The organism is Streptomyces sp. NPDC087440 (genome assembly GCF_044744005.1).
In the GTDB taxonomy this organism is placed as follows: domain Bacteria; phylum Actinomycetota; class Actinomycetes; order Streptomycetales; family Streptomycetaceae; genus Streptomyces.
The window spans coordinates 219501-266625 of record NZ_JBIUXN010000012.1 but is presented as its reverse complement, the minus strand read 5'-3'; the positions used below and the strand labels follow the sequence as shown (position 1 = coordinate 266625).

Below are 47125 nucleotides of genomic sequence, written 5' to 3'. Positions count from 1 at the left end.
CGAGTCCGCGGTTCACCACGCCGAGTCCGCGGTTCACCACGTCGAGTCCGCGGTTCACCACGTCGAGTCCGCGGTTCACCACGTCGAGTCCGCGGTTCACCACGTCGAGTCCGCGGTTCACCACGTCGAGTCCGCGGTTCACCACGTCGAGTCCGCGGTTCACCACGTCGAGTCCGCGGTTCACCACGTCGAGTCCGCGGTTCACCACGTCGAGTCCGCGGTTCACCACGTCGAGTCCGCGGCTCCCCGCCAAGCGGTGTCACGTCACCGGGCCGACCGCCCGCCCGATCCGCGCGCCCAGCGACGCCAGGTACTCCACCAGCGCGGGCGGCTCCTCGACGGTGAACTCGCAGTCCACCAGGGCCAGCCGCAGCCCCACCCACTCCGGCGAGTCGCCCAGCTCCACCTCCAGGCGGCAGGTGTTCTCGCCGGTGGGGACCGGAGCCCCCATCGCGTGCGGCAGCCGCGCCGCGACGAAGGCGGCAGGGGCCTCGAACGTCGCCACCAGCCGGAACGGCTCGTTCCGGCCCGCACCGCCCAAGGCCTTCATCGACTGCCGCAGGAAGTCCGCCGCGTTCCCCGTCGGCAGCCCCCTCGGCACGAACCGCGCCCCCGTCGCGAACGGCTCGCTCACCCGGTCCACCCGGAACGTCCGCCAGTCCTCGCGGTCGATGTCGTATGCGACGAGGTACCAGCGGCGTCCCGTGCTGACCAGCCGGTGCGGCTCGACCAGGCGCTTGGTGGCCGTGCCGTCGCCGGAGCGGTAGGCGAACCGCAGCCGCTCCTGCCCGGCCGCCGCCCCCGCCATCACGGTCAGCGTCTGCGGGTCGATGCTCGCCCCGTCGCCGCTGGTCAGCGGAACCGTCGCGGCCTGGAGCGCCGAGACCTGGTGGCGCAGCCTGGACGGCAGCACCTGCTCCAGCTTGGCGAGCGCCCGTACCGACGCCTCCTCGATGCCCTCGACGGCGTGCCCGGCGCCGGCCCGCAGGCCCACCGCGATCGCCACCGCCTCCTCGTCGTCGAGCACCAGGGGCGGCATCGCCTTGCCCGCGACCAGGCGGTACCCGCCCTCCGCGCCCATCGTCGCCTGCACCGGATATCCCAGGTCGCGGAGCCGGTCGATGTCCCTGCGCACGGTGCGGCGCGAGACGTCGAGACGGTCGGCGAGTTCGCTGCCCGGCCATTCGCGGGGCGTCTGGAGCAGCGAGAGCAGTTGCAGCAGCCGTGCCGGTGTGTCGGTCATAACACCCAGGATGCGGGGGATGTGGGACACAGTGTGTCCTACATGGGGACTAACGTCTTCGACATGACATCAGCACCCCCGTCGGGGACTCCCGCAGCGTCTCCGATATCTGCCGCAGCACCCGTCACCGAGGTAACCGCGTCCGGCGACCGCCGTCGCTGGTTCGCGCTCGCCATCGTGATGACCGCCGCCTTCATGGACCTGGTCGACGTCACGATCGTCAACATCGCCATCCCGAGCATCCAGGGCAGCCTGGGCGCGACCTTCAGCGCCATCCAGTGGATCACCGCCGGTTACGCGCTGGCGTTCGCCGCCGGGCTGATCACCGGCGGGCGGCTGGGTGACATCTACGGGCGCAAGCGGCTGTTCCTCATCGGCATCGGCGGCTTCACCCTCGCCTCCGCGCTCTGCGGCTTCGCCGCGAACCCGGACGTGCTGGTCGCCTCCCGCATCCTCCAGGGTGCGACGGCGGCGCTGATGGTCCCGCAGGTGCTGTCCATCGTGCACGCCACCTTCCCGGCGCACGAGCGCGGCAAGGTCTTCGGCCTGTTCGGTGCGATCGTCGGCCTCGGTGCGGTGACCGGCCCGCTGCTGGGCGCGCTGCTCACCGAGTGGAACCTCTTCGGCCTCGAATGGCGCCCGATCTTCCTGATCAACCTGCCTGTCGGCATCGCCGGGCTGATCCTGGGCGCCAAGTTCATCACCGAGTCCAAGGCGCCGCGCGCGCTGAAGCTGGACCTGCCGGGTGTCGCCCTGGTGGTGCTGGGCCTGCTCGCACTGATTTACCCGCTGACCCGGGGCCGCGAGCTGGACTGGCCGCTGTGGGGCTACCTGTCGATGGCGGGCAGCCTGGTGATCCTGGCCGTGTTCGTCGCGTACGAGAAGTGGAAGACCCGGCGCGACGGGTCGCCGCTGGTGGAGCTGTCGCTGTTCAGGGTGAAGAGCTTCGCCGCGGGTATCGCCGTACAGCTGACCTTCGGTGTCTTCAGCGGCATCTTCTTCATGGTGTGGACGCTGTACATGCAGATCGGGCTCGGCTGGAGCGCGCTGCGCGCGGGTGTCACCGGCATCCCCTTCTCCATCGCGGTCTCGGTGGCGGCGGGCATCTCCGTGCAGAAGCTGGTGCCGCGCTTCGGGCGCAAGGTGCTCCAGACGGGCGCGCTCACCATGGCGACCGGTCTGCTGCTCTACATCTGGGAGGCGAACCACTACGGTGCGGGCATCTCCTCCTGGCAGATGGCGCTGCCGCTGATCGTGATGGGTCTCGGCATGGGACTGATCGTCGCGCCGCTCACCGACGCGGTGCTGTCCGAGGTGCCCAAGGAGCACGCGGGCTCGGCGTCGGGCCTGATCAACACGACCGGGCAGACCGGCAACGCGTTCGGCATCGGCCTGGTGTCGGTGGTCTTCTTCGGTGTCATCGACGACAAGCTGGAGCTGGCGAAGGGCGCCAAGAGCGCGATCGGACCGGCGTACGTGGACGCGTTCCAGAGCGCACTGGGCTGGGTCGTCGGCGTCCTCCTGGTGATCTTCCTCCTGATGTTCGCCCTGCCGAAAAAGACCGCGGGCCACACGGCTCCCGAGCCCGCCGCCCCGGCCGACGACCTCCACAAGGAGCCCGCCCTGACGGCCTGACGCCCCTTTAGGGGCGCGGGGCTGTGTCGATGTGCGGCTCCACCGCGTGGGCGCGAGCAACCACGACGTACCCGCAGGGAACCGTGCAAGCCGCGCGGCAGGCGCTTTAGGGAAAGGGGCGGGTCCGGGGCCTCTCTTGCTCAGGCAGGAGACCCCGAACCCGCCCCTTTCGCTTCGGGAAGAAAGCCCGTTCATGCCCGAACGAAGCCCACTTGTGTTTACTTATGCCCCCCATCGGGCGTACCCTGCCGGAGAAACCACAAGTTCGGGCATCGAACGGACGTAACCCCCCATGTACGCACCCGAGCGCCAGCAGGAAATCCTCCGCCTCGCCCGCGAGGGCGGCCGCGTCGACGTCCTCTCCCTCGCCGACACCTTCCAGGTCACCGCCGAAACCGTCCGCCGCGACCTCAAGGCCCTCGACCGGGCAGGACTCCTGCGCCGGGTGCACGGCGGCGCCATCCCGGCCGGACGGCTCGACTTCGAACCCGACCTCGCCGAGCGCGAGAGCGCCGCCGCCGACGAGAAGGACCGCATCGCGCAGGCCGCGACCGCCGAACTGCCCACCGAGGGCAGCGTCGTCCTCGACGCCGGTACGACGACGGCCCGGCTCGCCGCGCTGTTCCCCCTGGAGTGCGGCCTGACCGTCGTCACGCACTCCCTGCCGGTCGCCGCCCGCCTCGCCGACCACCCGGGGATAGACCTCCACCTGGTCGGCGGCCGGGTCCGCCACCGCACGCGGGCCGCCGTCGACGCCTGGGCCCTGCGCGCGTACGGCGAGATCCGCGCCGACGTCGTCCTCCTCGGCGCCAACGGATTCTCCGTACGTCACGGCCTGACCACCCCCGACCTCGCCGAAGCGGCAGTCAAGCGGGCGGTGATCGCCTCGGCCCGCCGGGTCGTGCTGCTCGCCGACTCCGCCAAGCACGGACAGGAGCACTTCGCGCGGTTCGGCGACCTCGCGGACGTGGACCTGCTGATCACCGACTCCGGGCTCGGCCCGGAGGACGCCGCCGCCATCGAGGCGGCCGGAACCGAAGTACAGCGAGTGTGACCCCCATGATCCTGACCGTCACCCCCAACCCCAGCCTGGACCGCACCTACGAGGTCCCCACCCTGATGCGGGGCGAAGTGCTGCGGGCCACCTCCGACCGGATGGACCCCGGCGGCAAGGGCGTCAACGTCTCGCGCGCGGTCGCCGCCGCCGGACACGACACCCTCGCCGTCCTCCCGCTGGGCGGCGCCCCCGGCGCCCTCGTCGCCGAACTCCTGCGCGCGGAGGGCATCGCGGTCGCACCAGTGCCGGTGACGGGGCAGACCCGCTCCAACATCTCCGTCGCCGAACCCGACGGCGCCCTCACCAAGATCAACGCGGCGGGGCCCGAGCTCACGGCCACCGAGTCCGAGGCGCTGCTCGACACCGTGCGCGCGCACTCCGCCGACGCCGACTGGATCGCCTGCTGCGGCAGCCTGCCGCGCGGCCTGGCCCCCGAGTGGTACGCCGCCCTGGTGGCCCGCGCGCACGAGGCGGGGGCGCGGATCGCGCTCGACACCTCGGGGCCCTCCCTGCTGGCGGCCCTGCGCGAGCGCCCCGACGTGGTGAAGCCGAACGCCGAGGAACTCGCCGAAGCCGTCGGCCGTCCGCTCACGACGGTCGGGGACGCCGTCGAGGCGGCCGAAGAGCTGCGCGCCCTGGGCGCACGCTCGGTGCTGGCCAGCCTGGGCGCCGACGGACAGCTCCTGATCACCGGTGCCGGTGCGTGGTTCGGCTCGGCGACGGTCGATGTCGTACGGAGCAACGTCGGCGCCGGCGACGCCTCGCTGGCCGGGTTCCTGGCGGCCGGGGGCGAAGGCCCCGAGGCCCTCGCCGCGGCGGTCGCGCACGGTGCGGCGGCGGTACGGCTGCCGGGCAGCGTGATGCCGACCCCGGCGGACCTGGACCCGGCGGCGGTCACGGTGACGGCCGACGTCCCGCTGGACCGCACCCTGACGGAGCCCGCGACATGACACCCCCGAACGTCCCGCAGCCTGCCGCACCCCTTCCCGCACCCTCCGCATCCGTGCGGACATCCGTGACATCCGTGCAAAGGAGCCCGCGATGAGCCAGATGATCACCGCGGACCTGGTCGACCTCGACCTGGCCGCCGACACCAAACAAGAGGCGACCCGTTCGCTGGCGAGCAGGATGGTGGGGCTCGGCAGGGTCACCGACCTCGACGGCTTCCTCGCGGACGTCGCGGCCCGGGAGGCGCAGATGCCGACCGGCCTGGAGGGCGGCATCGGCATCCCGCACTGCCGCAGCGCCCACGTCACCGAGCCGACACTCGCCTTCGGCCGCAGCGCCTCCGGCGTCGACTTCGGGGCGACGGACGGCCCGGCGGACCTGATCTTCCTGATCGCCGCCCCGGCGGGCGCCGACGACGCCCACCTGACGATCCTCTCCAGCCTGGCCCGGCACCTGATGAACACGGAGTTCACGGACGCGCTGCGGGCGGTGGGCCACCCGGAGACGGCGGCGGCGCTGATCCGGGGCGACGAGGCACCGGCCCCGGCGGCGCAAGCACCGGCACCGGTGACGGCGGAAACGCAAGCACCGGCCCCGGTGACCGCGCAAGCACCGGCCCCGGTGTCACCGCAGGCCCCCGACGCCGGAACCCCCTTCCGTATCGTCGCCGTCACCTCCTGTCCCACCGGCATCGCGCACACCTACATGGCCGCCGAAGCCCTCGAACAGGCGGGCAACGGCGACGGCGTGCAGCTCACCGTCGAGCCGCAGGGCTCCTCCGGCTTCACCCGCCTCGACCCGGCGGTCATCGCCGCGGCCGACGCGGTGATCTTCGCCCACGACGTGCCGGTACGGGACCGTGAGCGCTTCGCCGGGAAGCCGACCGTCGACGTCGGCGTCAAGGCGGGCATCAACCGTCCCCTCGAACTCATCGCCGAGGCCAGGGAGAAGGCCGCCAGGGGAGACGTTTCCGCAGCACCCGCGAAGGGGACCCCGGTCGAGGAGTCCGGCGAGGCCGACGAGAGCTACGGCGCCAAGCTCCGCACCTGGCTGATGAGCGGCGTCAGCTACATGGTGCCGTTCGTCGCGGCGGGCGGGCTGCTGATAGCGCTCGGCTTCGCCATCGGCGGTTACAAAATCGACAAAGCGCCTTCCGTGATGGAGCACTTCGCCTGGGGCGACCACACCAGCTGGGCGGCGCTGCTGTTCCAGATCGGCGGCCTGGCCTTCGCCTTCCTGATCCCGGTGCTGGCGGGTTACATCGCGTACGGCATGGCGGACCGGCCAGGACTCGTGCCCGGCTTCGTCGGCGGCTCGATCGCGGTCACCATCAAGGCGGGCTTCCTCGGCGGCCTGGTCGCCGGTCTGCTCGCGGGCGCGGTCGTCCTCGCGATCCAGAAGGTGCGCATCCCGGCCGCCCTGCGCGGCATCATGCCGGTCGTGGTGATCCCGCTGATCTCCTCGATCGTGGTCGGCTTCCTGATGTTCCTGGTCATCGGCGAACCGATCGCGAAGCTCCAGTCGGCGCTGACCGACTGGCTGGGCAGTATGTCCGGTACCAATGCGATCGTATTGGGCGTCATCCTCGGCCTGATGATGTGCTTCGACCTCGGCGGCCCGCTCAACAAGGTCGCGTACGCCTTCGCCATCGGCGGCATCGCCGACACCCCCAACGACGGCAACCTCAAGGTCATGGCCGCGGTGATGGCCGCCGGCATGGTGCCGCCGCTGGCGATGGCGCTGGCCACCACCGTGCGCGGCAGGCTGTTCACCAAGACCGAGCGCGAGAACGGCAAGGCCGCCTGGGTGCTCGGGGCGTCCTTCATCACCGAGGGCGCGATACCGTTCGCCGCCGCCGACCCGCTGCGCGTCATCCCCGCGTCCATGGCGGGCGGCGCGGTCACCGGCGCGCTGTCGATGGCCTTCGACAACACCCTGCGCGCCCCGCACGGCGGCGTGTTCGTGGCCCCGCTGGTCGGCAACCCGCTGCTGTACCTGGTGGCCGTCGCCGCCGGTGTGGTGGTGACCGCCGGACTCGTCGTCCTCCTCAAGGGCATGCGCCGCAAGCCGTCGGCCGCACCCGCCCCGCAGCAGCCGGAGGACAAGAAGGTGGCCGTCGCCGCCTGACCGCAGCTCCACCCCGACACCGGGAACCCGCTCCTGTGCACACCGTGCACGGGGGCGGGTTTTCGCCGTACGGGTGCACCTGTGACAGCCGTACGAAAGGGACGTACAAAGCGAATATGAACCGTATGTGAACGGCAGTTGGCCGAAACCATTCGACCAATGACAGCGCTATCACGGTCAACTGCGCCCAAGCCGGACGGCCTTACGTCCCTCATTCGGACAACCGTCCGCAAGTGACTCCTGCAACCCCTGTGCACCGGTGAGGATGACACACCGTCGACCTTGTCATGCTCACCTCTCGCCCCGGAGGCCCGGTGTCCAGACGCTCCACACCCCCCTTGCCCAGAGCCGCCGCGGCACTCGCCGCAGCCGCCCTCCTCGCGGGCCTGACCGCCCCGCAGGTCTTCGCGGCACCCGCCGCGCCCGCCGACCCCGACCCGGTTCCGGCGACCGTCGCGGGAGAGGGCACCAAGGCGCCGCGCCTGGTGACCGGCCTCGCCGAGGACGCCGGCGGCGGCAACGCGGAGAGCGCCGCCCGTCGGCACCTCGCCGCCAACTCCGGCCGCTACCACGTCAGCACCAAGGCCGCCGACCTCAAGGCACTGCCGCACACCGGCACCACCGTGCGCTTCCAGCAGTACCACCAGGGCGTCGCGGTCCTCGGCGCGCAGTACCTCGTGCACCTCCAGGCCCAGGGCGCCGACCGCGACGTCACCGGCGCCGGCGGCACGTACTTCACCGACCTCACGGTCGACACCACGCCCACCCTCGACCCGAAGGCGTCGAAGGGCCGCGCGCTCGCCACCGTCACCGACCCGCGCGCCCGCAAGGCCGCCACCGCCGAGGAGCACGGCCTGGTGGTCCTGCCCGGCGGCGTCGGCAGCGCCGGAAAGTCGGGCAGCCTCACCCGGCACTACACCGTCACCCACACCGACGTGAACAGCGGCGAGGAGCAGACCCGCGAGGTGTACGTCGACGCGCACACCGGCGCCGTCACCCTCCAGCACACGTCGCAGATGCACGCCGAGACCCCCGCCACCGGCACCGGCGTCGACGTGCACGGCACGACGCAGCCGATCAACGTCGCGAAGCAGGACGACGGCACGTACCGCCTCTCCGACCTCACCAACCCCACCCGCATCGACACCTACGACGCGGAGGGCCGCCCCTCGGGGCAGTTCAACGGACGGATGCCGGCCGGGATGAAGCCCATGCCGAACCCCACCGCCGACTACCCCGCGGCCGCCGGCGAGACGGGCGCGGTCAACGCGCACATCAACTCGGCCAAGGTCTACGACTTCTACAAGAAGAAGTTCGGCCGCGAGGGCATCGACGGCAAGGGCGGCACGATCCTCTCCGTCGTCAACGTCCGCTCCTCCAGCGGGAAGCCGTACCTGAACGCCTTCTGGGACGGCACCAAGATGGTGTACGGCGGCGGCGGTCCCGACTACTACTCCTTCGCGGCCGCGATGGACGTCGCCGGACACGAGATGACGCACGGCGTCATCACCAACAGCGCCAACCTCATCTACATCAACCAGTCCGGCTCCATCAACGAAGGCCTCGCCGACTACTTCGGCAACGCCATCGAGGCCGACGCCAAGGGCACCCCCTCCACCGACCCGAACGCCGGGCTCGTCGGCGAGGACCTCTGCCGCAAGGGCACGCCCAAGGAGTGCGCCCTGCGCGACCTCAACGACGGTCGCAGCGCGGTCAAGGACTACATCGGCCTGCCCGTCAATGTCGACAACGGCGGCGTGCACTACAACTCGACGATCTTCGCCGGTGCGCTGTGGGACATCCGCGAGCAGCTCTCCGCGACGACCGCCGACAAGCTGGTCTACAAGGCACTCACCGAGTACATGACGCCGCTGGACGACTTCGCCGACGGCCGCGACGCGATCCTGGCCGCCGGAAAGGCGAGCAAGCTCTCCAAGGCCGACCTGCGCAAGGTCGCCCGGGCCTTCGACCAGCACGGGATCTTCCGGGGCTGGGAGAAGAAGACCGGCACCGACAGTGAGGCCCTGGTCAAGAACGTCACCGACCAGAACTCCATCCCGGCGGCCGAGGGCGGACGCTACGTCGTCTCCAACTCCGACCCGACGGGCGACTCGCTGCCCGGCCTCTACGCCGGACGCACCGACGGCGGCGGCAAGCCGAAGCGGCTCACTCCGGACGACGGGCGCTGGTACGTCTACCCGGCCACCGACGGCAAGAAGTTCGCCGCGATGGCGATGAGCATCAAGGACAACGCCATCGACACGATGGACGTCGTCACCGGCTCGGTCAAGGGCGGACCGCTGACGACCCTGTTCAGCAGCAAGACCGAGCAGACCACCGAGATCAAGATGGACGGCGACCACATCGCGGTCCTCACCACGGACTTCAGCGCCGGGGAGTCGTTCCTCTACACCTCGTACAAGGGCTCGCCGCTCAAGCGCGTGGAGACCATCCCCGCCGACCACGGCGTCTGGGCGCTCACCGTCAAGGACGGCAAGCTGGGCTACACCGAGTACTGGACGGCGGCCAAGGGCACCCTCTTCGTGCCGACCGTCACCGACATGCTCACCGGCAAGGTCGTGAAGCAGTTCCTTCCGGCCGACCAGACCGGCGCCACCTCGCCGCTGATCAACGGCACCACCCTGGTCAAGGGCAAGCTGGTGTGGGCGTCGAAGGGCCGGGCGGCCGGTGCGAAGACCGCCATCCAGGCCGGGTCGCTGAGCGGCGCGGGCACCGTGACGGACGTCGTCCCGGCGACCTCGCCGGACGCCCCGGCGACTGCACAGCTCACCGCCTCCGACCGGTACGTCACCTACGCCGACCTCGGCGGCGTCGAGGCGGACAACGCCAAGCTGCCGAAGCTCAAGCAGGTGTCGCTGAACCGGCCGGGCACCGCGGTGCGGGTCTCCTGCAACCGGGGCATGCAGTGGTACCCGGACGCGGACGGCGACGGCCGCCAGGTGGTGTGGATCGACGGTACCGCGGGCGCCACGGACATCGTGACCCGCTTCGCGCCGACCCACCGCACCTGCAAGTGAGCGCCTAGCAGAGGCGGTTGACCGGCCCGGTCACGGCCCGTCCGGTCAACTCCAACGGTCACCGCACCCGCCCGCGAAGCCCCATCGCTTCGCGGGCGGTGTGCTTGTCCGCGTACACCTCGCACATGTGCCGCCCGTCCGGTGTCGCCGTGTGCTCGACCTCCCAGAGGCTGAACTCGCTGCCGTCCAGCAGCAAGAACGCGTGCTCGTACAGCGTGAAGCCCACCTCCCTTCCCTTGATGCGGCACTGCCGCCCGTACACCTGCGTGATCTCGTGGGCCAGCGCGTCCCTGAGCAGCCGGGCCGTCTCCTCGCCGGGCCGGTCCGTGTTCTCCGCACGGCGCAGGACGCGGCGGGCGTGGTCGGCGGAGTTGTCCGGCACGAAGGAGCGCCGGGCCCGGCGGCCGGGGTGGGCGACCAGGCCGGAGAGCGTGTCGGGCTCGCTCTCCAGGTGCTCGGGGAACATCGGCGGCTCGTCGGGGTGCGAATCGCCCCGGTGCGTCAGCCGGTTCGCGGCCGGCTTGGCATCGGCGAGGTCCGTGTACAGCTCGTGCTGGACGTGCCGGTCGCGGCCCGCGTTGTGCACCAGTTCCCACAGGGTGAGGGAGGACCCGTCGGTGAGCAGGAACGTGTGCCGGTACAGGGAGCGTCGCAGGCCGGAGCTGTGGTGGGAGGAGCGCAGCGAGGAGCTGTGCGCCAGCGCCGACTGGAGGCGCTCGACGGTCTCGTCGGGCAGGTCGAAGGAGTTCAGCGCGCGGCCCAGGAGGTGCCCGAGGTGCTCCTCGGTGGTTTCGAGGCCTTCGTGCTCGTCACGGCCGTCGCTCTCGTCGAGGCCGTCGCTCTCGTACTCGTACGGATCGTTCAAGGCTTCTCCAGGCCGTCGCCGCGTGTAACGCTCTCGGAACTCAAAGTAGCCGGTGGGTCTGACATCGCGCCCCGGGAATGGCACTTATTTGCCTCTGAACGAAGGGCGGTGTACGAGAGGTTCCCGCAAACCGCCCCCGAAATACCGCAGTTCTACGATTCGCTCCGACCCGGGGCAGAGCTCCCGGTATGCCCCTCGGGGTAGAGGTCCCGGTACGCGGGGAACACCCCGCCGGGACCGTCGACGCCCTCGGCCGCCCGCACGGCCTTCACGATCGCCCGCGTCACCGTGTCCGCGCCCGCCGCCAGCACCTCGTTGAGGGCGGCGGCCGTCACCTGGGCGGCGAACTCCGGATGCTGCTCGGCGGCCAGTGGTCGCGCCCCCGTGGAGAGCGCGAAGACCGTGTCGCCGTCGGTCAGTTGGTGCACCGGCCGCAGCGCGCGGGCAAAGCCGTCGTGCGAGGTCCCCGCCAGCTTGTGCGCCTGCGCGCGGGTGAGTGCGGCGTCGGTGGCGACGACCGCGAGGGTGGTGTTCAGCGGGGGGCGCACGGAGGCGGCGTACCGTCGCGCGGATTCCTCGCGCGCCTCCTTGGTGCGGCGTACCGCCGCCCGGTGCACCTCCTCGCGCGGGTACGTCACCGGTCCCTGGAGGTACTCCCCGTACAGCACGCCGGTCAGCGGGTCGACGGGGGAGCCCGCCGCGTTCACCACCACCAGCGCCGCCACCGTCGCCCCCGAGTCCAGCCGCACGCTCGCGGTGCCCACGCCGCCCTTGAGCCCGCCCGCCACCGCACCGGCGCCGGCGCCCACCACGCCCTGTGCCACCGGAGCACCGGGACTGGTGCTCGCGGCGTCCTCCACGGCGGCACGCCCCGTCGCCGCGGCCGGGCGGCAGTGCCAGTCGCCGCCGCGCCCCAGGTCGAAGAGGCAGGCGGCGGGCACCACAGGTACTACCTGTGCCGGGTCGAGGCCTATGCGGTAACCCCGCCGGTGCTCCTCCAGCCAGGCCACCACGCCGGACGCCGCGTCGAGCCCGTACGCGCTGCCGCCGGTGAGCACGATCGCGTCGGTGCGCTGCACCAGGTTGCGCGGGTCCAGGGCGTCCGTCTCACGGGTGCCGGGTCCGCCGCCCCGGACGTCCACGGCGGCGGTGAAACCGCCCTCGGGGCCGAGCACGACGGTGGTTCCGGTCAGGGCGCGGGCTCCCGCCACGCGCGCGTGGCCGACCCGGAGGCCGGCCACGTCGGTCAGTGCGTCATACGGTCCCGGCTTGCCGGTGAAGGTGTCCATGGACCCGGCGTATCACGCCATCTGCGGCTTGCGAAGGCTCGCGCTGTCCGGCCGGTTCGACAGCAGCACGCCGATCATGACGGCCACCGCCATGACGACGCCCGCGGCGAGCACCCCCCAGGTGCCCAGGAACGTGCACGCGAGCACCACGACCACCGTCACCGGCATCAGCGCCTTCTCCGCCGTGTCCCGCTTGAAGTGCCGGGCCTGGAGGAACCAGCCGGTGAGCAGGAACAGCGCCGTGGGGAGGGTCACCGCCGCCGTCGCCGCGACGGGGGAGATGTGCGCCTTGCCGGTGACCTGTTCGACCGCGACCTCGATGCCCGCGCCGATGGCGGCCGCCGATCCGAGGATGAGCAGGTGACCGTAACCCCAGGTGAGGGCGTGCCCCATGGTGGTGAGACGTTCCTGCGAGGGGGAGGCGAAGTAGATCCACCAGGCGGCGAAGACGACCAGCAGGCCGCCGCCGGCGATCGACAGCAGTTCGCCCAGCGCCTCGTGCTCGTCGAGGCCCTCCTGCACGGCGATGGTGGCCGCGGTGATGGACTCGCCCAGCACGATGATGGTGAACAGGCCGTACCGCTCGGCGATGTGGTGCGGGTGCCAGGAGGTGCGGAAACTTCTTTCGGCGATCGGCGGGACGCTCAGCTCGGCCAGACCCAGGATCACGAAGAAGTACGGGCGCGCGCCCTCCGGTGCGAACAGCATCGCCAGCCAGCCGATCTGGCAGATCACCAGTCCGGTCGCGTAGGTGAGCGCCATGGTGCGCTCCGCGCCGCTGTTGTGCCGGGCGACGCGCAGCCACTGGCAGGTCATCGCCAGCCGCATGACGACGTAACCGACGATGCACACCGTCCAGTTGCCGTCGTCGAAGGCGCGCGGGATGCCGGCCGCGAACACCAGGACGCCCGCGATCTGCACCAGTACGGCGACGCGGTAGAACACGTCGTCGTTGTCGTAGGCCGAGGCGAACCATGTGAAGTTCATCCAGGCCCACCAGATCGCGAAGAAGACCAGGACGTAGCCCAGTACGCCGCTGCCGTAGTGGCCCTCCGCGACGGCGTGCACCAGACGCACGCCCGCCTGGGCGACGGCGACGACGAAACACAGGTCGAAGAACAGTTCCAGCACGGTGGCCGCGCGGTGTCCCTCGTCGGGGCTGCGCGACGTCATCCGGCGCAGCAGGCCGGTCGGGGCGGTCGGATGGCTCATAGGTACCAAGAGACCAGAGGAGGCGGCCGAGCGCGCGCGGAAAGGGCTCCCGGGGGTGGGGCGCGAGGTGATCGCGTACCGGCCGGAAATCTTTTGTGAATGCATTCACAAGCGAACTAATGACTTTAGTCCCTGATGAAGGTGCAGGTCAGAGGGGTGAATCCTGATTCGGGGGAGCAAAAGTAAGGCCTTTGGGTCCTCGACTGGGGACCAATGCGCGCGCCATGGCGAGTGCGGCAGGAGTCGAATGGGGGTGTAGCGACGAAGCAGGAACGGAAGGTGCGGACGATGACCACAGCCCCCGTGGACACCGCGGCGAACGGCGACACCGAGGTGACGGCGAACGGCATGCAGGCCGTGGACGCCTGGGACGGCTTCCAGGACGGACTGTGGCGCGACGCCGTCGATGTCCGCGACTTCGTGCAGCGGAACTACACCCCGTACGAGGGCGACGCCGCCTTCCTCGCGGGACCCACCGAGCGCACCACCGCCGTGTGGCAGAAGCTCCTGGGCATGTTCCCCGAGGAGAACAGCAAGGGCATCTACGACGTCGACGTGAAGACGCCGTCGCGCATCGACGCCTTCGCCCCCGGCTTCATCGACGCCGACAAGGACCTCATCGTCGGCCTCCAGACCGATGCGCCCCTCAAGCGGGCGATCATGCCCAACGGCGGCTGGCGCATGGTCGAGAGCGCCCTGAACGCGTACGGGTACGAGGCCGACCCCGAGGTCCGCGAGGTCTACACGCACCTGCGCAAGACCCACAACGAGGGTGTCTTCGACGCGTACACCCCCGAGATCCGCGCCTGCCGCTCCTCCGGCATCATCACCGGCCTGCCCGACGCGTACGGCCGCGGCCGCATCATCGGCGACTACCGCCGCGTCGCCCTGTACGGCGTAGACCGACTTATCGACATGAAGGTGACCGACCGGGCACGCCTGGGCGAGCAGTGGGCCACCGAGCACGTCATCCGCGACCGCGAGGAGATCTCCGAGCAGATCAAGGCGCTGAACGAGCTCAAGTCGATGGCCGCCTCCTACGGCTACGACATCTCGGGTCCCGCCCGCACCGGCCGCGAGGCCGTCCAGTGGCTGTACTTCGCGTACCTGGCCGCCGTGAAGGAGCAGAACGGCGCGGCCATGTCGATCGGCCGCATCGACAACTTCCTCGACATCTACCTCCAGCGCGACATCGACAAGGGCCTCATCACCGAGGAGCAGGCGCAGGAGTTCATCGACGACTTCGTCATCAAGCTCCGCATCGTCCGCTTCCTGCGCACCCCGGAGTACAACGAGCTGTACTCCGGCGACCCGACCTGGGTGACCTGGTCGATGGCCGGCATCGGCGAGGACGGCCGCCCGCTGGTCTCGCGCACCACCTTCCGCGCCCTGCAGACGCTCTACAACCTCGGCCCGGCGCCGGAGCCCAACCTCACCGTCTTCTGGTCGCAGCAGCTGCCGCAGGGTTTCAAGTCGTACGCGTCGAAGGTCGCCATCGACACCTCGGCGATCCAGTTCGAGTCCGACGAACTCATGCGCCCGAAGTACGGCGACGACACCGCGATCGCGTGCTGCGTGTCGGCGATGGCCGTCGGCAAGCAGATGCAGTTCTTCGGCGCACGCGTGAATGTCGCCAAAGCGCTTTTGTACGCGATCAACGGCGGCCGCGACGAGAAGTCCGGCAAGACCGTCGTGAAGGGCTTCGAGCCCGTCACCGGCGACTACCTCGACTACGAGGACATCGCCCCGCGCTACGACGCGATGCTGGACTGGCTGGCCAAGACGTACGTGCACGCGCTCAACGTCATCCACTACATGCACGACAAGTACGCCTACGAGCGCATCGAGATGGCCCTGCACGACCAGGAGATCCTGCGCACCATGGCCTGCGGCATCGCAGGACTGTCGGTCGCCGCCGACTCCCTCTCGGCCATCAAGCACGCCCGCGTCAAGGTGATCCGGGACGAGACGGGCCTGGCGGTCGACTACGAGATCGAGGGCGAGTACCCGGCGTACGGCAACAACGACGACCGCGCCGACGCCATCGCGAAGCGCATCGTCGAGGACTTCATGCAGAAGATCCGCAAGCACCCGACGTACCGCGGCGCCGTGCACACACAGTCTGTGCTCACGATCACTTCAAACGTCGTCTACGGCAAGAAGACCGGCAACACCCCCGACGGCCGCCGCGCCGGCACCCCGTTCGCGCCCGGCGCCAACCCGATGAACGGGCGCGACGAGCACGGCTACATCGCCTCCGCGCTGTCGGTCGCCAAGCTGCCGTACGACGACGCCGAGGACGGCATCTCGCTGACCAACACCATCACTCCGGACGCGCTCGGCCGCACCGCCGAGGAGCGGGTGCAGAACCTCTCCGGCGTCCTGGACGGCTTCATGGCCAGCAACGGCTTCCACATGAACGTCAACGTCCTCGACAAGAAGATGCTCGAAGACGCCATGGAGCACCCGGAGAACTACCCGCAGCTGACCATCCGGGTCTCGGGTTACGCGGTCAACTTCGTGCGGCTGACCCGCGAGCAGCAGCTCGACGTCATCAACCGCACCTTCCACGGCTCGCTCTAGAGCCACCCGCCCCCCAAGGGGCCCACGATCCGTACGGCGCCGGGGCCGATCCCCCTGACCTCACCCGGTCCCGGCGCCGTACGAAAACGTTTCTCCACACCTCCTTTCGCAACTCCTCCCAGGAGGCTCCTGCCATGACCGCCGTACTGCTCGGGAACGAGATCCCCGTACGTGCCGCCGCCCCCGCCGTCCCCGAGGGCGCCACCCCGGCCGGCGCCGCGACCCAGCGCCCCATCAGCGGCTCGGTGCACTCCTGGGACCTGTCCACCGGCGTCGACGGCCCCGGCACGCGCTTCGTCACGTTCCTCTCCGGCTGCCCGCTGACCTGCCTGTACTGCCACAACCCCGACACCATGAAGATGCGCAACGGGAAGCGGTACGCGGCGGACGACATCGTCGCGGAAGCCGCCAAGTACACGACCTTCATCCGTGCCTCCGGCGGCGGCGCCACCATCAGCGGCGGCGAACCCCTGCTCCAGCCGGTCTTCGCGGGCGAACTCTTCCACCGCTTCAAGCACGAACTGGGCCTGCACACCGCCCTGGACACCTCCGGCTTCCTCGGCGCGCGCGCCACCGACGCCCTGCTCCGGGACGTGGACCTGGTCCTGCTGGACATCAAGTCCTGGGACCCGGCGACGTACACGAAGGTGACCGGCCGCGAGCTCCGGCCCACCCTGGACTTCGCCCGACGCCTGGCCGCGCTCGACAAGCAGGTGCACGTACGGTTCGTCCTCGTCCCCGGCCTGACCGACGACCCCGCGAACATCGACGGCGTCGCGGCCTTCGCCGCCTCGCTCGGTGTCGTCTCGCGTGTCGACATCCTGCCCTTCCACAAGCTGGGCGAGGCCAAGTGGGAGGCGCTCGGCAAGACCTTCACGCTGCACGACACCCCGTCGCCGGGACCGGCCGAGGTGGCGGCGGCCCGCGAGATCTTCCAGGGACACGGGTTGTACGCCGTTTGAGTGCACCAAGGGGTGAAAGTGCTCCTTTCGTCCTAATTTGAGGGGGTGACCGAGCCCTCACCCTCCGCACCGGACCCGACAGCACCCCCGAACCCCGGGGGTGCACCCCCTGCGGGCACCGGGGCCGCCCCCCTCGGTTCCTCCCCACGGCCCACCGTCCCGGTGACCCGCCGCGCCACCCTGGTGGCCACGCTGGTCTCCGTACTCCTGATCCTGGCGATCTACTTCGGCAGCCGCATGCTGCGCGACTTCGACTCCGCCCTGATCCCCTACGCAGTGGCCACGATCTTCCTCGCCTTCGGCGTCGCCTACCGCTACACCGTCTGGGTCTCCGCGCCCGGCGCCCGCCGCCTGTTCACCAAGGGCTGGGGCAGCCTCTTCTCCGCCGAGAACTTCCGCAAGGCCCCCACCGCGCTGCCGAAGATGATCGCGACCTACCTCGGCTTCCAGAAGTTCCTCGGCGCCCGCAGCCACGCCCGCTGGGCCGCCCACCAGCTCATCTTCTGGGGCTGCATCCTGGCCGCCGCGATCACCTTCCCGCTCACCTGGGGCTGGTTCACCTTCACGTCGTCGACCGGCTCGGGGCCCGGGTACGAGATGCGGGTCTGGGGCATCAAGGTGCTCGGCTACGACTCCTCCAGCCTCATCGGCTGGCTGATGTTCCACGGCCTGGACGTCGCCGCCGTGCTGGTCATCCCCGGTGCCTCGTACTTCCTGTACCGGCGGATGAAGGACCGCGGCGCGATGACCGGCCAGCGCTTCGCGTACGACCTCGTACCGCTCATCGCACTGATCGTCATCTCGGTGACCGGCCTGCTGCTCACCTTCTCGTCGATCTTCCTGCACGGCGGCGGCTACGAGTTCCTGGCGCTGCTGCACATGGTGTCGGTCGTCTTCACCCTGATCTACATCCCGTTCGGGAAGTTCTTCCACATCGTGCAGCGGCCCGCCGCCGTCGGCATGCAGCTCTTCAAGTACACGGCGCGGCAGAAGGACGAGGTCTTCCACTGCCGCCGCTGCAACACGCCGATCGACACCGCGCCGTACGTCGAGAACCTCGAAGCGACCATGCGCGACCTGAAGCTCGACTTCGCCGAATGGGCCGAGTACTGCCCCCGCTGCAAGCGCGAACTGCGGGGCAACGCCTACCTCTCGCACGTCAAGAAGGGCTTCAAGTGAGTGCGCAAGACGTCCCGCTGGGACCGACGGTACGGGCGCACGTTCCGCTCGACCCGTCCATCGCCCCGCCCGGCACCCGCGGCTTCCGCGACGCCGGCGGCATCCCCGCCGACCAGTGGCACGCCGACCAGAACGGCGAGACCCTCGTCCCCACCCACTGCTGCTTCTGCGGCGTGCAGTGCGGCATGTACCTGCGGGTCGACAAGGGCGGCAAGGTCTTCGGCGTCGAGCCGCGCAACCACGACATCAACCGGATGCGCCTGTGCCCCAAGGGCATCAACGCCTACCAGCAGGTCAACCACCCCGACCGGCTCACCGCCCCCCTGATGCGCCGCTCGCGCGACGAGGAGTTCCGGGAGGTCTCCTGGGAGGAGGCGCTCGACTTCACCGCGTCCGAGGTGCGTCGTATCCAGCAGACGTACGGCAACGACGCGTTCGGCATGCTCGGCGGCGCGAGCCTCTTCTCGGAGAAGACGTACCTGGTCGGCAAGTTCGCGCGGGTCGCCCTCAAGACGCGACATGTCGACTACAACGGCCGCCTGTGCATGGTGTCCGCCGCCGGCGCCAACAAGCTGGCCTTCGGCATCGACCGCGCGGGCAACCCCTTCTCCGACATCCTCCTCACCGACTGCCTGCTCATCGCGGGCTCCAACGTCGGCGAGTGCTTCCCGGTGATGACCCAGTACCTGTGGGGTGCGCGCGACCGGGGTGCGGTGCTGATCGTCGTCGACCCGCGCGAGACGGCCATCGCGCGCACCGCCGACATCCACGTCGCCCTCAAGCCGGGCACGGACTCGGCGTTCTTCAACGCGGTCCTCCACGTCGTCGTACGCGAAAACCTCGTCGACGCCGCGTACCTGGCAGCCAACGCCACCGGCTGGGACGAGGTCAGGGCCAAGGCCGCCGAGTACCCGCCGGAGCGCTCCGCGGAGATCTGCGGGGTCCCGGCCGCACAGATCGAGCAGGTCGCGCGGGTGTTCGCGGGCGCGGGCAAGTCGATGGCGTGGCACGCGCGCGGCATCGAGCACCACTCGCAGGGCGTCGAGAACTGCCTGTCCGTCATCAACCTGTGCGTCGCCACCGGCAACATCGGCAAGCCGGGCGCGGGCTACGGCACCATCACCGGCCAGGGCAACGGGCAGGGCGGCCGCGAACACGGCCAGAAGTCCGACATGCTGCCCGGCGGCCGCTCGATCATGAACGACGAACACCGCCGCCAGATCTGCGAGATCTGGGGCATCGAGGAGTCCGAACTCCCGCCCGCCGGCACCTCGATGATGGAAATGGTCTGGCAGATGCAGCGCGGCGAGATCCGCGGCCTGATCGGCGTCTGCAACAACCCCTTCGTCTCCCTGCCCAACTACCGGGTGGTGAAGGAGGGGTACGACGCCACGGAGTTCCACGCCCAGTTCGACTTCTTCCTCTCCGAGACGGCCGCCAACGCGCACGTCGTCTTCCCCGTCACCACCTGGGCCGAGGACGAGGGAGTGATGGCCAACGCCGAGGCCCGCGTCGTCAAGCACAACAAGGCGCAGGAACCCCCGGCGGGCGTGCGCACCGACACCTGGGTGATGTGCCAGCTCGCCCAGCGCCTGGGCGCGGGCGACAAATTCGCCTTCGCCGGCTCCCGCGAGGTCTTCGAAGAACTGCGCACCGCCTCCTCCGGCACCGTCAACGACTACTACGGCATCACCTACGAGCGCCTGGAGGAGACCGGCGGCATCGCCTGGCCCTGCCCGGACACCGCGCACCCCGGCACCCCCCGCCTCTTCGAGGACGGCCGGACGTACCACCCCGACGGCAAGATCCACCTGCAGGTCGTCGAGTGGCACCAGCCGATGGACCCGTACGACGACGACTTCCCGATGTCGCTCACCACGGGCCGCACCGTCGCCCACTTCCTCTCCGGCAACCAGACCCGGCGGCTCGGCGCCCTGGTCGCGCAGACCCCGCGCCCGTGGGTGGAGGTCCACCCCTCGCACGGCTTCACGAACGGCGATCCGGTACGCGTCGTCACCCGCCGCGGCAGTGCCGTCTTCCCGGCGCTGGTCACCGAGGCGATCCGCCCCGACACCTTCTTCGTCCCGTACCACTGGCCCGCCCCGACGGCCGCCAACATCCTCACCATCGACGCCCTGGACCCCCGCTCCAAGATCCCGGAGTACAAGGTCTGCGCCTGCCGCATCGAGCGCGCGGACTCCCTCGACGAGGTCCCGGCCCCACCCGTCGCGCCCGGCCACGTGGCGTACCCCGAGACCCAGGTCTCCCGCACCGACACCCTGCCGCCCACCGCCCCCCAGGGCAGGGCGACCGCAGAAGAGAGGCGCTGACCAGCCATGATGGGTAAAACGATCTTCATCGACCCGGGCCGCTGCATCGGCTGCCAGGCCTGCGTCTCGGCCTGCCGCGAATGCGACTCGCACCGCGGCAAGTCGATGATCCACCTCGACTACACCGACCCCGGCCAGTCCGTCGCCTCCCTGCCCACCGTCTGCATGCACTGCGAGGACCCGGTCGCCCCGTGCGCCGAGGTCTGCCCCGCCGAGGCGATCCTGATCACCGCCGACGGTGTCGTGCAGCAGGCCGACACCACCCGCTGCATCGGCTGCGCCAACTGCGTCAACGCCTGCCCCTTCGGCGTCCCCAAGATCGACCTCGAAGCCAAGCTGCAGATGAAGTGCAACCTCTGCTACGACCGCACCGCCTACGGCCTGGCACCCATGTGCGCCACGGTCTGCCCGACCGGAGCCCTCTTCTACGGAACCCTCGAAGAACTCCAGGCCGAGCGCCCCGGCGTGCAGGTCGCCGACTCCTTCGCCTTCGGCGACGTGATGGTCTCCACCGGGGTCGCCATGGTCGTCCCCGCCGACAAGGTCCAGTGGCCGGTGCCCGGCGGGCTCCCGGTCGTCGAGGTGAACGGAGTCGACGTCCGATGAGCACCGTCCAGCCACCGTCCCCCGGCGACACCCGGGCCCCCGAGGACGCCGACGCCGCCCAGGCCGCCCTCCACGACCGCATCAGCGCCGACTCCCTCACCTCCCGCCGCGACTACCTGCGGATCGTCGCCACCGTCTCCGGCGGCCTCGCCGTCGGCGGCCTGGCGGTCGCCGGGGGAGTGCTGCACCGGCACGGCGACCCCGAGGGCGACGGCGTCCCCAGGGCGAAGAAGATCGCCGACGCGCTCCCGGCCGGCGAGTCGATCGCCTTCCGCTACCCCGGCGACGAGGACCGAGCCGTCGCCGTCCGCCTCGACGACGGCTCCCTCGTCGGCTACTCCGCCGTCTGTACGCACCTGGCCTGCGCCGTCCTGTGGCGCAAGGAACGCGGCTCCGAGGGCGAGCTGTACTGCCCCTGCCACGAGGGCATCTTCGACGCCCGCACCGGCGAGGTCACCGCGGGCCCACCGCCCCGCGGCCTGCCGAAGGTGGTGGTCGTCGAGGAGGTCGACGGCAGCATCTGGGCCATCGGCACCACCCGCTCCGGCGAGAGCGTCGAGGACGGCCTGTGCCGCCAGATCATCGACGAACGCCCCGAGTTCGCGGCCCGCGTCGGATGCCCGGGAGCCGCCCTGCGCCGCACCCCGCAGTCCGAGCCCCGCCAGCAGAGCAGGCAGACATGAGCGAACCGACCCCACCGCCGACGACCCCGTCCCCGTCGCCCTCGCCCACCCCACCCGGCACCCCACCGCGCCCCGTCTACCACCCCGGCAGCGCCGACCCGAGGCTGAACCGCCCGGTCCACGAGCGCTACCCCCAGATCCGCCCCACCAGCGGCTACGGCGACCCCCGCATCCGCCACACCGGCCCCGGCCCCGGCGCGGGAACCGAGCAGGAGCCCGAACGCGCCGCCAAGTTCAACGCCCGCCTCACGCTCGCCATGACCGTAGTCGTCGGCCAGCTCTGGGCGCTGTTCATCACCGTCAACGAGTGGATGAAGGGCGACACCACCACCGCCTGGTGGGGCGCGGGCTTCCTGTGCCTCTCCTTCGTGGTCGTCCTCGTCCTCTGGCTCATCGACCCCAAGGACCGGTGACACCTATGGCAACGGCAACCCCCACAGGCTCCCCGGCCCAGGGCGTCGACTCGTACAAGCCCGGCACGACCATCACCGACTGGCGTCCCGAGGACGAGTCCTTCTGGCAGTCCACCGGCCGCAAGGTCGCCAACCGCAACCTGTGGATCTCGGTCCCCGCCCTGATGCTGGGATTCGTGGTCTGGCAGGTCTGGTCGGTGACCGTCGTCAAGCTCGGCGACGTCGGGTTCGGCTACTCCAAGTCGCAGCTCTTCTGGCTGACCGCCATCCCCGGCATCACCGGCGGCACCTTCCGCATCCTGTACACCTTCATCGGGCCGATCTTCGGCGAGCGGAAGTTCACCGCGTTCTCCACGATCATCCTGGTCGCCCCGATGCTGTGGCTGGGCTTCGCACTCCAGGACACCTCCACCCCGTACTGGGAGATGGCCCTGATCGCCGCCGTCTGCGGCCTCGGCGGCGCAAACTTCGCCTCCTCCATGGCCAACATCGGCTTCTTCTTCCCCAAGCGGGAAAAGGGCAACGCCAACGGCATGAACGGCGGCCTCGGTAACCTGGGCGTCTCCGTCGTCCAACTGGTCGCCCCGCTGGTCGTCACCGCGGCCGTGCTCTTCGCCCCGGCCGGCGGCCCGCTGAAGAGCAAGAAGACCGGCGAGGACGTCTGGCTCCAGAACGGTGCGTTCCTCTGGGTGCCGCTGCTGATCATCATGGCGCTGCTGGCCTGGTTCCTGATGAACGACCTCAAGGTCGCCGCCGCTCCGTTCAGCCAGCAGAAGATCATCTTCAAGCGGAAGCACAACTGGCTGATGACCTGGCTGTACGTCGGGACCTTCGGCTCCTTCATCGGCTTCGCCGCGGCCCTGCCGAACCTGATCAACACCACGTTCACGCCGATCAACCCGGCCTACTCGGCCACCACCTACGCCTGGATCGGCCCCTTCGTCGGAGCCCTCGCCCGCTGGGGCGGCGGCTGGCTCTCCGACAAGCTGGGCGGTGCCCGCGTCACCATGCTGTCGTTCGTCGGCATGGGTGTCGCCCTGGTCGTCGTCATCAGCGCACTGCCGAGCGGCGGCAACAACGGCAACTTCTGGGTCTTCTACGCCGGTTTCCTCGTCGCGTTCCTCTTCTGCGGCCTGGGCAACGGATCGACCTTCCGGCAGATCCCGGTGATCTTCCGCAACCAGCACCTGATGCAGGTGGCCGGCCAGGGCGAGGCAGAGCAGGCGGCAGCGCTCAAGCAGTCCGAGATGGAGGCGGGAGCAGTGACCGGCTTCAGCTCCGGCATCGCCGCCTACGGCTTCTTCTTCATCCCGGCGATGTTCGCGAACTTCCCCGTGGTCAACTCGCTCTGGGTCTTCGTCGGCTTCTACGTGACGTGCCTGGCGGTCTGCTGGTGGTTCTACGCCCGCAAGGGAGCCGAGGCCCCCAGCTGACCGGGCGGGGCCCTCGGTCGGCCGAGGGCCCGTTCCCGTACCACCGCCGTACTCTGGAGGAATGAACACCTCCGACCAGGCCGCCCCGGGCGCGGGCCTCCCCGAACCGGCGACGCGCCCCAAGCCCAAGCTGGTCTTCGACGATCCGCTGGACCAGCAGTCGTCGGACGACACGGACCGGGGCTGGGGCGACCGTCCCACCACCAGCGGTGGGACGGCGGACCTCGCCCGCTTCCTGGACGAGAAGCCGCCGCACCACATCTGATCCGACCGCGGCGGCATCCGATCCGACCGCGGTGACCGCGGTACTACGGGTTGTTGTGCCCGGACCCGCGCTGCGCGACCAGGGCGTCCCTGATCTCCTTGAGGAGCTCGATCTCGGTGGCGTCCATGACCTCCTCGGTCGCCTCCTTCGCCTTCTCCTTCGCCGCGCGCCTGGCGAGATACCTCGCCATCGGCAGAACCATCAGGAAGTAGACGACCGCGGCGGTGATCAGGAAGCTCAGCATGGCGCTGAGCACCGATCCCCACATGATCGGGATGCCTTGCATCTGACCGTCGACGACCTTGCACGGGTCCTTCAGACAGGAGCTGTACTTCTCCAGGTCCTGCGTGCCGAAGGCGCCGACAAGCGGATTGATCACGCCCTTGACGATCGAGTTCACGATGTTGGTGAACGCGGCACCGATGACAACGGCGACCGCGAGATCGATCACGTTGCCGCGCATCAGGAAGGCCTTGAAGCCTTCCAGCAGGCTGGTCTTCTCGTCGCTCACGAACGAGCCTCTTTTCGCATGTGCAGGGGGCAGTGCAAATATCTCCGCAACTCTTGGCAGCACCGGTTGCCGCTGTCCAATCCGGCAACTCGTATCGGTGACCCCACTGTTCGTCAGCGCGAATCGGGGCTCCGTCAATCAGCACACTGATCAACACAGCGTCACCGCCAGCCGGGACGTCGTTCCCGCGCCCGCCAGCTGAGCCGCGGTCGCGCGAGGAACGGACAGCACCACCAGTGCCCCGCCGTCCGCAGAAGTCTGCCCCGGTTCCGGCACTTCAGCCACTCGAACACCGGCCGCCACCACCCTGGCCGGGGAAACTCCGCCGCTGGTGGGCGAGTTGGCGGAGGCGATCACATCGACCCGGTCCCCGCGCCGCAGCAGTCGTACGGTCGCCGCGTCAGCGATCCGTACGGGAGCGGACACCACCTCCGCGCGCGCGGCGGCCCGGCGATGCTGCTTTCCCGCCTCCTCGACCGTCTGCGTATGCACGCCGGTACGTTCCGTGGGCCGCGGTGTCGCGGCGGCCAACGCGGCGGCGGACACCGCGAGTCCGGCCGCCACCGCCCGCCGCCTGCGCCGCACCGCTTTGCGCAGTCGATGTCGGCCCCTACCGCCTCGCACCCGCAACGGAGCGAATTCGGGCACGCCACACGGCTCGGGCGCGGACGGCGCGGGCAGGGGCAGCGGAAGAGAGGGGGCGAGCGAGGACACGGAGAATCACCACCGGATCACGTCGGGTTCACGGTCTGTAACCCCTCACGATCCACGTCCCGCGCCGATCCCGCCGGGCCCTGTGGACAGCCCCCGCCCTGTGGAGAACTCGCTCACCCTCACGGGGGAAGCCCGGCGTCAGGGCAGCGCGATCCCCGTCTCGATCCCGTCCAGCGCGTGCGCGCACAGGCAGTCACGGGCGGCGTTCTCCGGCAACCCCGCCACCGCGTCGAACAACACCCCGCGCAGCCGGTCCACGTTCGCCCCGAACACCTTCAGGACCTCCTCGTGACTGACGCCCTCACCCGTCTCCGCACCCGCGTCCAGGTCCGTGACCAGCGTCATCGACGTGTAGCAGAGCCCCAGTTCACGAGCGAGCACGGCTTCCGGATGCCCCGTCATCCCGACGACCGACCAGCCCATCGACGCGTGCCACACCGACTCCGCGCGGGTCGAGAAGCGCGGCCCCTCGACGACCACCAGCGTCCCGCCGTCCACCGGCTCCCAGTCCCGCCCGCGCGCAGCCTCCAGCGCGACGCCGCGTCCCGTGGGGCAGTACGGGTCGGCGAACGACATGTGCACGACTTCGGGCAGCGTGCCGTCCACGGCTGTGACGCCGTCGTAGTACGTCTGCGTCCTGGCCTTCGTACGGTCCACCAACTGGTCCGGCACCAGCAGCGTGCCCGGACCGTACTCGGCCCGCAGACCGCCCACCGCGCACGGTCCCAGCACCTGACGGGCACCCACCGAGCGCAGCGCCCACAGGTTGGCCCGGTAGTTGATGCGGTGCGGCGGAAGGTGGTGACCGCGCCCGTGCCGGGGCAGGAACGCCACCTTCCGGCCGGCGATCTCGCCCAGGAACAGGGAGTCGCTGGGGCTGCCGTACGGAGTGTCCACCTGGATCTCGGTCACGTCCTCCAGGAAGGAGTAGAAGCCCGATCCGCCGATGACACCGATCTCTGCCTGCGCTGCGTTCACCATGGCCGTCACCCTAGCCCCGGCCCGCACGCCGCTTCGGCCCGGGAACGCCGAAGCCCCCGCCGTCGCGAACGACTGCGGGGACTTCGGGAAAAGCGGAAAGCGGATGCCTCAGGCGGCCGAGGACGACCCCGTGGAGGAGCTCGACGAAGACGACGACGAGGACGACGTGGTCGACGACGAAGCCGCGGGCTTCGAGTCGGAGCTCGACGAGGACGACGACGAAGCGGTCTTCGAGGCCGAGGTCGACGCCGGCGTGCTGCTCGACGAGGAGCCGCGGCTGTCGTTCCGGTAGAAACCGGAGCCCTTGAAGACGATGCCGACCGCGGAGAAGACCTTCTTCAGGCGTCCCTTGCAGGCCGGGCACTCGGTCAGTGCGTCATCGGTGAACTTCTGCACTGCCTCAAGGCCTTCGCCGCATGCGGTGCACTGGTACTGGTAGGTCGGCACTTGCTCCTCCTGGCACTCTCACTCGATGAGTGCTAACGACGGTCCATAGTGACGTATTCCGCTGGATCAGTCCACCGTGACCGGCACGCGGTGACCCACACCACGTGCGGCCACCCGCCCCGAGGACTGAGGCAACAGGCGCGAGCGCAGCACCACGAGCACCACCAGGGCGAGCGCCGTGCCGCCCAGCGGCACCAGGAAACCGGCGCCGGAGCCATGTGCGTCGGTCAGCCGCCCGGCCACCGTCACGGCCATGGCCTGCCCGAACGCGACCGCGCCCGTCAGCCACGTGAACGCCTCGGTCCGCGCGGTGGCAGGCACCAGCGTCTCGACCATGGTGTAACCAGTGATCAGCGCGGGCGCGATGCACAGGCCGACCAGCAGCCCCAGCCCCGCCAGCAGCGGCACGGAGTGCACCGCCCACAGCCCGGAGGCGAAGAGCGTCAGCCCGATGTATCCGGCCATCAGCCGGCGACGCGGCCCGATCTTCCAGGCGACGGTGCCGCAGACGATGCCCGCCAGCATGTTGCCGCCCGCGAAGATGCCGTACAGCAGCCCGTTGATGCCCGGGTTGCCCGCCTCCTGCGCGAACGCGGTGAGCGAGACCTGCATGCCGCCGAAGACGGAGCCGATGCCCAGGAACGCCACCGCGAGCACCCGCACACCGGGGATGGACAGCGCGGAGACGTGCTTCGCCTTCGCCTCACCCGGGCGACGGCTCGGCACCGGCTGCGTCCCGCGCTGGGCGGCGAAGAACAGGCCGCCGGCCAGGGTGAGCGTCGCCTCGGCGATCAGCCCCGCCGCCGGGTGCACACCGGTGCACAATGCGGTCGCCAGCACCGGACCCACCACGAAGGTGAACTCGTCCGTCACCGACTCGAAGGCCGCAGCCGTCGACATCAGCGGCGAACCCTCCAGCTTCGCCGCCCAGCGCGCCCGCACCATCGGCCCCACCTGCGGCACCGAAGCACCGGCGGGGACAGCGGCGACGAACAGCGCCCACAGGGGTGCACCGGCGAGCGCCAGCGCGGTGAGCGCGCTCACGGACGCCGCGTGCACCAGTACGCCGGGCACGAGCACCGCGCGCTGCCCGAAACGGTCCGCCAGCTTGCCGCTCTGCGGTGCGAACAGCGCCATCGAGACACCGGTGACGGCGGCGACGATGCCCGCGCTGCCGTAGGAACCGGTCGTGTGCTGCACCAGCAGCACGATGCCGATGGTCAGCATCGCGAAGGGCTGCCGGGCCAGGAACCCGGGAATCAGGAAGGTCCAGGCCCCGGGCGTGCGCAGCAGCTGGCCGTACCCGGGACGCTTGTCGTTCTTCGTGGCGTCGGTCGTGACCGTGTTCGTCACGGCCCTTGCCTTTCTGCCGCCTGGTAGCGCATCCCTTTGCGCGTACGTCATACGTTCTACGTCGTACGCGGGCACGCAGTGCGTGCGGAAGCCGCCGAGAGCTGTCCTCTTGCGCAGGACCGGCGGTAGATACCAGGCGCCCCTTGTGATGGGGGCAGGCCGCCGTGCGGTCGCGCCAGCCCTGCGTCAGGCAGAGTTGGTCGATCAATTCACCTTCATGCTACAGGGGCTTTTGGTCCGTCGCCCTTGCTTTCGCTGCCGCGGGCTGCTGTACGGGCCGCAGCGCCGGCCGTGGTGCGGGTTCGCCGCCCGTGCCCAGCCAGTCCGCCAGCTTGCCGCCCTGGCCGACCGCCCGCAGTCGCCGCTCAGCGGCGTCCCGTACCGGATCGGTGGCCACCACCAGCAGCTCGTCCCCGCGTCGCAGCACTGTCGTCGGCAGCGGTACGAAGCTGGTGCCGTCCCGCACCACCAGGGTGACGGCGGCCCCCGGCGGCAGGCGCAGTTCCGCCACCTCCACCCCGTGCATCCGGGACTTCTCCGGGATGGCCACCGACAGCAGGTGCCCGCGCAACCGCTCCAGGGGCGCGGACTCGATGCCCAGGTCGGCGGTCTCCGCGCCGTCCCCCAGGTTCAGCCGCCGCGCCAGCCACGGCAGCGTCGGACCCTGCACCAGCGTGTAGACGACGACCAGCACGAAGACGATGTTGAAGATCTGGTCGCTGCCCTTGACGCCGCCCACCATCGGAATGGTCGCCAGCACGATGGGCACCGCCCCGCGCAGTCCCGCCCAGGACAGCAGCACCTGCTCGCGCATGGACGTACCGAAGGGCAGCAGGCTGATCAGTACGGAAGCGGGGCGGGCCACCATCGTCAGGACCAGGCCGACGATGATCGCGGGCCAGATGTCGTCCAGCAGTTCGTGCGGGGTGACCAGCAGGCCCAGCAGGACGAACATGCCGATCTGGGCGATCCAGCCGAGTCCGTCGGCGAAACCGCGGGTGGCCGGCCAGTGCGGAAGTTTGCTGTTACCCATGATCATCGCGGCCAGGTAGACCGCCAGGAAGCCACTGCCGTGCGCCATGGCGCCCGCCGCGTACGCGGTGACCGCGATCGCCATCACCGCGATCGGGTACAGACCGGAGGCGGGCAGCGCCACGCTGCGCAGGCCGAGCGAACCGAGCCAGCCGACCGCGAGACCGATGGCCGCGCCGATCGCCAGCTCCAGGGCTATCTCGCCCACCAGTACGTACCAGTGGTCGACGGGGCCGGCCGTGGAGAACGCCACGACCAGGATGACCACCGGGGCGTCGTTGAAGCCGGACTCGGCCTCCAGGACGCCCGTCAGGCGCGCGGGCAGCGGCACCTTGCGCAGCACCGAGAAGACCGCCGCCGCGTCCGTCGAGGACACCACAGCACCGATGATCAACGCCTGCCGCCAGTCCAGTCCCACCAGGTAGTGCGCACCTGCCGCCGTGATGCCCACACTCACCGCGACGCCGAGTGTCGACATGACGACTGCCGACGGCAACGCGGGTTTGACCTCCTTCCACTTCGTGCCCAGGCCGCCCTCGGCCAGGATCACGACCAGGGCGGCATAGCCGATCACCTGCGTCAGCTCGGCGTTGTCGAACGCGACGTTGCCGATGCCGTCCTGGCCCAGCGCGATGCCGATCCCGAGGTAGATCAGCAGGCTGGGAAGCCCGCTGCGCGAGGACAGTCGTACCGCCGCGACGGCGACGAGCAGCACGACCGCGCAGATGAGCAGGAGTTCATTGAGCTGGTGGACAGTCAGGGGCCGGTCCTTTCCTGGGGCCAGCCGGATCGTTCCTCCAGCGGCAGGGCATACGGGCGAGGTAGTTTCATTACCTTACCTAATCTTTGACGCCTCCTTAACGCGTTTCCTCAACTGCCTCAAAGAGTGCTTCCGGAGACCGAGTCCGGAGCGGTACGGGGCTGCGCCTATGGTTGCTCCAGCACTCCAGGACCACCCTGCCCCTCTAAGGACAGCGATGCCCGCCACCCCCACCGCCCCTTCCGCTGCTCCCGCAGGCAAGAAAAAGAAGAGGGGGCGCGCCCGCCTGCTCCTCATCGTGCTGGTGCTGGCGATCGTCGCGGGCGTCGGCTACGGCACGTACTGGAGCGTCAGCACCGTACGGGCCTCGTTCCCCCAAGCCAGTGGTGAGCTGACGCTCGACGGGCTGACGCAGCCCGTCGACGTCAAGCGCGACGCCAACGGCATCCCGCAGATCTACGCCTCCACGGACGCCGACCTCTTCCGCGCCCAGGGCTACGTCCAGGCGCAGGACCGCTTCTGGGAGATGGACGTCCGCCGCCACATGACGTCGGGCCGTCTCGCCGAGATGTTCGGTTCGGGCCAGGTCGAGACGGACGCCTTCCTGCGCACCCTCGGCTGGCGCCAGGTGGCGCAGAAGGAGTACGACGAGAAGCTGTCGCCGGAGACGAAGAAGTACCTCCAGGCGTACGCGGCGGGCGTCAACGAGTACCTGAAGGGGCGCTCCAGCAAGGACGTCTCCGTGGAGTACGCAGCCCTCGGCTTCACCACGGACTACACCATCGAGGAGTGGACCCCGGTCGACTCGGTGGCCTGGCTCAAGGCGATGGCCTGGGACCTGCGCGGCAACATGCAGGACGAGATCGACCGCTCGCTGATGACCAGCCGCATGGACAAGAAGCAGATCGACGAGCTGTACCCGAAGTACCCCTTCGACCGGCACAAGCCGATCGTCGAGGAGAACCTCGCCAAGGGCGGCTCCTCGGGCTCCTCCGGCAACGGCTTCGGCACGGACGCCCGCGGCGCATCCGGCACCGGCACCAGCACCGGTGGCACGGGAACGGGCACCAGCACCGGCGGCACGGGCACCAGCACCGGCGGCAGCGCAGGCCGCAACGCCGGCACCGGTGGCACCGGAACCGGCACCGGAACCGGAACTGGCACCAGCACCGGTGCGAGCTCCAACACCGGCGTCGGCTCCACCCAGGGCCTCCAGACACAGCTCTCCCGCATCTCCGCCAACCTCGACAAGATCCCGGCACTGCTCGGCCCCAACGGCAACGGCATCGGCTCGAACTCCTGGGTGGTCGCCGGTTCGAAGACCACCACCGGCAAGCCGCTGCTCGCCAACGACCCGCACCTGGCCCCCCAGATGCCGTCCCTCTGGTACCAGATGGGCCTGCACTGCCGTGAGATCTCCTCGCAGTGCCAGTACGACACCGCGGGCTACACCTTCTCCGGCATGCCCGGCGTGGTCATCGGCCACAACCAGGACATCGCCTGGGGCATGACCAACCTGGGCGCCGACGTCTCGGACCTCTACCTGGAGAAGGTCGGCCCCAACAACACGTACCTGTACGACAACAAGGAAAAGCCCTTCACGACCCGCGTCGAGACCATCAAGGTCGCGGGCGGCGGCAGCAAGAAGATCACCGTCCGTTCCACCGAGAACGGCCCGCTGATCTCCGACCGCAACACCGAGATGGAGTCGGTCGGCCAGAAGGCGCCCGTCACCAACTCCGCCCCCGACCGGGGCAACGGTTACGCGGTCGCCCTGAAGTGGACCGCCCTGCAGCCCGGCAAGTCCATGGACGCCGTCTTCGAGATGAACCGCGCCAAGAACTTCAAGGAGTTCCAGGGCGCCGCCGGCCACTTCGAGGTGCCGTCGCAGAACCTCATCTACGCCGACACCGCGGGCAACATCGGCTACCAGGCCCCGGGCACCATCCCGATCCGCAGCAGCGGCCACGACGGCCGCATGCCGGTCGCCGGCTGGGACTCCAAGAACAACTGGAAGGGCTACATCGCGCAGAGCCGGATGCCGTACGAGTACAACCCCAAGCGCGGCTACATCGTCACCGCCAACCAGGCCGTCGTCGACTCCCGCAAGTACCCGGACCTGAAGCTCACCGAGGACTGGGGCTACGGCGCCCGTTCGCAGCGCATCAACGACCTGATCGAGTCCAAGACCAAGGACGGCGGCAAGATCAGCACCGATGACATGCGCACCATGCAGATGGACAACAGCAGCGAGATCGCCAAGCTGCTGACCCCCTACCTGCTGAAGATCGACATCAACGACGAGCAGATCCGCGAGGCACAGAAGCTCCTGGAGGGCTGGGACTACACCCAGGAGTCCGACTCGGCGGCCGCCGCGTACTTCAACGGCGTCTGGCGCAACATCCTCAAGCTGGCCTTCGGCAACAAGATGCCCAAGGAACTGCGGGTCACGGGCCAGTGCCTGTACGTGCGCTCCGCCGACGGCCCCGTCGACGACCTCGCCAAGCCGACCCGCGAGTGCGGCGAGCGCGACGCGGACTCCGCGCAGCCCGACGGCGGCGACCGCTGGTTCGAGGTCGTACGCAACCTGGTGAAGGACGAGAAGAGCGACTGGTGGTCCTCGCCGGCCTCCCGCACCGACAAGGCCACCACGACCCGCGACGAGCTGTTCGCGCGGGCCATGGAGGACGCCCGCTGGGAGCTCACCGCCAAGCTCGGCAAGAACATCAAGACGTGGAACTGGGGCCGCCTGCACCAGCTCACGCTCAAGAACCAGACGCTGGGCACCGAGGGCCCCGGCTTCATCCAGCACCTGCTCAACCGCGGCCCCTGGAACCTGGGCGGCGGCGAGGCGGCCGTCAACGCCACCGGCTGGAACGCGGCGGGCGGCTACGAGGTCGTCTGGGTCCCGTCCATGCGGATGGTCGTCAACCTCAGCGACCTCGACAAGTCCCGCTGGATCAACCTGACCGGCTCCTCCGGGCACGCCTATCACAGTAACTACAGCGACCAGACGGAGAAGTGGGCCAAGGGCGAACTGCTCGACTGGTCGTTCACCAAGGCGGCCGTCGACAAGTCGACCACCGAGACCCTGGTCCTCAAGCCGGGCCCGCCCGGCTAGGCAGCACCGAAACGCCGGACCCCCTCCGGCGTCACCACCGCGTGCACGGGGTGGTCGTGGGGTTCCACCGGAACCTCCGCGACCACCTCGTTCGCGTACAGCAGCACCACCAAACGCACACAGGTCCCCCCGTCGCCCGCCTCCAGCCGCGCCAGCACCCTGTCGTACGACCCGCCGCCGCGCCCCATCCGCATCCCCCGCGTGTCCACCGCCAGCCCCGGCAGCAGCACCACGTCCGCCTCCCGTACGGCGTCCACGCCCAGCCGGCGCCCCGAGGGCTCCAGGAGCCCGCGCCCGGCCCGTACGAGCCCCTGCGCACCCTCGTACGCCCCCCAGTCCAGATCGTTGTCGGGCAGCAGCACCGGCAGCAGAACGCGCACCCCGCGCGCGTGCAGCGCGTCCAGCAGTGCACGGGTGCCGGGTTCACGGCCGACCGAGACGTACGCGGCGACCGTCCCCGCACCCGCCAGCTCCGGCAGTTCCAGTGCCCGCCGGGCGAGAACCGCGGCCGCCTGCGCCGCGTCCTCCTGGGACAACAGCTTCCTGCGCCCCAGGAGTTCACGCCGCAGCACCTGCTTCTGCGCGGCCCGGTCCGTCGTCTCCTCAGCGTCCACGGTCACCCCATCTTCACAATTCGCTCGTACGGCAACAAAAAGGCCGGAAGCCGACCTTCCATGAAGGGCCACCCGATATCGTTCCGCGCATGACTCAGGCTCACCCCAGGATCAGTAAGGCTGTCATCCCGGCAGCGGGGCTCGGCACCCGCTTCCTGCCCGCCACCAAGGCGACGCCCAAGGAAATGCTCCCGGTCGTCGACAAGCCCGCCATCCAGTACGTGGTCGAGGAGGCCGCGGCGGCCGGTTTGTCCGACGTCCTGATGGTCACCGGCCGCAACAAGCGCCCTCTTGAGGACCACTTCGACCGCAACTACGAGCTGGAGTCCGCCCTCACCAAGAAGGGCGACGCGGGCCGCCTGGCCAAGGTCCAGGAGTCCAGCGACCTCGCGACCATGCACTACGTCCGCCAGGGCGACCCCAAGGGCCTCGGTCACGCCGTGCTGTGCGCTGCCCCGCACGTCGGCGAGGAGCCCTTCGCCGTCCTCCTCGGCGACGACCTGATCGACCCCCGCGACCCCCTGCTCTCGCGCATGGTGGAGATCCAGGAGCGGCACGGCGGCAGCGTCGTCGCGCTCATGGAGGTCGACCCCGACCACATCCAGATGTACGGATGCGCCGCCGCCGAACCGACCGCCGACGGCGACGTCGTGAAGGTCACCGGCCTGGTCGAGAAGCCGTCCCCCGCCGAGGCCCCCAGCAACCTGGCGATCATCGGCCGGTACGTCCTGGACCCGGCGGTCTTCGGGATACTGCGGGAGACCGAGCCGGGCCGCGGCGGCGAGATCCAGCTCACCGACGCCCTGCAGAAGCTGGCCGCCGACGAGAAGGTCGGCGGCCCGGTCCACGGCGTGGTCTTCAAGGGCCGGCGCTATGACACCGGGGACCGCGGAGACTATCTTCGGGCGATTGTCAGACTCGCGTGCGAGCGTGAGGACCTGGGCCCGGACTTCAAGACCTGGCTTCGCAGTTACGTCCACGAGGAGATGTAGCACGTGAGCACCACCGAAGCACCGCCCGCCACCGTCGGCGACGAGGGCAGCCCCGACCGCGTCTGGTCGGTGGACGAGCACCTGGACGACGTCCTGGGCGCGATCCGCCCGTTGGAGCCCATCGAGCTCCAACTCCCCGACGCCCAGGGCTGCGTCCTCGTCGAGGACGTCACCGTCCCGGTCTCGCTGCCGCCCTTCGACAACAGTTCGATGGACGGGTACGCGGTCCGGGTGGCCGACGTCGCGGACGCGAGCACGGAGTTCCCCGCCGTGCTCACCGTCATCGGCGACGTGGCGGCGGGCTCCGGTGGTGCCGAGCTGACCGTCGGCCCCGGCGAGGCCGCCCGCATCATGACCGGCGCCCCGCTGCCCCCGGGCGCCGAGGCGGTCGTCCCCGTCGAGTGGACCGACGGCGGCAGCGGCGAAGGCCCCGCCACCACCTTCCGCTCCGCCGGCGCCAACCCCGGCGACTCCTCCGGCCAGGTCCGCGTGCACCGCCCCGCCAAGGCCCGCGCACACGTCCGCGCCGCCGGCAGCGACGTCAAGGCCGGAGACACCGCCCTCGAAGCCGGTACGGTCCTGGGCCCGCCCCAGGTCGGGCTGCTGGCGGCGATCGGCCGGGCCACCGTCCTGGTCCGCCCGCGCCCCCGCGTCGTCGTCATGTCGACAGGCTCCGAACTGGTCCAGCCCGGCGAGGAACTGGGTCCCGGCCAGATCTACGACTCCAACAGCTTCGCCCTGACCGCCGCCGCCCGCGACGCCGGAGCCATCGCCTACCGGGTCGGCGCGGTCACCGACGACGCCGCCGAGCTGCGCGACACCATCGAGGACCAGCTGGTCCGTGCCGACCTCCTGGTCACCACCGGCGGCGTCAGCGTCGGCGCGTACGACGTCGTCAAGGAAGCCCTCTCGCACACCTCGGACGAGGACGAGCCGGGCAGCGGCGTCGACTTCCGCAAGCTCGCCATGCAGCCCGGCAAGCCCCAGGGCTTCGGCTCGATCGGCCCCGACCACACCCCGCTGCTCGCCCTGCCGGGCAACCCGGTCTCCAGCTACGTCTCCTTCGAGCTGTTCGTACGGCCCGCGATCCGCGCCCTGATGGGCCTGGAGGACGTCCACCGCCCGGTCGTCCGCGCCACCCTCACGGCGGACAAGGCGCTCGACTCCCCGTCCGGAAGGCGCCAGTTCCTGCGCGGTACGTACGACGCGGAAGCGGGCACGGTCACCCCCGTGGGCGGCTCAGGCTCGCACCTGGTCGCCGCCCTCGCCCACGCGGACTGCCTGCTGGTCGTCCCCGAGGACACCACCTCACTGGCCCCCGGAAGCGAGGTGGACGTGGTCCTGCTCACGCACTGAGGGGCCCGTGGCGGTACGGTGTCTGCCGCTGCGCCGAGGCAACGGCCGGAGGCAACGACTGCCGGCCCGCGACGGACCGGCGCCTGATCGCGAGGCGGATACATGAGTACGCAAGGCAGCCTGACGCACATCGACGAGGCCGGCGCGGCCCGGATGGTGGACGTCTCCGAGAAGAACGTCACCCACCGCACCGCCCGCGCCGGCGGCCGCGTGCTCGTCTCCCCACGCGTGATCGAACTCCTCCGCGGCGAGGGCGTCCCCAAGGGCGACGCCCTCGCGACCGCCCGCATCGCGGGCATCATGGGCGCCAAGCGCACCCCCGACCTGATCCCGCTCTGCCACCCGCTGGCCGTCTCCGGCGTCACGGTGGAGCTGACCGTCGCCGACGACGCCGTGGAGATCCTCGCCACCGTGAAGACCACCGACCGTACGGGCGTCGAGATGGAGGCCCTCACGGCCGTCACCGTCGCCGCCCTGACCGTGATCGACATGGTGAAGGCCGTCGACAAGGGCGCGGTCATCACGGACGTACGGGTCGAGGAGAAGACCGGCGGCAAGTCCGGCGACTGGACGCGCGCATGAGCACACAGCACAAGGTCGCGGGCCTGGCCCCCGACGCCCCCGCCGACACCGAGACCGACCGCCACTCCGAGGCGCACGCCCACCCGGACGCCGTGCCGGGACCCGTCTCCGAACCCGGCTACCAGTCCCAGGTGCCCGGCGAGCCGATGCATGCGGGCCCCGACGTCCGCCCCTACCGCGCGCTCGTCGTCACCGCGTCCAACCGCGCCTCCGCCGGGGTGTACGCCGACAAGGGCGGCCCGCTGGTCGCCGCAGGCCTGACCCGTATGGGATTCACCGTCACAGGACCCGAGGTGGTCCCCGACGGCGACCCCGTCGAGGCCGCCCTGCGCGACGGCGTGCTCTTCGCGTACGACGTCATCGTCACCACCGGCGGCACCGGCATCTCGCCCACCGACCGCACCCCCGACGCCACCCGCCGGGTCATCGACTACGAGATCCCCGGCATCCCCGAGGCCATCCGCGCCGAGGGCCGACCGCACGTGCCCACCGCGTCGCTCTCCCGGGGCCTGGCCGGGGTCGCGGGCGGCACCACCCTGATCGTCAACCTGCCGGGTTCCACCGGCGGCGTCCGCGACGGCCTCGCGGTCCTGGACCGCGTCCTGCTGCATGCCGTCGACCAGCTGCGCGGCGGCGACCACCCGAGAGCCGCCGGTACCCCCGGGGGGATCAACTGAACACCGCCGCCTGGCCCGTGGAACTCAAGGACGGGGACGTCGTCCTGCGCCCGATAAAACTGCGCGACCAGCGGGCCTGGCGCGAGGTCAACCGCCGCAACCGGGACTGGCTGCGCCCCTGGGAGGCGACGATTCCGCCGCCCACGCCCACCGGTCCGGTCGCGCATCGTCCGACGTACCGTCAAATGGTGCGTCACCTGCGGGCGGAGGCGAACGCGGGACGGATGCTGCCGTTCGTCATCGAGTACCGGGGGCAACTGGTCGGCCAGCTGACGGTCGCGGGGATCACCTGGGGCTCCATGTGCTCGGGGCACGTCGGCTACTGGGTCGACCGCGACGTCGCCGGGCGTGGTGTGATGCCGACCGCCGTCGCGCTCGTCGTCGACCACTGTTTCCGCAACGTCGGGCTGCACCGCATGGAGGTGTGCATTCGCCCCGAGAACGGGCCCAGCCGTCGCGTGGTGGAAAAGCTCGGCTTCCGCGAGGAGGGGCTGCGGCCGCGCTATCTGCACATCGACGGTGCCTGGCGCGACCACCTCGTCTTCGCCCTCACCTCGGAAGAGGTTCCCGAGGGCGTCCTCGGGCGCTGGCGACGCCGTTCCACCTCGCAAAAATAAAACAAATGCTCGAATTTGATCGAGGCTGCCAGCCCGCGCATCAAAAAAGTTCGGAATATCAGACAGATACGCCCGACACACCGGCCCAATTGGCGGATGCCCCCCTCCGGGCCCCTCTACGGTGTGGGGTGTGAGCAGCAGCGGCCTGATCTACGCAGTCATCGTCGGGGCCTGGGCCGCCTACTTGGTGCCGATGTGGCTCCGCAGGCAGGACGAACTCAACGAGGCTCGTCCGACGGAACGCTTCAGCACCGCCATCCGACTCCTGTCGGGACGCGGGGCCATGGAGCGCCGGTACGCCAAGGAGCTCCAGCAGCGCGACGGCGGCGCGGCCGGCACCGAAGGCACGGAGCCCAGCGACCCCGACGCCCCGTCCGGCGCGGACCCGGTGACCGACTCGGTCGACGTCCGCGCCTTCGCCGCACCCTCCTCCAGGGCCGAACGCAAGGCGCAGCAGCGGGCCGAGCGCGAGGAGGCCTCCCGCGACGAGGAGCCCGCCGCCCGCGAGCCGGTGCGCGAGCGGGAACGTCCCCGCCCCGCCAAGCCCTCCCCGGCGGCCCTCGAACGGGCCCGCCGATCCAAGGTCCTGGCCCGTCGCCGCCGCACCACGGTCCTGCTCTTTGCCGCCTTCACGCTCGGCGCGATCGTCGCCGCCGTCGGCGGGCTGCGCTACCTGTGGGCCCCCGGCGTTCCGGCCGTACTCCTGAGCGCGTACATCGTGCACCTGCGGGGCCAGGAGAAGCGCCGCTTCGCGTTCACCATGGACCGGCGCAGGGCCGAACTCGCCGCGCAACGCCTGCGCGAGCAGCGCACCCAGCAGATCCACCGCCCGGCGTCGGCGCCTTCGCCGGAACACCCTCAGCGCCACCACGCGTACCAGGGACGCCAGGGGCACTCCCACGGCTCGCACACGCACGGCTCGCCGGGTTCGCATGCGCAGGGCGAGCAGGACGACCGCCCGGAACCCGCCCCCGCGCCCGCCGTCTCCCCCCAGGAGGCCGGTCGCCGCGCCCTGGTGGAGCAGACCGACCACGCCGAGTGGGTCGACCAGCAGCGCGAACGCGAGCGCGGCGCCGCCCGCGGCGAGAGCTGGGAGCCCGTCCCGGTGCCGCTCCCGACGTACGTGACCGCTCCCGTCGCCCCGCGCGCCACCGGCGAACTGGACCTGGGTGCCCCCGGCACCTGGAGCTCCGCCCGCTCCAGCACCGCCGACCCGGCGGCGGCTCCGGCCGAGGACGACAGACCCGCGCAGGGCGCTCGCCGTCCCCAGCCGGGCCGCCGCTCCCGAGAGCGCGGCCGCACCCCGCTCTTCGACCAGTACGACGAGGACGACCGCCCCCGCGCCGCCAACGAATGATCGGCCCGGACGGACCCGCCGCAGGTGGGGGGCTTGAGGGGGTGCGAGGAACGGATTACCGAGCACCCCGGAAGAGGTGCTAGAGTTCATCTCGTTGCAAGGGCCTGTGGCGCAGTCTGGTAGCGCACCTCGTTCGCATCGAGGGGGTCTGGGGTTCAAATCCCCACAGGTCCACAACAGGGCCGTTCTTGAGTTAGCTCAGGATCGGTTCACGAGTCCCGTCCGATCACATTGATCGGGCGGGATTTCGTCGTTTCTGGGGCTCGTCGGGAGGTCTCGTTGCGCAGGTCGGGGCGGATGCACTTCGTCCGGAGTCGGCCGCGGTCACGCCTGGGTCTTGTCGCCGCGCCTTCCGGTGCCGACGCTCTCGCCCTCGTCGGCTGGGACGGGCCCGTCAACTGGGACAACGACACCGCCGCGTTCGCTGCCGTGGTGAGCGACTGGGAGCAACGCTTCGGTGCATGTGTGGTCGCCGTTGGTTCCGACACACTCCACCTGAGCGTCGCCACGCCGCCGACCAGCAGGGACGACGCCCTGCTCGTAGCGGCCGAACACTTCACCTTCTGTCCCGACAACATTTGGCAGGGCCCTCGCCCCCAGACCCTGGAGGCGTACGCCGAGCGACTCATCGACACGCGCTGCTGGGAATTCTGGTGGGACTGACTCCGGCCCGTCGGGAAACGATCACCCGCTAGCTGGGAAGCGATCTTCAAGGCGCTTCTTTGGCCCAGGTCAGAGGTACTCGTGAACGCCCCCAGCACCCCAGGAGGCGCGGAGCACACCCTGTGGCAGCCTCCGCCCGTTCTGCGAGATCGGGTGGCACCGGCTGCCGTGCGAGGACGAAGGGAGTACCGATGCCGCCGCCCACCCGAGCCCTCCGCGCGGACCATGTGCCCGCTGGGCGTCCTTGGCTCAGCCTCGGTAGAAGAGGGGCAGGTCCCCGAGGGCATCCTGCGGGGACCGCCACCACCCTCAGTCGGTCCGGCCTGCCTGCGGATTCACCCGCCGCGGGGTGCCAGGCGCAGTGCCAGGACGAGATCGCCCCGGGCCCGTCCGACTCCACGCCGACCGGCAGGCCCGCCCCGACAGGTTCCGGCGCATCGCGTAAAGCAGCGCGTCATCCAGGCAGAACCGATGTCACCATTCCCGCCACGGGCAGATCCTTGACCGCGCCTCCGTCTGCCAGGGAACGTGTCAGCACCCCGGTGTCTACCGGCTTGAAGTCAGCGACCTGAGTTCCAACGGTGTTGTCCAGCGGATTGACCCCTGTGCCCGCGACCGGGTTGAGGCGCATGTTCTTCATGGGACCGAACCCGCTGGCTGTCGCCTGCATGAGCGTGCCGGTGATCACCGACCCCGACGGAGCGTCCGCACCGTCGAGCGCCTGCTCGGCACCCGCAGGAAGCGGCAGTGGAGCTGCCTGTGCGGCGGCCGACCCGGCCGCCAGCACGGTGCCGACGACCGTCATGGTGAGGCCGGCCTGGAGGAGGTCGTGGCGCGGAGACTTGGAAGCTGCGTGGCGTGCCATGGGATACCCGTCTGCGATGGGAAGCGAGAGAAACGGCTTGTGCGCACCTACGCGTGCGTAATCACAAGCGCACACACTGTAGTTGGACGGGCGGGGTCGCAGTGGGATGTGGCCTGCCCCAGTTCGGAAGTCGGGCGATGGAGCGATCGGTCGACTCTCCGGTGGCGCCCGGAGGGCTACCACGCCCAGAGCGCGAGAGCCGTCGAGGCCAGGGCGGCCACGGCGCTCACGGCGGATGTGGCAGCGCAGAGCCTCCCCATGGGTGGGGGCTGGCGGACGTGCCGGACTTGGTGCCCGCCTGCCCAGCCGGTGGCCAGGAAGGCTGGTGCATTCTCGATCCAGTAGGCACTCAGCAAGGGCCGGCGGGGGCCCGGCTCTGGCACTTCGGAAGCCTTCATGCCGGAGCAAACTCAACTCCCCTCATCGGGGTGGCGGTTGCGGGCCCGGTGCCACTCCATCGCCCAGGTCGGCCGATTGGCATATCAGGCAGGTCCCTCGTAGCACCCCAGGCACCGACGCCTGTGCGGTCAGATTTCGCGAACGGCGTTCGTCGTCGGGCGGACCGGCCGCTCGTCGGGCCCGGGCCGGCCACGCCTGGAAGCGACGCCGCATCGTTCGGGGAGGTGCTGCTGCCGACTGTACGGATCGAGGACGTCCCGGACACCCACCTGCGTCCGGGACGTCCTGCGCTCATCGGCGGTGCTACAGCAGGCCGAGCCAGGTGTCGGGGAGTTGCGTGCTCGGTAGGCGCAGCCAGCACGCGAGTCGCCACGGGTGCGCAGTGCATTCCTGGGGCACGTACGGGGGTTGCGGCGCCAAGGGACGGTCCCGGTAGCCGGCGACGATCGGGAGGGTCTCCCGCAGGACCCGTGCGTTGTCGTTCAGCATGTCGCCGAGAGGCTGTCCCTTGTAGGTCTGCTCGGGGTTGGCGAAGCGGCTGATCTGCTCGCACGAGAAGAGGCAGGACTTCTCGTACGCCATGATCGTGCGATATCTGCCGTCCGGTGTGATCCACCCGGTGTTGTACGGACGCGTGGTGCTGATCCGCATCCGGCCCACAGGATCGGCGGAGATCGTGTACCGGTCGTGCGCGAGGCCGAGGTTGTGTCCCCACTCGTGGCTCACGGAGTCCCGCTCGATGCCCTCCACGTCGGCGACGGAGTAGGCGAACTCGTCGGACGCGGGGCTCAGCGTGGAGGTGTAGTCGCCCTTGCCGCCGCCACGCTGCTCCTGGTCGATCAACAGCACGACAAGGTCCGCACCGTACTGGTCCCGCAGTCTGTGCGCCTGCGCGCCCAGCGTCCGGTCGTGAGGATTCTTCAGGTGTCGGTAGGCTGCGGCGAAGGTCTCGGGCCCGGCGTAGGAGGCAGCCGTATAGGAAGTGACGAACCGCACCTTCCCGCAGATTCCGCTGTGCTTGAGGGATCGGTTCATGCGCTTGGCAATCGCCCGGGACGCAAACGAGATGCGGTGCTTGCCGCCGACAGCCTGCGTGGCCTTCGTCGTGTAGATACCGAGCACGTCGATCCTTGGGCACGGCGTTCGGACCCCGGCCGCCAGTGGCACGGCCTTCGTCTTGGTGGGTTGGCTGTGCGCGTTGACGTCCGCTCCCGGCACGGCGGCGCCGAGGGCAAGAGCGGCGAGCATCAGCCCCGTGGTGGCACTGGTCACCACCGGCGAGAGCGTTGTGATCATGTGATCTGTCTAACACCGGGTTCTACATCCGTCTCGGGGTGGTCCGCCAAACGGGCAGACCGTCAGAACCCCGGACAGGGTCAGGACATGGAGGTGTGGGCGCCAGGTGCTGGATCTTCCCCGCCGCGGGAGAGTTGGGGTGCTCCCCGGCTCGACCGCTACGCCTGCCGGGAGTCGCGCCGTGGGGGCTGCGGTTCCGTCGCCGCGCTCTCTCTGCGGCGGGTTCTCGGAGGAACCCCCGATGCCTCTGCCGCTCGTGCGTCGTGGGCAAACGCATGCCGTCGCGGGAAGAGAGGGTTGCGCCTCGTCGACCGTCTGAAGATGCCGCTCCCCATGCACCACGCGATGCGGCACGGTGCTGATGGTTGCCTGCTCGCCGAGGTCTTCGAGCGGCCTGGCCGGGCGAGAGGGGGCCGCAATGGGTTTGGGCCCCCTCTCGCGTACGGCAGCCAGGGAACGGGCCAGCGGTCGTACACCTGGTGAACGAAAGGGCCGCCGAAACGTTGCTGCGAGGACTCCCCCTACTGGCGATCTTCACAGTTCACACCATCCGGACACCCCGCGCCGCCCGGCCCCAGCGGCTTGGCGATCCCCGGAAGACCAACTGACGGGCATGAGGGTGCCGTTCGGGTATCGCTGGCCCGCAGGGCGTTTCTCGTAGGGGTCTGAGGTTGTTCTCGTGGACATGAAGCCCGTGATGAGTGCTCCCGCCGTTCCCGCCAGGCCAGCCCGCGAACGTATGGGACGCCGACAGGCTGCGGCGCGCGAATGGGCGCAGCGAACGGAGCAGAGGCCGGAGGAATCCCTCGTACGCATCGCGCAGGCCGCCTTCGGTACCGCCCTTGCCCTGGGAGCCCTCGCGTTCTGGCTCGCCGACAAGTAGCAGGCCCACCCCGCGGCCGGCCCTGGTCCCACGGGCGGTGCTCGGCAACGCAGCGGGCGAGCGGCGCCTCAACAAATGAGGGCGGAACCGCGGAAGCACGACCAGGGCTGCGAGGAGGGTGCTGACGCGCACGCGGTAGCCCTGACCGCGCCGTACGGTCGCCCTCTTGTCAGCGCGGCGCACTCGGCGGCATCCAGCTCCGAGGTGCGGAGATGGTCGGCGGCTTTGCCCGGCATGTCGAGGGTGACCGGCAGTTCCGGGACGGCGGTGCTCTCCTCGGCGTTGGTGGTCGGGCAGGAGGTCGGCGACGGCGGTGCGGATCGCGCCGTGGCTGACGCCGTGATCGCGGGCGAGGACAGTGATCGAGCCGCCTTCCAGGTAGACGGTGCGCACGTCGGCGGTCTGGCCGCTACGACGGGACAGCGCCCACCCTCCGCCCCCCTTGGCCTCTGCAGTGCGCAGCCCGTCCTGCGTAAGGCCGCACTGGACTTCGTCGGCGTGGCGAAGGCCTGCACCGTGGGCATCACGGTGGACAGCAGCTCGCCCGTCGTCCCGCGCCGGTACGGAGGCCTTCGCCGTCGCTTCCTCCTCCTGCAGCCGTTCGGCGAACTACAGCCATCTGCATCCAAACCTCGCACCAGCACCGCCAGGTACTCCTTCACGGCATGTCCATACTCACGGCTGCCGGGACATCCGTGTCGACCACGTCCCGGTCGGGCCCAACCAGCAGGCGGGTCCGCGGATTGAAGCAGCGGTGCCAGGGCGAGGCGAAGACCTCGCGGTTGTTCAGGGCCCCGTGCAGCTGCTCCGGCCCGTACACCACACACATCTCCCGGCCCAACACCGCGGGTGGCAGATCAAGTTGGCGCGTACGGCCTGCCACCAGGCGGGCGACACAAGCTTGTCGTCCATCTCGCGCGGCAGCAGCGGCTCGCCCCGCCTTCCGCCGGGCCAGCGCCGGGAGCCTCCGGGCTCCGGCCAGGACGCGCTTGCCGGCGCTCGCTGCGTCCAGCACCTTCGACTCACGCCAGCAACCGGAACGGGCGGCTCCGTGGCGCATCGGGTCGCGAGCGCTGCTCGCACAGCGACCTTGGCCGTGTTCTCGTCCTCAGGCACCAGCGAGAGCACCGCCGCGCCGCAGTCTGTGCCGGGCCCCTGAACCGGCTGCAGGTCCTCGGTACCGTCGCCGCCCGCGCCAGCGCCCGTAAAGCCTTCTCCAACTGCGGCAGCGTGAACTGCCGCTCCTTCTCCGCCGCCCGCTTCGCCGTGTTCAGCAGCCGGGTGTCGATGAGGCCCTGGAACAAGTCCAGGGCCTCATCGATCGGCTTCGGCCCGCGGTGCCACCTCACTGCGGTAGGCATCGTCGGGCGCTTGGCTCCGCCGCCCGCTCCAGCGCGCGGGCGAACCAGGTGTTCCTCGTCTGCATCGGAGTCGGCACAGGTTCTCCGGCTCCGGGAACCACGCGCTCTTGGGCGTTTTCAGCGTCGCCACTGGATCGCCGGGGTAATGCGGAGCCGTTGGGCGACCGCGACGGTGGCGTGCGATGGACGGAATCTGATCCGCATCACCACCTGGTGGTGATGCGACGGAACTGGGGGGTTCCGTACGCCGTTCGTGAGGAAAGTCGGTGCCCGACGCAGATCATCGCGAGGGCCCGAGGCAACCGGGACCGCCGGAAACGGCCACCGCGCTGCGCAGTTCCGACCTTTTCGAAAATCCCACTGATTGGTGCAAGCGGGTGAGAGTTGAGCCTGGGGCCGTCTTCGAAGGCGGGTTCCTGTGCATCCTGGATCACGGACAAGGGAACTGGCTGCCTCCGCAGATTTTGCGGAGGCAGTCCCTTTTTCGGTTTGCCACCTGCCTGCGCCGACCGTTGAAGCTCGGTCTGCTCCAAGGCTGTAGACACCCTGGCATTCGGGGGCAGTGCCTCTGCCGGGTCGGGGCGGGCTCGCAGAGCTCATGGCTGGTGGCCCGGGTGTCAGCCCAGAGAGTCGAGCGGTACCCCGACCGGTCCGCCGCCGGCGGCGAGCCCACCAAGCAGAGCGCCGGGGGCGGGCACAGCGTTGGGACCACCAGGGTGCACCTTACGCGCGGCCGATTCTTCCTTGAGCTGCAGGTCGTCGACCTTGGCCTTGACGTCACCGAGGAACTTCTGGGGGGTGGCGACCTCCGTGAGCTGCTTCATCTGGTCGGCGTGCACGGCGTCGATCTGGGCCTGCGCCTCGGCAACCCGGACGGCCTTGGACTGGTCGTGGCTGGCATCGTGGTGCGCGAATGCGGGAGTGGCAGTGCCCAGGGCGGCAAGTGTTCCGGCGAGGACTGCGGTGGCGTGGGTGTACTTCATGGATGGGCGTCCTGTCCGTGAGGTGTGTCCGGGGCGACAGCGGCCGGGGCGGCGCTTGTCGTTTCACCTCTGAAGAACGCGGGGTGGGGCTAATGGAGACGTGCACTCCCAAGATCTCACTCTATCGACTCGACTAGAGCGGGCCTGAATTGGGGAATTTTCGGCCTGTGCCAGGTACCTCGTGACAGGCATTGCCCCAGCAGTGGCCTGTGGCGGACGAGATGCGTATGCGAACGTCCCTGGCATCGATGGACATGACCGGGGCGCGTTACTTCTGAGTGGCACGGATCGTTGCGACTGCGACCAGCCGTACCGCACACAGGAGAAATCAATGCGCCATCACAAGGCTTCTGCAGCTGCTCTCGCCGTCCTCGTTTCGGGCTCTGCGCTGGCTGTTGCGGGTACCGCCCAGGCTGCTGCCCCCGAGGCGGCATCGAAGCCCGGCCCCGCTGCTGCGGCGCCGGCTGACGACCTGCTCGGCGGGCTGCCTGTGGTCGGTGGACTGACCAAGGGCGGGTCGCCCGCCGGTCCTGCGGCCAGTGGCCTTCTCGGCGGTCTCCCGCTCGGCGGCTGACACTGCTCGGCGGTGGGCGTGACCCCAGCGGGGACGCCCACCGTTGTACAGCCTGTCGAGGCTCTGATTCCGGGACTTCCCCGCTACGGACTCCCTCGGCGCGCCGGTGACGTGGCATTGGCCGATCGTCTGTACGTCGGCGGAGGGTGGGGCGACCCGATGGAATGCGGGCGGCGTCGCACTCCGCCGGGTGATTTAGCGGCGTCGGCAGTATCACCTGTCCGGGGTCTCCCATACCCGTTGGCCTTTCTTGCGACGCGCGACTCAGCAGGTTATGTGTTTAGGCCTACCGGGTGACCGTGAACTTTCACGGAATTAAATTAGTTTCCTTTACGCCACCGGATCGTTACGAATAGCGACGGCGATGCTACGGGTTTCCCATTGGACTCGTGCAGCACGAAATACGTGGCTGTTCACTGTGTCGCCGAAGGAAAGGTCACAAAATGAAGCGCATGAAGGTTGCCGCAGTTCTCGCGGGCTCGCTGATGGCCCTGGGTGCGGCCTCCCCCGCGATGGCTGACGCTGGCGCTGAAGCCGCTGCCTCGAACTCGCCCGGCGTCCTCTCCGGCAACGTCGTCCAGGTTCCGGTTCACGTTCCCGTGAACTTCTGCGGCAACAGCATCAACGTGATCGCCCTGCTTAACCCGGCTTTCGGCAACACCTGCGTCAACAAGTAATTCCACGTCCGAACCCTCGTGTGTTCGGACCTGGGCGGCCCCTGAATGCACGCCTTGCCTTCGGGGGCTGCCCAATCAGCGCCTCCTCATGTGTGGGTGAGCAATCGGCTTGCCCCGCAAGCATGAAAGACAGGGAACGGCGAAGTGCGACAGGTATTGAGTAAGAGCGTGCTGGTAACGGCAGCCGTCTCGGGTGTGCTCTCCATGACCTCCGGCTATGCCTACGCCGATGCGGTGGGCAACAGCACGGTCTCGAAGTCGCCGGGGGTCATCTCCGGCAACAGCGTTCAGGCTCCGGTGCACGTGCCGGTGAACCTCTGCGGCAACACCGTCAATGTGATTGGCCTGCTGAACCCGGCGTTCGGCAACAAGTGCTCCAACGGCTCCTCGGTGAAGCCGGGCAAGAGCAGTGGTGCGACGGCATCTTCGACCGTGGCAAAGT

General features: G+C 69.9%; 39 protein-coding genes, 1 tRNA gene and 2 pseudogenes. 26 read left to right on the top strand and 16 right to left on the bottom strand.

Annotation, left to right across the window (positions count from 1 at the left end; all coding sequences use genetic code 11):
• Both ACIO3O_RS24160 and ACIO3O_RS24155 read right to left on the bottom strand, forming a co-directional pair.
• Positions 1-229 (bottom strand): annotated as a pseudogene (locus ACIO3O_RS24160) (hypothetical protein); the annotation flags it as partial.
• A 30-nt stretch (positions 230-259) separates the two neighbouring features.
• Entirely contained in the window at positions 260-1243 is a 984-nt protein-coding gene (locus tag ACIO3O_RS24155; protein WP_401749083.1) for a helix-turn-helix transcriptional regulator, read from the bottom strand.
• 63 nt (positions 1244-1306) lie between these two features.
• On the opposite strand from ACIO3O_RS24155, the gene ACIO3O_RS24150 reads away from it, so the two are divergent.
• The 5 genes from ACIO3O_RS24150 (at position 1307) to ACIO3O_RS24130 (ending at position 10048) form a co-directional block, all read left to right on the top strand.
• Positions 1307-2878: an MFS transporter gene (locus ACIO3O_RS24150; protein ID WP_401749081.1), complete on the top strand. Its 1572-nt coding sequence runs from the start codon at positions 1307-1309 to the stop codon at positions 2876-2878.
• 292 nt (positions 2879-3170) lie between these two features.
• Complete coding sequence (locus tag ACIO3O_RS24145; protein WP_401749079.1) at positions 3171-3932, top strand: DeoR/GlpR family DNA-binding transcription regulator; 762 nt, start codon at positions 3171-3173, stop codon at positions 3930-3932.
• A 5-nt stretch (positions 3933-3937) separates the two neighbouring features.
• Positions 3938-4885, top strand: coding sequence for a 1-phosphofructokinase (gene pfkB, locus ACIO3O_RS24140; protein WP_401749077.1), 948 nt, complete (start codon positions 3938-3940; stop codon positions 4883-4885).
• A gap of 91 nt (positions 4886-4976) precedes the next feature.
• Positions 4977-7010: a fructose-specific PTS transporter subunit EIIC gene (locus ACIO3O_RS24135; RefSeq protein WP_401749075.1), complete on the top strand. Its 2034-nt coding sequence runs from the start codon at positions 4977-4979 to the stop codon at positions 7008-7010.
• A gap of 338 nt (positions 7011-7348) precedes the next feature.
• A complete protein-coding gene (locus ACIO3O_RS24130) occupies positions 7349-10048 on the top strand; it encodes a M4 family metallopeptidase (RefSeq protein ID WP_401749073.1) in 2700 nt (899 codons plus the stop codon).
• 58 nt (positions 10049-10106) lie between these two features.
• Here the strand turns inward: ACIO3O_RS24130 and ACIO3O_RS24125 are convergent, their stop codons facing one another.
• From ACIO3O_RS24125 to ACIO3O_RS24115, 3 genes are all read right to left on the bottom strand, one after another.
• Complete coding sequence (locus ACIO3O_RS24125) at positions 10107-10811, bottom strand: DUF6227 family protein (protein ID WP_401749134.1); 705 nt, start codon at positions 10809-10811, stop codon at positions 10107-10109.
• A 254-nt stretch (positions 10812-11065) separates the two neighbouring features.
• Positions 11066-12202 carry a P1 family peptidase gene (locus ACIO3O_RS24120; RefSeq protein ID WP_401749071.1) on the bottom strand — a complete coding sequence of 379 codons (1137 nt, stop codon included), beginning with the start codon at positions 12200-12202 and terminating at the stop codon, positions 11066-11068.
• 12 nt (positions 12203-12214) lie between these two features.
• Complete coding sequence (locus ACIO3O_RS24115) at positions 12215-13414, bottom strand: low temperature requirement protein A (RefSeq protein ID WP_401749069.1); 1200 nt, start codon at positions 13412-13414, stop codon at positions 12215-12217.
• Positions 13415-13702: 288 nt separating this feature from the next.
• Here ACIO3O_RS24115 and pflB point away from each other — a divergent pair, with 288 nt between their 5' ends.
• The 9 genes from pflB to ACIO3O_RS24070 all read left to right on the top strand — a co-directional run bounded on the left by pflB (position 13703) and on the right by ACIO3O_RS24070 (position 23868).
• On the top strand, positions 13703-15997 hold the full coding sequence (gene pflB, locus ACIO3O_RS24110; RefSeq protein ID WP_401749068.1) for a formate C-acetyltransferase: 2295 nt from the start codon (positions 13703-13705) through the stop codon (positions 15995-15997).
• Between the two features lie 134 nt (positions 15998-16131).
• Positions 16132-16959: a pyruvate formate-lyase-activating protein gene (gene pflA / locus ACIO3O_RS24105; RefSeq protein WP_401749066.1), complete on the top strand. Its 828-nt coding sequence runs from the start codon at positions 16132-16134 to the stop codon at positions 16957-16959.
• A gap of 45 nt (positions 16960-17004) precedes the next feature.
• On the top strand, positions 17005-18138 hold the full coding sequence (locus ACIO3O_RS24100; protein ID WP_401749064.1) for an MFS transporter: 1134 nt from the start codon (positions 17005-17007) through the stop codon (positions 18136-18138).
• Complete coding sequence (locus ACIO3O_RS24095; RefSeq protein ID WP_401749062.1) at positions 18135-20468, top strand: molybdopterin oxidoreductase family protein; 2334 nt, start codon at positions 18135-18137, stop codon at positions 20466-20468. The genes ACIO3O_RS24100 and ACIO3O_RS24095 overlap by 4 nt, the downstream gene beginning before the upstream one ends.
• A 6-nt stretch (positions 20469-20474) precedes the next feature.
• Positions 20475-21074: a 4Fe-4S dicluster domain-containing protein gene (locus tag ACIO3O_RS24090; RefSeq protein ID WP_401749060.1), complete on the top strand. Its 600-nt coding sequence runs from the start codon at positions 20475-20477 to the stop codon at positions 21072-21074.
• Positions 21071-21757, top strand: a complete 687-nt coding sequence (locus ACIO3O_RS24085; protein ID WP_401749058.1) for a Rieske (2Fe-2S) protein — start codon at positions 21071-21073, stop codon at positions 21755-21757. Before ACIO3O_RS24090 ends, ACIO3O_RS24085 begins: the two co-directional genes overlap by 4 nt.
• Positions 21754-22170: a hypothetical protein gene (locus tag ACIO3O_RS24080; protein WP_401749056.1), complete on the top strand. Its 417-nt coding sequence runs from the start codon at positions 21754-21756 to the stop codon at positions 22168-22170. The genes ACIO3O_RS24085 and ACIO3O_RS24080 overlap by 4 nt, the downstream gene beginning before the upstream one ends.
• Before the next feature lie 5 nt (positions 22171-22175).
• Positions 22176-23603, top strand: a complete 1428-nt coding sequence (locus ACIO3O_RS24075; RefSeq protein ID WP_401749054.1) for an MFS transporter — start codon at positions 22176-22178, stop codon at positions 23601-23603.
• Between the two features lie 61 nt (positions 23604-23664).
• Complete coding sequence (locus ACIO3O_RS24070) at positions 23665-23868, top strand: hypothetical protein (protein WP_401749052.1); 204 nt, start codon at positions 23665-23667, stop codon at positions 23866-23868.
• Positions 23869-23911: 43 nt separating this feature from the next.
• Here the strand turns inward: ACIO3O_RS24070 and mscL are convergent, their stop codons facing one another.
• The 6 genes from mscL to ACIO3O_RS24040 all read right to left on the bottom strand — a co-directional run bounded on the left by mscL (position 23912) and on the right by ACIO3O_RS24040 (position 29666).
• The gene (gene mscL, locus ACIO3O_RS24065; RefSeq protein ID WP_401749050.1) at positions 23912-24379 is read right to left on the bottom strand and encodes a large conductance mechanosensitive channel protein MscL; all 468 of its coding nucleotides are present in this window, start codon (positions 24377-24379) and stop codon (positions 23912-23914) included.
• A gap of 150 nt (positions 24380-24529) precedes the next feature.
• A complete protein-coding gene (locus tag ACIO3O_RS24060) occupies positions 24530-24871 on the bottom strand; it encodes a hypothetical protein (RefSeq protein WP_401749048.1) in 342 nt (113 codons plus the stop codon).
• Between the two features lie 360 nt (positions 24872-25231).
• Positions 25232-26074 carry an S-methyl-5'-thioadenosine phosphorylase gene (locus ACIO3O_RS24055; protein WP_401749046.1) on the bottom strand — a complete coding sequence of 281 codons (843 nt, stop codon included), beginning with the start codon at positions 26072-26074 and terminating at the stop codon, positions 25232-25234.
• Between the two features lie 108 nt (positions 26075-26182).
• Positions 26183-26521 (bottom strand): FmdB family zinc ribbon protein, encoded by a 339-nt coding sequence (locus ACIO3O_RS24050; protein ID WP_401749044.1) that lies wholly within the window; start codon positions 26519-26521, stop codon positions 26183-26185.
• Between the two features lie 66 nt (positions 26522-26587).
• Positions 26588-27874, bottom strand: coding sequence for an MFS transporter (locus tag ACIO3O_RS24045; RefSeq protein ID WP_401749043.1), 1287 nt, complete (start codon positions 27872-27874; stop codon positions 26588-26590).
• A 220-nt stretch (positions 27875-28094) separates the two neighbouring features.
• Complete coding sequence (locus tag ACIO3O_RS24040; RefSeq protein WP_401749133.1) at positions 28095-29666, bottom strand: potassium/proton antiporter; 1572 nt, start codon at positions 29664-29666, stop codon at positions 28095-28097.
• 217 nt (positions 29667-29883) lie between these two features.
• Here ACIO3O_RS24040 and ACIO3O_RS24035 point away from each other — a divergent pair, with 217 nt between their 5' ends.
• Positions 29884-32787: a penicillin acylase family protein gene (locus ACIO3O_RS24035; RefSeq protein WP_401749041.1), complete on the top strand. Its 2904-nt coding sequence runs from the start codon at positions 29884-29886 to the stop codon at positions 32785-32787.
• Here ACIO3O_RS24035 and ACIO3O_RS24030 read toward each other — a convergent pair.
• A complete protein-coding gene (locus ACIO3O_RS24030; RefSeq protein ID WP_401749039.1) occupies positions 32784-33401 on the bottom strand; it encodes a 5-formyltetrahydrofolate cyclo-ligase in 618 nt (205 codons plus the stop codon). The genes ACIO3O_RS24035 and ACIO3O_RS24030 overlap by 4 nt on opposite strands.
• Before the next feature lie 89 nt (positions 33402-33490).
• On the opposite strand from ACIO3O_RS24030, the gene galU reads away from it, so the two are divergent.
• From galU to ACIO3O_RS23990, 8 genes are all read left to right on the top strand, one after another.
• Positions 33491-34393 (top strand): UTP--glucose-1-phosphate uridylyltransferase GalU, encoded by a 903-nt coding sequence (gene galU, locus ACIO3O_RS24025; RefSeq protein ID WP_401749037.1) that lies wholly within the window; start codon positions 33491-33493, stop codon positions 34391-34393.
• A 3-nt stretch (positions 34394-34396) separates the two neighbouring features.
• On the top strand, positions 34397-35749 hold the full coding sequence (gene glp / locus ACIO3O_RS24020; protein ID WP_401749035.1) for a gephyrin-like molybdotransferase Glp: 1353 nt from the start codon (positions 34397-34399) through the stop codon (positions 35747-35749).
• Positions 35750-35851: 102 nt separating this feature from the next.
• Positions 35852-36331: a cyclic pyranopterin monophosphate synthase MoaC gene (gene moaC, locus ACIO3O_RS24015; protein WP_401749033.1), complete on the top strand. Its 480-nt coding sequence runs from the start codon at positions 35852-35854 to the stop codon at positions 36329-36331.
• Positions 36332-36477: 146 nt separating this feature from the next.
• A complete protein-coding gene (locus tag ACIO3O_RS24010) occupies positions 36478-37008 on the top strand; it encodes a molybdenum cofactor biosynthesis protein B (protein WP_401749131.1) in 531 nt (176 codons plus the stop codon).
• Between the two features lie 17 nt (positions 37009-37025).
• Positions 37026-37625: a GNAT family N-acetyltransferase gene (locus ACIO3O_RS24005; protein WP_401749031.1), complete on the top strand. Its 600-nt coding sequence runs from the start codon at positions 37026-37028 to the stop codon at positions 37623-37625.
• A gap of 130 nt (positions 37626-37755) precedes the next feature.
• Positions 37756-38982 (top strand): hypothetical protein, encoded by a 1227-nt coding sequence (locus ACIO3O_RS24000; protein WP_401749029.1) that lies wholly within the window; start codon positions 37756-37758, stop codon positions 38980-38982.
• 100 nt (positions 38983-39082) lie between these two features.
• A tRNA-Ala gene (locus ACIO3O_RS23995) sits at positions 39083-39156 on the top strand.
• Between the two features lie 123 nt (positions 39157-39279).
• Positions 39280-39645: a DUF4253 domain-containing protein gene (locus tag ACIO3O_RS23990; RefSeq protein WP_401749027.1), complete on the top strand. Its 366-nt coding sequence runs from the start codon at positions 39280-39282 to the stop codon at positions 39643-39645.
• A 454-nt stretch (positions 39646-40099) separates the two neighbouring features.
• Here ACIO3O_RS23990 and ACIO3O_RS23985 read toward each other — a convergent pair whose 3' ends face one another.
• Positions 40100-40510: a hypothetical protein gene (locus ACIO3O_RS23985; RefSeq protein ID WP_401749026.1), complete on the bottom strand. Its 411-nt coding sequence runs from the start codon at positions 40508-40510 to the stop codon at positions 40100-40102.
• A gap of 702 nt (positions 40511-41212) precedes the next feature.
• Positions 41213-42205, bottom strand: coding sequence for a M12 family metallo-peptidase (locus ACIO3O_RS23980; RefSeq protein ID WP_401749024.1), 993 nt, complete (start codon positions 42203-42205; stop codon positions 41213-41215).
• A gap of 739 nt (positions 42206-42944) precedes the next feature.
• Between ACIO3O_RS23980 and ACIO3O_RS23975 the strand changes: the two genes are divergently transcribed.
• Entirely contained in the window at positions 42945-43088 is a 144-nt protein-coding gene (locus ACIO3O_RS23975) for a hypothetical protein (RefSeq protein ID WP_401749138.1), read from the top strand.
• 510 nt (positions 43089-43598) lie between these two features.
• Here the strand turns inward: ACIO3O_RS23975 and ACIO3O_RS23970 are convergent.
• Together ACIO3O_RS23970 and ACIO3O_RS23965 are read right to left on the bottom strand one after the other, a co-directional pair.
• Positions 43599-44612: pseudogene (locus ACIO3O_RS23970) on the bottom strand (Tn3 family transposase); the annotation flags it as partial.
• Between the two features lie 454 nt (positions 44613-45066).
• Complete coding sequence (locus ACIO3O_RS23965; protein WP_401749022.1) at positions 45067-45432, bottom strand: hypothetical protein; 366 nt, start codon at positions 45430-45432, stop codon at positions 45067-45069.
• Positions 45433-46449: 1017 nt separating this feature from the next.
• Here ACIO3O_RS23965 and ACIO3O_RS23960 point away from each other — a divergent pair.
• Positions 46450-46683: a chaplin gene (locus ACIO3O_RS23960; protein ID WP_189828306.1), complete on the top strand. Its 234-nt coding sequence runs from the start codon at positions 46450-46452 to the stop codon at positions 46681-46683.
• 144 nt (positions 46684-46827) lie between these two features.
• The coding region (locus ACIO3O_RS23955) for a chaplin (RefSeq protein WP_401749020.1) at positions 46828-47125 on the top strand (298 nt) is incomplete at its 3' end.

Coding starts and splice junctions, on each gene's coding strand:
- ACIO3O_RS24080 (WP_401749056.1), top strand. CDS start 21,754: ATGAGCGAACCGACCCCACCGCCGACGACCCCGTCCCCGTCGCCCTCG.
- pflB (WP_401749068.1), top strand. CDS start 13,703: ATGACCACAGCCCCCGTGGACACCGCGGCGAACGGCGACACCGAGGTG.
- ACIO3O_RS24085 (WP_401749058.1), top strand. CDS start 21,071: ATGAGCACCGTCCAGCCACCGTCCCCCGGCGACACCCGGGCCCCCGAG.
- ACIO3O_RS23975 (WP_401749138.1), top strand. CDS start 42,945: ATGGGACGCCGACAGGCTGCGGCGCGCGAATGGGCGCAGCGAACGGAG.
- ACIO3O_RS24150 (WP_401749081.1), top strand. CDS start 1,307: ATGACATCAGCACCCCCGTCGGGGACTCCCGCAGCGTCTCCGATATCT.
- ACIO3O_RS23960 (WP_189828306.1), top strand. CDS start 46,450: ATGAAGCGCATGAAGGTTGCCGCAGTTCTCGCGGGCTCGCTGATGGCC.
- moaC (WP_401749033.1), top strand. CDS start 35,852: ATGAGTACGCAAGGCAGCCTGACGCACATCGACGAGGCCGGCGCGGCC.
- ACIO3O_RS24090 (WP_401749060.1), top strand. CDS start 20,475: ATGATGGGTAAAACGATCTTCATCGACCCGGGCCGCTGCATCGGCTGC.
- ACIO3O_RS24075 (WP_401749054.1), top strand. CDS start 22,176: ATGGCAACGGCAACCCCCACAGGCTCCCCGGCCCAGGGCGTCGACTCG.
- ACIO3O_RS24035 (WP_401749041.1), top strand. CDS start 29,884: ATGCCCGCCACCCCCACCGCCCCTTCCGCTGCTCCCGCAGGCAAGAAA.
- ACIO3O_RS23980 (WP_401749024.1), bottom strand. CDS start 42,205: ATGATCACAACGCTCTCGCCGGTGGTGACCAGTGCCACCACGGGGCTG.
- ACIO3O_RS23990 (WP_401749027.1), top strand. CDS start 39,280: ATGCACTTCGTCCGGAGTCGGCCGCGGTCACGCCTGGGTCTTGTCGCC.
- ACIO3O_RS23985 (WP_401749026.1), bottom strand. CDS start 40,510: ATGGCACGCCACGCAGCTTCCAAGTCTCCGCGCCACGACCTCCTCCAG.
- ACIO3O_RS24010 (WP_401749131.1), top strand. CDS start 36,478: ATGCATGCGGGCCCCGACGTCCGCCCCTACCGCGCGCTCGTCGTCACC.
- ACIO3O_RS24145 (WP_401749079.1), top strand. CDS start 3,171: ATGTACGCACCCGAGCGCCAGCAGGAAATCCTCCGCCTCGCCCGCGAG.
- ACIO3O_RS24070 (WP_401749052.1), top strand. CDS start 23,665: ATGAACACCTCCGACCAGGCCGCCCCGGGCGCGGGCCTCCCCGAACCG.
- galU (WP_401749037.1), top strand. CDS start 33,491: ATGACTCAGGCTCACCCCAGGATCAGTAAGGCTGTCATCCCGGCAGCG.
- ACIO3O_RS24115 (WP_401749069.1), bottom strand. CDS start 13,414: ATGAGCCATCCGACCGCCCCGACCGGCCTGCTGCGCCGGATGACGTCG.
- ACIO3O_RS24055 (WP_401749046.1), bottom strand. CDS start 26,074: ATGGTGAACGCAGCGCAGGCAGAGATCGGTGTCATCGGCGGATCGGGC.
- pfkB (WP_401749077.1), top strand. CDS start 3,938: ATGATCCTGACCGTCACCCCCAACCCCAGCCTGGACCGCACCTACGAG.
- ACIO3O_RS24120 (WP_401749071.1), bottom strand. CDS start 12,202: ATGGACACCTTCACCGGCAAGCCGGGACCGTATGACGCACTGACCGAC.
- pflA (WP_401749066.1), top strand. CDS start 16,132: ATGACCGCCGTACTGCTCGGGAACGAGATCCCCGTACGTGCCGCCGCC.
- ACIO3O_RS24135 (WP_401749075.1), top strand. CDS start 4,977: ATGAGCCAGATGATCACCGCGGACCTGGTCGACCTCGACCTGGCCGCC.
- ACIO3O_RS23965 (WP_401749022.1), bottom strand. CDS start 45,432: ATGAAGTACACCCACGCCACCGCAGTCCTCGCCGGAACACTTGCCGCC.
- ACIO3O_RS24155 (WP_401749083.1), bottom strand. CDS start 1,243: ATGACCGACACACCGGCACGGCTGCTGCAACTGCTCTCGCTGCTCCAG.